At 68.3% G+C, this 56,112-nt stretch carries 57 protein-coding genes (2 of these 57 only partly in view); 32 read left to right on the forward strand and 25 right to left on the reverse strand.

The window, feature by feature from the left end; translation table 11 throughout:
- The 6 genes from FB475_RS23970 to FB475_RS23995 form a co-directional block, all read left to right on the forward strand.
- On the forward strand, window positions 1-648 hold the 3' portion of the coding sequence (locus FB475_RS23970) for a carbohydrate ABC transporter permease (RefSeq protein ID WP_141858814.1). The gene continues 252 nt to the left of window position 1, outside the view; the window shows 648 of its 900 coding nt (coding positions 253-900); the start codon falls outside the window, past its left edge; it ends in the stop codon at window positions 646-648.
- On the forward strand, window positions 645-2,000 hold the full coding sequence (locus FB475_RS23975; protein ID WP_141858815.1) for an ABC transporter substrate-binding protein: 1,356 nt from the start codon (window positions 645-647) through the stop codon (window positions 1,998-2,000). The genes FB475_RS23970 and FB475_RS23975 overlap by 4 nt, the downstream gene beginning before the upstream one ends.
- Before the next feature lie 170 nt (window positions 2,001-2,170).
- Entirely contained in the window at window positions 2,171-2,605 is a 435-nt protein-coding gene (locus FB475_RS23980; protein WP_141858816.1) for a DUF1707 SHOCT-like domain-containing protein, read from the forward strand.
- Complete coding sequence (locus FB475_RS23985; RefSeq protein WP_141858817.1) at window positions 2,602-3,015, forward strand: DUF6220 domain-containing protein; 414 nt, start codon at window positions 2,602-2,604, stop codon at window positions 3,013-3,015. Before FB475_RS23980 ends, FB475_RS23985 begins: the two co-directional genes overlap by 4 nt.
- A complete protein-coding gene (locus FB475_RS23990) occupies window positions 3,008-4,459 on the forward strand; it encodes a multicopper oxidase family protein (protein ID WP_185759407.1) in 1,452 nt (483 codons plus the stop codon). The genes FB475_RS23985 and FB475_RS23990 overlap by 8 nt, the downstream gene beginning before the upstream one ends.
- Window positions 4,460-4,479: 20 nt before the next feature.
- A complete protein-coding gene (locus FB475_RS23995; protein WP_141858818.1) occupies window positions 4,480-5,214 on the forward strand; it encodes a DUF3592 domain-containing protein in 735 nt (244 codons plus the stop codon).
- A 4-nt stretch (window positions 5,215-5,218) separates the two neighbouring features.
- Here FB475_RS23995 and FB475_RS24000 read toward each other — a convergent pair whose 3' ends face one another.
- The 7 genes from FB475_RS24000 to FB475_RS24030 form a co-directional block, all read right to left on the reverse strand.
- Window positions 5,219-5,398 (reverse strand): hypothetical protein, encoded by a 180-nt coding sequence (locus FB475_RS24000; protein ID WP_141858819.1) that lies wholly within the window; start codon window positions 5,396-5,398, stop codon window positions 5,219-5,221.
- A gap of 79 nt (window positions 5,399-5,477) precedes the next feature.
- The gene (locus FB475_RS24005; RefSeq protein WP_238332374.1) at window positions 5,478-6,479 is read right to left on the reverse strand and encodes a sulfite oxidase; all 1,002 of its coding nucleotides are present in this window, start codon (window positions 6,477-6,479) and stop codon (window positions 5,478-5,480) included.
- A 123-nt stretch (window positions 6,480-6,602) separates the two neighbouring features.
- Complete coding sequence (locus tag FB475_RS24010) at window positions 6,603-7,136, reverse strand: 3'-5' exonuclease (protein ID WP_238332375.1); 534 nt, start codon at window positions 7,134-7,136, stop codon at window positions 6,603-6,605.
- Window positions 7,136-7,744: a response regulator transcription factor gene (locus tag FB475_RS24015; protein WP_141858822.1), complete on the reverse strand. Its 609-nt coding sequence runs from the start codon at window positions 7,742-7,744 to the stop codon at window positions 7,136-7,138. Before FB475_RS24015 ends, FB475_RS24010 begins: the two co-directional genes overlap by 1 nt.
- A 24-nt stretch (window positions 7,745-7,768) precedes the next feature.
- Window positions 7,769-8,905 (reverse strand): sensor histidine kinase, encoded by a 1,137-nt coding sequence (locus tag FB475_RS24020; RefSeq protein WP_141858823.1) that lies wholly within the window; start codon window positions 8,903-8,905, stop codon window positions 7,769-7,771.
- 35 nt (window positions 8,906-8,940) lie between these two features.
- Window positions 8,941-9,675, reverse strand: a complete 735-nt coding sequence (locus tag FB475_RS24025) for an ABC transporter permease (RefSeq protein ID WP_141858824.1) — start codon at window positions 9,673-9,675, stop codon at window positions 8,941-8,943.
- Window positions 9,672-10,574, reverse strand: coding sequence for an ABC transporter ATP-binding protein (locus tag FB475_RS24030; RefSeq protein ID WP_141858825.1), 903 nt, complete (start codon window positions 10,572-10,574; stop codon window positions 9,672-9,674). Before FB475_RS24030 ends, FB475_RS24025 begins: the two co-directional genes overlap by 4 nt.
- A 176-nt stretch (window positions 10,575-10,750) precedes the next feature.
- On the opposite strand from FB475_RS24030, the gene FB475_RS24035 reads away from it, so the two are divergent.
- Window positions 10,751-11,242, forward strand: a complete 492-nt coding sequence (locus FB475_RS24035) for a DUF1269 domain-containing protein (RefSeq protein ID WP_141858826.1) — start codon at window positions 10,751-10,753, stop codon at window positions 11,240-11,242.
- Window positions 11,243-11,257: 15 nt separating this feature from the next.
- Here FB475_RS24035 and FB475_RS24040 read toward each other — a convergent pair whose 3' ends face one another.
- Window positions 11,258-12,550 carry a hypothetical protein gene (locus FB475_RS24040; protein ID WP_141858827.1) on the reverse strand — a complete coding sequence of 431 codons (1,293 nt, stop codon included), beginning with the start codon at window positions 12,548-12,550 and terminating at the stop codon, window positions 11,258-11,260.
- Between the two features lie 229 nt (window positions 12,551-12,779).
- On the opposite strand from FB475_RS24040, the gene FB475_RS24045 reads away from it, so the two are divergent.
- On the forward strand, window positions 12,780-15,002 hold the full coding sequence (locus FB475_RS24045) for a chitobiase/beta-hexosaminidase C-terminal domain-containing protein (RefSeq protein WP_185759408.1): 2,223 nt from the start codon (window positions 12,780-12,782) through the stop codon (window positions 15,000-15,002).
- Here the strand turns inward: FB475_RS24045 and FB475_RS24050 are convergent.
- Complete coding sequence (locus FB475_RS24050) at window positions 14,999-15,937, reverse strand: glucuronyl esterase domain-containing protein (RefSeq protein WP_141858829.1); 939 nt, start codon at window positions 15,935-15,937, stop codon at window positions 14,999-15,001. The genes FB475_RS24045 and FB475_RS24050 overlap by 4 nt on opposite strands.
- Window positions 15,938-16,043: 106 nt before the next feature.
- On the opposite strand from FB475_RS24050, the gene FB475_RS24055 reads away from it, so the two are divergent.
- Window positions 16,044-17,075: a LacI family DNA-binding transcriptional regulator gene (locus FB475_RS24055; RefSeq protein ID WP_141858830.1), complete on the forward strand. Its 1,032-nt coding sequence runs from the start codon at window positions 16,044-16,046 to the stop codon at window positions 17,073-17,075.
- 55 nt (window positions 17,076-17,130) lie between these two features.
- Here FB475_RS24055 and FB475_RS24060 read toward each other — a convergent pair whose 3' ends face one another.
- Complete coding sequence (locus tag FB475_RS24060; RefSeq protein WP_141858831.1) at window positions 17,131-17,751, reverse strand: TetR/AcrR family transcriptional regulator; 621 nt, start codon at window positions 17,749-17,751, stop codon at window positions 17,131-17,133.
- Window positions 17,752-17,816: 65 nt separating this feature from the next.
- Here FB475_RS24060 and FB475_RS24065 point away from each other — a divergent pair, with 65 nt between their 5' ends.
- Window positions 17,817-19,298, forward strand: coding sequence for a flavin-containing monooxygenase (locus FB475_RS24065; RefSeq protein WP_141858832.1), 1,482 nt, complete (start codon window positions 17,817-17,819; stop codon window positions 19,296-19,298).
- 67 nt (window positions 19,299-19,365) lie between these two features.
- Here the strand turns inward: FB475_RS24065 and FB475_RS24070 are convergent, their stop codons facing one another.
- On the reverse strand, window positions 19,366-19,587 hold the full coding sequence (locus tag FB475_RS24070; protein ID WP_141858833.1) for a hypothetical protein: 222 nt from the start codon (window positions 19,585-19,587) through the stop codon (window positions 19,366-19,368).
- A gap of 262 nt (window positions 19,588-19,849) precedes the next feature.
- Window positions 19,850-20,590, reverse strand: a complete 741-nt coding sequence (locus FB475_RS24075; protein WP_238332376.1) for a MerR family transcriptional regulator — start codon at window positions 20,588-20,590, stop codon at window positions 19,850-19,852.
- A gap of 138 nt (window positions 20,591-20,728) precedes the next feature.
- On the opposite strand from FB475_RS24075, the gene FB475_RS24080 reads away from it, so the two are divergent.
- From FB475_RS24080 to FB475_RS24100, 5 genes are read left to right on the forward strand one after another with little or no spacing between them, the layout of a single operon-like run.
- Window positions 20,729-21,751 carry an alpha/beta fold hydrolase gene (locus FB475_RS24080; protein ID WP_238332377.1) on the forward strand — a complete coding sequence of 341 codons (1,023 nt, stop codon included), beginning with the start codon at window positions 20,729-20,731 and terminating at the stop codon, window positions 21,749-21,751.
- A 47-nt stretch (window positions 21,752-21,798) separates the two neighbouring features.
- Window positions 21,799-22,944, forward strand: a complete 1,146-nt coding sequence (locus tag FB475_RS24085) for a CaiB/BaiF CoA transferase family protein (RefSeq protein ID WP_141858834.1) — start codon at window positions 21,799-21,801, stop codon at window positions 22,942-22,944.
- Between the two features lie 59 nt (window positions 22,945-23,003).
- Window positions 23,004-24,434, forward strand: a complete 1,431-nt coding sequence (locus FB475_RS24090; RefSeq protein ID WP_141858835.1) for an NAD-dependent malic enzyme — start codon at window positions 23,004-23,006, stop codon at window positions 24,432-24,434.
- 7 nt (window positions 24,435-24,441) lie between these two features.
- A complete protein-coding gene (locus tag FB475_RS24095; protein ID WP_141858836.1) occupies window positions 24,442-24,825 on the forward strand; it encodes a VanZ family protein in 384 nt (127 codons plus the stop codon).
- 27 nt (window positions 24,826-24,852) lie between these two features.
- Window positions 24,853-25,410, forward strand: a complete 558-nt coding sequence (locus FB475_RS24100) for a YqgE/AlgH family protein (protein WP_141858837.1) — start codon at window positions 24,853-24,855, stop codon at window positions 25,408-25,410.
- Between the two features lie 15 nt (window positions 25,411-25,425).
- Here FB475_RS24100 and FB475_RS24105 read toward each other — a convergent pair whose 3' ends face one another.
- Window positions 25,426-25,692: a DUF3039 domain-containing protein gene (locus FB475_RS24105; RefSeq protein WP_141858838.1), complete on the reverse strand. Its 267-nt coding sequence runs from the start codon at window positions 25,690-25,692 to the stop codon at window positions 25,426-25,428.
- Between the two features lie 121 nt (window positions 25,693-25,813).
- Between FB475_RS24105 and FB475_RS24110 the strand changes: the two genes are divergently transcribed.
- Together FB475_RS24110 and FB475_RS24115 are read left to right on the forward strand one after the other, a co-directional pair.
- A complete protein-coding gene (locus FB475_RS24110) occupies window positions 25,814-26,386 on the forward strand; it encodes a Uma2 family endonuclease (protein WP_141858839.1) in 573 nt (190 codons plus the stop codon).
- Window positions 26,387-26,445: 59 nt separating this feature from the next.
- Window positions 26,446-28,236, forward strand: a complete 1,791-nt coding sequence (locus FB475_RS24115; protein WP_141858840.1) for a DEAD/DEAH box helicase — start codon at window positions 26,446-26,448, stop codon at window positions 28,234-28,236.
- Window positions 28,237-28,240: 4 nt separating this feature from the next.
- On the opposite strand, the gene FB475_RS24120 is transcribed toward FB475_RS24115, so the two are convergent.
- A complete protein-coding gene (locus tag FB475_RS24120) occupies window positions 28,241-29,083 on the reverse strand; it encodes a helix-turn-helix transcriptional regulator (RefSeq protein WP_141858841.1) in 843 nt (280 codons plus the stop codon).
- A 101-nt stretch (window positions 29,084-29,184) separates the two neighbouring features.
- Here FB475_RS24120 and FB475_RS24125 point away from each other — a divergent pair, with 101 nt between their 5' ends.
- Window positions 29,185-29,913, forward strand: coding sequence for an SDR family NAD(P)-dependent oxidoreductase (locus FB475_RS24125; protein WP_141858842.1), 729 nt, complete (start codon window positions 29,185-29,187; stop codon window positions 29,911-29,913).
- Between the two features lie 112 nt (window positions 29,914-30,025).
- Here the strand turns inward: FB475_RS24125 and FB475_RS24130 are convergent, their stop codons facing one another.
- Both FB475_RS24130 and FB475_RS24135 read right to left on the reverse strand, forming a co-directional pair.
- A complete protein-coding gene (locus FB475_RS24130) occupies window positions 30,026-30,574 on the reverse strand; it encodes an NUDIX hydrolase family protein (RefSeq protein WP_141858843.1) in 549 nt (182 codons plus the stop codon).
- A 111-nt stretch (window positions 30,575-30,685) separates the two neighbouring features.
- A complete protein-coding gene (locus tag FB475_RS24135) occupies window positions 30,686-31,333 on the reverse strand; it encodes a helix-turn-helix transcriptional regulator (protein ID WP_141858844.1) in 648 nt (215 codons plus the stop codon).
- Between the two features lie 126 nt (window positions 31,334-31,459).
- On the opposite strand from FB475_RS24135, the gene FB475_RS24140 reads away from it, so the two are divergent.
- Both FB475_RS24140 and FB475_RS24145 read left to right on the forward strand, forming a co-directional pair.
- On the forward strand, window positions 31,460-32,221 hold the full coding sequence (locus FB475_RS24140; protein WP_141858845.1) for a phytanoyl-CoA dioxygenase family protein: 762 nt from the start codon (window positions 31,460-31,462) through the stop codon (window positions 32,219-32,221).
- A 29-nt stretch (window positions 32,222-32,250) separates the two neighbouring features.
- The gene (locus FB475_RS24145; RefSeq protein WP_141858846.1) at window positions 32,251-33,483 is read left to right on the forward strand and encodes an MFS transporter; all 1,233 of its coding nucleotides are present in this window, start codon (window positions 32,251-32,253) and stop codon (window positions 33,481-33,483) included.
- 16 nt (window positions 33,484-33,499) lie between these two features.
- Here FB475_RS24145 and FB475_RS24150 read toward each other — a convergent pair whose 3' ends face one another.
- Entirely contained in the window at window positions 33,500-34,252 is a 753-nt protein-coding gene (locus FB475_RS24150; RefSeq protein WP_238332378.1) for a hypothetical protein, read from the reverse strand.
- Between the two features lie 55 nt (window positions 34,253-34,307).
- On the opposite strand from FB475_RS24150, the gene FB475_RS24155 reads away from it, so the two are divergent.
- A complete protein-coding gene (locus FB475_RS24155) occupies window positions 34,308-34,952 on the forward strand; it encodes an IclR family transcriptional regulator (RefSeq protein ID WP_141858847.1) in 645 nt (214 codons plus the stop codon).
- Between the two features lie 73 nt (window positions 34,953-35,025).
- Here FB475_RS24155 and FB475_RS24160 read toward each other — a convergent pair whose 3' ends face one another.
- Window positions 35,026-35,496 carry an Lrp/AsnC family transcriptional regulator gene (locus FB475_RS24160; RefSeq protein WP_185759409.1) on the reverse strand — a complete coding sequence of 157 codons (471 nt, stop codon included), beginning with the start codon at window positions 35,494-35,496 and terminating at the stop codon, window positions 35,026-35,028.
- 152 nt (window positions 35,497-35,648) lie between these two features.
- Here FB475_RS24160 and hppD point away from each other — a divergent pair, with 152 nt between their 5' ends.
- The 7 genes from hppD to FB475_RS24195 all read left to right on the forward strand — a co-directional run bounded on the left by hppD (window position 35,649) and on the right by FB475_RS24195 (window position 42,088).
- A complete protein-coding gene (gene hppD / locus FB475_RS24165) occupies window positions 35,649-36,851 on the forward strand; it encodes a 4-hydroxyphenylpyruvate dioxygenase (RefSeq protein ID WP_141858848.1) in 1,203 nt (400 codons plus the stop codon).
- A gap of 148 nt (window positions 36,852-36,999) precedes the next feature.
- Window positions 37,000-37,473 (forward strand): DUF2690 domain-containing protein, encoded by a 474-nt coding sequence (locus tag FB475_RS24170; RefSeq protein WP_141858849.1) that lies wholly within the window; start codon window positions 37,000-37,002, stop codon window positions 37,471-37,473.
- A 55-nt stretch (window positions 37,474-37,528) separates the two neighbouring features.
- Window positions 37,529-38,905 (forward strand): FAD-binding oxidoreductase, encoded by a 1,377-nt coding sequence (locus FB475_RS24175; protein WP_141858850.1) that lies wholly within the window; start codon window positions 37,529-37,531, stop codon window positions 38,903-38,905.
- A gap of 136 nt (window positions 38,906-39,041) precedes the next feature.
- Complete coding sequence (locus FB475_RS24180; protein ID WP_141858851.1) at window positions 39,042-39,641, forward strand: hypothetical protein; 600 nt, start codon at window positions 39,042-39,044, stop codon at window positions 39,639-39,641.
- A 48-nt stretch (window positions 39,642-39,689) separates the two neighbouring features.
- Complete coding sequence (gene cseB, locus FB475_RS24185) at window positions 39,690-40,355, forward strand: two-component system response regulator CseB (protein WP_185759410.1); 666 nt, start codon at window positions 39,690-39,692, stop codon at window positions 40,353-40,355.
- Window positions 40,356-40,359: 4 nt separating this feature from the next.
- Entirely contained in the window at window positions 40,360-41,604 is a 1,245-nt protein-coding gene (locus FB475_RS24190; protein ID WP_141858853.1) for a HAMP domain-containing sensor histidine kinase, read from the forward strand.
- A 70-nt stretch (window positions 41,605-41,674) separates the two neighbouring features.
- The gene (locus FB475_RS24195; protein WP_141858854.1) at window positions 41,675-42,088 is read left to right on the forward strand and encodes a hypothetical protein; all 414 of its coding nucleotides are present in this window, start codon (window positions 41,675-41,677) and stop codon (window positions 42,086-42,088) included.
- A gap of 53 nt (window positions 42,089-42,141) precedes the next feature.
- Here the strand turns inward: FB475_RS24195 and FB475_RS24200 are convergent, their stop codons facing one another.
- The 3 genes from FB475_RS24200 to FB475_RS24210 all read right to left on the reverse strand — a co-directional run bounded on the left by FB475_RS24200 (window position 42,142) and on the right by FB475_RS24210 (window position 48,027).
- On the reverse strand, window positions 42,142-45,894 hold the full coding sequence (locus FB475_RS24200) for an endo-alpha-N-acetylgalactosaminidase family protein (protein WP_141858855.1): 3,753 nt from the start codon (window positions 45,892-45,894) through the stop codon (window positions 42,142-42,144).
- Between the two features lie 78 nt (window positions 45,895-45,972).
- Window positions 45,973-47,178 carry a fumarylacetoacetase gene (fahA, locus tag FB475_RS24205; protein ID WP_141858856.1) on the reverse strand — a complete coding sequence of 402 codons (1,206 nt, stop codon included), beginning with the start codon at window positions 47,176-47,178 and terminating at the stop codon, window positions 45,973-45,975.
- Window positions 47,179-48,027: a hypothetical protein gene (locus tag FB475_RS24210; protein WP_141858857.1), complete on the reverse strand. Its 849-nt coding sequence runs from the start codon at window positions 48,025-48,027 to the stop codon at window positions 47,179-47,181. It lies immediately after the preceding gene.
- Between the two features lie 72 nt (window positions 48,028-48,099).
- Between FB475_RS24210 and FB475_RS24215 the strand changes: the two genes are divergently transcribed.
- Entirely contained in the window at window positions 48,100-49,293 is a 1,194-nt protein-coding gene (locus FB475_RS24215) for a homogentisate 1,2-dioxygenase (protein WP_141858858.1), read from the forward strand.
- Window positions 49,294-49,316: 23 nt separating this feature from the next.
- The gene (locus FB475_RS24220; RefSeq protein ID WP_238332379.1) at window positions 49,317-50,000 is read left to right on the forward strand and encodes a hypothetical protein; all 684 of its coding nucleotides are present in this window, start codon (window positions 49,317-49,319) and stop codon (window positions 49,998-50,000) included.
- Here the strand turns inward: FB475_RS24220 and FB475_RS24225 are convergent.
- Window positions 49,997-50,794, reverse strand: coding sequence for a polysaccharide deacetylase family protein (locus FB475_RS24225; RefSeq protein ID WP_141858859.1), 798 nt, complete (start codon window positions 50,792-50,794; stop codon window positions 49,997-49,999). The two genes, FB475_RS24220 and FB475_RS24225, sit on opposite strands and share 4 nt — an antisense overlap.
- 103 nt (window positions 50,795-50,897) lie before the next feature.
- Here FB475_RS24225 and FB475_RS24230 point away from each other — a divergent pair, with 103 nt between their 5' ends.
- Complete coding sequence (locus FB475_RS24230; RefSeq protein WP_141858860.1) at window positions 50,898-52,739, forward strand: bifunctional metallophosphatase/5'-nucleotidase; 1,842 nt, start codon at window positions 50,898-50,900, stop codon at window positions 52,737-52,739.
- A 3-nt stretch (window positions 52,740-52,742) separates the two neighbouring features.
- On the opposite strand, the gene FB475_RS24235 is transcribed toward FB475_RS24230, so the two are convergent.
- From FB475_RS24235 to FB475_RS24245, 3 genes are all read right to left on the reverse strand, one after another.
- Window positions 52,743-53,576 (reverse strand): hypothetical protein, encoded by an 834-nt coding sequence (locus FB475_RS24235; protein ID WP_141858861.1) that lies wholly within the window; start codon window positions 53,574-53,576, stop codon window positions 52,743-52,745.
- A gap of 103 nt (window positions 53,577-53,679) precedes the next feature.
- Window positions 53,680-54,258 carry a nicotinamidase gene (locus tag FB475_RS24240; protein WP_141858862.1) on the reverse strand — a complete coding sequence of 193 codons (579 nt, stop codon included), beginning with the start codon at window positions 54,256-54,258 and terminating at the stop codon, window positions 53,680-53,682.
- 69 nt (window positions 54,259-54,327) lie between these two features.
- On the reverse strand, window positions 54,328-55,107 hold the full coding sequence (locus FB475_RS24245; RefSeq protein WP_141858863.1) for an SDR family NAD(P)-dependent oxidoreductase: 780 nt from the start codon (window positions 55,105-55,107) through the stop codon (window positions 54,328-54,330).
- Between the two features lie 143 nt (window positions 55,108-55,250).
- Between FB475_RS24245 and FB475_RS24250 the strand changes: the two genes are divergently transcribed.
- Window positions 55,251-56,112: the 5' portion of a WD40 repeat domain-containing protein gene (locus FB475_RS24250; protein WP_141858864.1), read on the forward strand. Its footprint extends 683 nt past the window's final position; 862 of the gene's 1,545 nt are visible here — the first part of the coding sequence; it begins with the start codon at window positions 55,251-55,253; its stop codon lies beyond the right edge, outside the window.

Consider the following 56,112-nt stretch of genomic DNA (forward strand, 5'->3'; position numbering starts at 1 on the left):
GCTGTGAACTTCTGGCTGTACCTGCGAAACTCGTTGGTGGTGGCAACCATCACGACGGTCTGCCAAGTGTTCTTCAGCGCGATGGCGGCGTACGCGTTCGCCCGGCTGCGCTGGCCCGGGCGGGACAAGGTGTTCGCCCTGTTCCTGGCCGCGTTGATGGTGCCGCCGATCTTCACCACGCTGCCGAACTTCGTGCTGATCAAGAACCTCGGTCTGCTGAACAGCTTCGCCGGCATCATCCTGCCCGGCGCGTTCATGACGCCGTTCGCGATCTTCTTCCTCCGGCAGTTCTTCCTCGGCATCAACCGGGAACTGGAGGAGGCGGCGATGATCGACGGCGCCGGGCACCGGCGGATCTTCTTCGGCCTGATCATCCCGATGAGCGGGGCGCCGATCGCGACGCTGGCGATCCTGACCTACATCAACTCCTGGAACGACTACTTCTGGCCACTGCTCGTCGGGCAGCAGGAGAACGTCCGGGTGCTGACGGTCGCGCTGGGCGTGTTCCGGTCGCAGACGCCGCAGGGCGGTCCGGACTGGGCCGGACTGATGGCGGCGACGCTGATCGCGGCGCTGCCGATGATCATCCTGTTCCTGGCGTTCGCCAAGCGGATCACCAACTCCATCGGCTTCTCGGGGATCAAATGAACCTCTCACGAAGGACCCTGCTGAAGGCAGGTCTGGCCTCGCTCGCCGTACCGGCCGTTGCCGCCTGCAACAACGGCGCCGCGGCCCGCGGCGACGGCGAGATCATCTACTGGTTGTGGGACTCCGCGCAGCTACCGATGTACACCGAGTGCGCCAAGGTGTTCCACGAGCAGAATCCGCAGTACTCGGTGAAGATCGAGCAGTACGGCTGGAACGACTACTGGTCGAAGCTCGTCACCGGGTTCATCTCCGACACCGCGCCGGACGTGTTCACCGGGCACTCCTCGAAGTACCCGTTGTTCGCGGACAAGGGGCAGGTGTTGCCGATCGACGACTACGTTGCCCGGGACAAGGTTGACCTGAGCATCTACCAGAAGGGTCTCGCGGATCGGTGGATCGGCGCCGACGGCAAGCGGTACGGGTTGCCGAAGGACTGGGACACCGAGGTCTACTTCTACAACAGCGCGTTCACCGAGGCGGCCGGGATCAGTACCGAGCAGCTCAACTCGATGACGTGGAACCCTCAGGACGGCGGGACGTTCGAGCAGATCGTCCGCCGGCTGACGGTCGACTCCAAGGGCCGCCGCGGCGACCAGCCGGGGTTCGACAAGAACAACGTGAAGGTCTACGGACTCGGGTACGCCGACGCCGGTGGCGGCGACGGGCAGACCAGTTGGAGCTGGTACGCCGCGACCAACGGCTGGAAGTACTCCGAGGGTGAACCGTGGGGGACCAAGTTCTTCTACGGCGACCCGAAGTTCACCGAGACGATCGCGTGGTGGCGCGGGCTGATCACCAAGGGCCTGATGCCGACGTACGCGCAGGCGAAGTCCGGGGTGGACGTGACCACGTCGTTCGGTGCGGGCAAGTACGCGATCACGCCGAACGGGTCCTGGATGCTCGGGACGTACGGCACGCTGAAGCAGGTGAAGACGAAGCTGGCCCGGCTGCCGATCGGGCCGATCGGCAAGCGGATGTCGATGATGAACGGGCTCGCGGACACCATCTGGGCCGGTACGACGCGGCGGGACGCGTCGTGGGCCTGGGTGAAGTTCCTCGGGTCGCAGACCGCGCAGGACATCGTCGCGAAGGCGGGGGTGGTGTTCCCGGCGGTGGCGGCGAGCATGCCGGCGGCGAAGGCGGCGTTCGCGAAGAGCGGGTGGGACGTGACACCGTTCCTCGAGCCGGTCGAGGCCGGGGACGTGTTCCCGTACCCGGCCAACCCGAACGCGGCGGACGTGACCGCGGTGATGACGCCGGCGATGGATGCGGTGATGTCGTTCGAGGCCGATCCGTCGTCGCTGGCGAAGGCGAACGCGGACGTGAACAAGATCCTGGCGGTCAACAGCTGAGGGTAAACCCTGGGTGGCACTACGCCCGGGGGAGTACGTCGTACTGCGTCCAGCGGTGCAGCGTGCTCCTCCGGGGGTAGCGGAGGTGCCGCCGCCCAGGCGACGCGGGACAGGGGTGTTGGACGACAACCTTGGTGGCATCGGAGAACCTTCGACCACCAGGGAGAACGATGAACGAGGAGAGGCCGGGCGGCCCGATCCGCATCGGCGACCGCGAACGCGAGGACGCCGTCAAGCGCCTCGGCGAACACTACGAAGCCGGCCGGCTGACCGCGGAGGAACACTCCGACCGGGTCGACCAGGTCCTCAAAGCCAAGACCGAAGCAGACCTCCGGGAACCCTTCGCCGACCTCCCCGGCCCTCACCAGGCAAGCACCTCCGGTGGCACCGGCAGTGGTGGATTTGGTCCAGGCGGGCGTCCATGGGCCGGGCGTGGGTTCGTCGGGCGGATGCCGTTGCCGTTGCTGGTGCTGTTGGGCGTGCTCGGCGTGCTGGCTTCGATCGGTTGTGTGTTCGGGGGCGGTCACCCGCCGATCCTGCCGATCCTGTTGATCGGCGCCGCCGTGTACGTGATCCGCAAGCGCCGGACGGAGCGCCGGGCATGAGAAACGTGTACCGCATCGTCGGCATGCTGATCGCGATCGCCGTCGCCTTGCAGGTCGCGTCGATCGCGCTGTCCGGCTTCACCATCGCCAAGGACGCCAACAACGGTACGGCGATCGGCGCGGACTACAGCAACTTCGGCGAGGCGTACCACAGCATCGCCGGGATGGTGATCGGTCTGCTCGCGCTGGTACTGCTGATCGCGTCGTTCATGACCGACGTTCCGCGCGGCCGGACGCTGGCCGGCGTCGTGGTGCTGCTGGTCGCGCTGCAGTTCGTCCTCGCGACGGTGTCCTTCGGGGTGCCCGCGCTCGGAGTCCTGCACGGTCTGAACGGTCTCGCAGTCGCCGCCGTCGCAAGCGTCGCCTCGAGGCGGGCCGTCGTACCGAAGGAATCCGTGCCCAGTGCCTGAGGTCAAGAAGCGTCAGTGGGGCAGGCTGGTCGCACTAGGGGGCACACTGGCGGTGCTCGTGCCGCTCGGCTACCTCTGGGCGACCAGCCTGGTGCCGGACTCGTACAACCCGGCAAAGATGGGGTACGCCGACTACGGCGGCGGCTCCATGGAACACATGCACCACGAAGGGATGAGCGTCACCGAACTTACTGGCCCCAGGACTGGTAAGCCGGACGTCGACGTGACGCTGGTGGCGCGGAAGCAGAAGTACCAACTGGCGTCCGGCGGGACCGTCGACGGCTACACCGTCAACGGGACGTCGCCCGGACCGCTGATCCGCGCGAAGGTCGGCGACCTGGTCCAGGTCACGTTCGTCAACGAGTCCGTGAAGGACGGCGCCACCCTGCACTGGCACGGCATCGACGTACCGAACGCCGAGGACGGCGTGGCCGGGGTGACGCAGGACGCCGTACCGGTGGGTGGAAAGCACGTGTACCGCTTCAAGGCCTCGCAGGCCGGGACGTACTGGTACCACTCGCATCAGGTGTCGAGCGACGAGGTGAAGGGCGGCCTGTTCGGGCCCATCGTGATCGCGCCGGCCGCGCCAGGTGAGGTCGTCGCGACAATCCACACGTACGACGGCAAGCGGACCATCAACGGGCGCACCGGGAATGGGCGGGTGGAGCTGCCCGCTGGTACGACGGCCCGCGTGCGGGTGATCAACACCGACAACACGGTCCTGCGCGTGGGGCTCGTCGGCACGCCGTACAAGGTCGTCGCCGTCGACGGGAACGACGTACACGATCCGACGCCGGTGACTGCTGCGTATGCGCTACCAGCCGGCGGACGTGTGGATCTCGAGGCGGTGGTCCCGCCGGGCGGGATGCGTCTGGTGGCCGGTACGTCGTCGTTGTCGCTCGGGATCGCGCCCGCCGGCACCGACCCACCGAGCGCGGAGCTGCCTGGGAACACGGTCGATCTGCTGACCTACGGAACGCCCGCGCCGCTCGGCTTCGAGCCGGGCAAGGCGAACCGCACGTTCGAGTACCGCATCGGCCGCACTGCCGGTTTCCTGGACGGCAAACCGGGGCTGTGGTGGACGATCAACGGCCACAAGTTCCCCGACGTACCGATGTTCATGGTCGCCGAGGGAGACGTGGTCCGGATGAAGATCTCCAACACCAGCGGCCAAGCCCACCCCATGCACCTCCACGGCCACCACGCGGTCGTCCTCTCCCGCAACGGCATACCCGCCACCGGCTCCCCGTGGTGGACGGACACCTTGGAGGTAGGCAACAAGGAGACGTACGAAATAGCCTTCGTAGCCAACAATCCAGGCCTCTGGATGGACCACTGCCACAACCTCCCCCACGCCACCCAAGGCCTCATGACCCACCTCATGTACGAAGGCACCACCACCCCCTACCGAGTAGGCGGCACCTCCCGCAACGAACCTGAGTAGAAGCGCGCATCATGGGTCAAGTGAGCGCCCCCGACAACGACCTCCATGGCCGCCAGTTGGCGCTGCTGCTGCTCTTCTTCAGCACCGTCGGGGGAGCCCTGTACTTCCTCGGCTGGCTGACCCGCCCGAACTTCATCTACGACGATCCACTCGTCTGCGCATTCATCGCGGGCGCGGCCTGCATCCCCGCCTACGTCCTGGTCGAGCAGTTCAGTTGGTGGAAGCGCTTGGAGCAGCCGACCGAACGCACGAAGACCCGCCGCAAGCGGATGAGGTCGCGCGCGTCGGCGAAGGCGCGCGCGTCCCGGTCCGGGCGTCGGTTGCGGCCCAGCCTGCTTGAAGTGCTGATTCGGACGGTCCGCGTGTTGGTCGGCGTACCGATCGCGTTGGGCTCGCTGGCCATTCTGCCGCTCGGGATCACGGCCGGCCACGACAACCAGCGCCTGATCGCGCGCGGTCCGATCCAGCAGGCCGTGGTCGTCTCGGTGACCGAGGACAAGTGGTCCAGGTCCCACGAGGTGACCGTCAAGGTGGCACGCCCGGGCGACGGCGTGGCGGTCGAGGTGGACGGCGGCGATCAGCTGGATCCGGAGCCGGCCGTGGGCGACCGGATCGACGTGGTGGTCGATCCGGAGGATCCGTCGAACGTTGTTGCGGCCCGGGTCGACTGGTCGATGCCGTGGTGGGCTTGGCCGTTCGGCATCGTGATCACGCTGGTGCTGCTCGCGATGGGGCTCGGGATCGCGTTCGGGTGACCGCTCAGGACGCCTGGTCGAGGGCGGCCAGCCGGGCGCAGGCGGCTTGGAGGGCGTCGGACTGGGTGGTGTAGATGCCGTACCAGAGGGGGTTGTCCGGCTGTGGGTCCAGTTCGTCGTCGACGTCGGCGTACCATTCGTCGAGCGTTCTGAAGACCCGTGCGTGTAGATGGTTGTCGTTCACCGCACCACTCCTGGAAGTGAGAACCGTGTCCTACTCACAGGATGTGACGACCGCCGCGGCGATGCGGTGAACGACACGCCTATGTGACCAGTACGGTGATGCGCTGGGCGGTGTTGTTGGAGAAGCCGCCGCGGTTCCACTCCGCCTCGATGGGTTGTTCGCGGCCGCTGGTGTCGTACGCGCGGACCGTGAGGACGTGCTCGCCCGGCGTCGCCTCCCAGTCGTACGCGAACGCCCGCCACGCCAGCTCGTCGTTGCTTGGGGCATCCAGTTTGGCCTCGTGCCAGTTCACGCCGGCGTCGGTGCTGACCTCCACCCGCTCGATCGGCGCCCACCCCGACCAGGCCCGCCCGAACAACGGAACGGTGCCGGCGGCAACGAACCGGTGGCGGCTCATGAAGTCGGGGAAACCGGGCGGTATCAGCAGCGCCCGCGGCTCGATCCGCGTCACCGGGCGCCCGGGGTCGTCCGGCGTCTTCCGCAGTACGTAGGCGACCTTGTTCTGATACCCGTCGAACTCGTGGTCGATCACCTCGATCGACCGCAGCCACTTCACGCTGGCCATCCCGTACCACCCCGGTACGACGAGCCGCAGCGGATACCCGTGCTGCGGCGGCAACGGCGCACCGTTCATCTCCCACGCCACGATCGTGCCGGACTCGATCGCCTCCGCTACCGACAGCCCGCGCTGGTAGTCCTGCTCGACACCGCGCTCCACCCCGTGGTCCGCGCCGGTGAACACGACGTCGACGGCGTCCTCGCGCAGCCCCGCCAACCGGAGCAGATCGGCAAGCAAAACGCCGGTCCATTCCGCCGTACCGACCGCCTCCGACAACCACGGCTGGCTGATCGGCCGCGGCTGCAGCGTCGCCCGCCCGTTCCCGGCGCACTCGAGCGTGACCCGGATCGTCCGCCGGCCCATCGCCCGCAGCTCGGTCAGCCCGAACGACAACGGCTCCTCGACACGACCCCCCACGGTGAGCCGCCAGTCACCCGCCGCCGTCGCGGGGATGTCGTAGTGCACGAGCACGTAGTGCAGCCCCGGCGGCGTCACGTCGTACCGCAACCCCTCCAACGGCATGCCATGATTCCGTGCCGCCAACTGCAGCTCGTCCCCCGTAATCCCCTCACCGGTATCCGCCAACCGCCCCGCCACACTGAAGTCACCAATAGACATCGCAGTTCCCCCTCCCCGCACCCAACACTAATCGGGAAGCATCCCCAGCACGAGCCCAGCGATGTTCCACGCGTCGTCTGCCCCCGAATGATGCCGCCCCTCGAGCGGCACCCCCGCGACCTCCAACGCCCGCGCCATCCCCGGCCGCCGCTTCAACCCCCGAACCTCGGCGAACCGCGCCTTGGCGTTCCAATGCTCATCGCCGAACGGGTACGCGACTCCAAGCGCCTCACACTGCCGGAGGAACTGCTTGCGGTCGTAGTCTCCCCAACTGGCCCACGGCAGCAGGTCCGTCCGGTACTCCGACATCAACAGCCCACAAGCCTCACCGAACGAAACCCCGCCGTCCACCTGCTTCTGCGTGAGCCCAGTCAGCTCCGTGCAGAAGTCACTGACCCCGGACCGCTCCGGCCGCACCAGGACCTGGTGCTTCGCCAGCCGACGACGGCTGTCGAGGTCGACGACGGTGAGACCGATCTCGATGATCTCGTGCTCTTCCCCCGGCGGCGGATCGCCTTCCCAGCAGGTCGCCTCGACGTCGACGACGTTCAGCAGCCGCACTACAACCAGCCGTTGTCGAGGGCTATGCGGGCGGCTTCGGCTCGGGTGCGGGCGCCGGTTTTGCCGATGGCGCTGGAGAGGTGGTTGCGGACGGTACCTTCGGACAGGTGGAGTTCCTTCGCGATGTCGGCGACGGTACCTCCGTCCCGGGCGGCCCGCAGTACGTCGGACTCGCGGCCCGTCAGCGGACTCGTACCGGCGACCAGCGTCTCGGCGGCGAGTGACGGGTCGACCACGCGCAGCCCCTGGTGCACCCGCCGGACCGCGTCCGCGAGCTGCGTCGCGGGCGTGTCCTTGACGACGAACCCGGCGGCGCCCGCCTCCATCGCGCGACGCAAATACCCAGGACGCCCGAACGTCGTCACCATCAGCACGCGAACCCCGGGTACGGCGGTATGCAACGCGGCGGCGGCCTCGATACCGTCCAGCCCGGGCATCTCCACGTCGAGCAGCGCGACGTCCGGCTGCGAGCTCTTCGCGGCGTCGATCACCTCGTCGCCACGGCCTACCTCGGCCACCACGTCCAGGTCGGGCTCGAGATCGAGCAGGGCGGCCAGCGCGCCACGGACCAGCGCCTGATCGTCGGCGATCAGCAGTCGGATACTCACGGCACCATCCTCACAGCACCATCTTCACAGGCCGACCTTCACCGCGAGCCGGAACCCGCCGCCGGGCGCCTGACCGACCTGTACGCCGGCGTCGGCCTGGTTGGCGCGCTCCCGCAATCCGACCAGCCCGTGGCCCGACGCGCCCCCACCCGGCGTCGGCCCCTTCCCGTCGTCGAGTACCTCGATCTGGTCGGCCGCGATCTTGATCGAGCACCGTTTCGCCCCGGAGTGCCGTACGACGTTCGTCACGCCCTCCCGCACCACCCAGGCGAACAGCTCCCGGTTCTCCTCCGGTACTTCGTCCACCGTCGTCGGCAGGTCCGCCTTGATCTCCGCGGCCTGCAACGCGGCCCGCGCCGATACGAGTTCCCCGGCAAGGCTCAGTTCCCGGTACCCCGCGACCGCTGCCCGTACGTCGGCCAGCGCCGCCCGCGCCAGGCTCTCGACGTCCGCGACCTCCGACGCGGCCCGTTCCGGGTTCGCCGCGATCAGCTTCCCGGCGAGCTCGGCCTTCACCGTGATCACGGTCAGCGAGTGTCCGAGGATGTCGTGCAGGTCCCGCGCGAAACGGTTCCGTTCCTCCTGTACGGCGAGCTCCGCCATGTCCTTGCGGGTCGCGCTCAGCTCGATGCTGCGCTGGATCGCCCGCCGCATCCCGAACACGGCCAGCGCGCCGAGGAAGATCGCGAACCCGTAGCTCCCGTCGTCGGTCCACCCCGGTACGACCCGCATCGACACCTCGGCGCCGAGCAGCAGCGCCGCGACGAACGCGAAGCCGACGCGCAAATCCAGCAACATCATCGCGACCGACCCGATGTAGACCAGGCCGGTGAGCGCGGTCTGCCCGGCGGTCGGAATCATCAGCAGGCAGAGCGCCAGCATCAGGGCCAGGTACGCGCCTTTCTGCCAGCTCGAGAGCAGGTGCTGCCGGGCCATCCGGCGCATCAGCCCGAAGAACCCGAGGTAGCTGGCCGCGAACAGCGCCAGGTTCAGGAACCCGAGGAACTGGACGACACCCTGCTGGCGCTCCGCGATGCTCTGCAAGGGCTGCGCGAGGTAGAACAGCCAGACTCCGGCCGCGAGCCAGCCCCAGCGGCCCGGACCGGCGCCGACACGGTCGGCCACACCGTCCGAGGCGCGGGGGCTGTCGTTGGTCTTCACGATGGTTACGGTAAGCCTTCGGTCAACGCTGGTGCTCAGGCGCGGGCGGTGTCGGCGCGGTACCGGCGCAGCCCGATGAAGCCGAGTACGACGGTCCAGCCGAGCACCACGAGCAGCGCGTGGGTGTCGAGTCCGCTCTGCGTCAGCGCACTGCGCGAGGTCTGACCGGTCCAGTACGCCGGCGTGAGCTGCGCGATGTGCTTCATGATCGAGGGCATCTGGTCGACCGGCAGCCACAGCCCGCCGAACGCCGCGATCAGCATCGTGCTGAGACCGGTGATCGGCTGCACGCTGTCCGGCTTCGCGATGTACCCGATGACCAGGCCGATCGCCGCGAACGGCAGCGCACCGAGCCAGGACACCAACGCGACCGTGATCCACTGGGTGGCGCTCAGGTGCACGTGGCCGAGGATCATCCCGAACAGGAACACCACGATCAGCGGCGGGACCGCCAGCAGCAGGCTGAGGATGACCTTGTTCACGACGTACGCCTGCGGCTTCAGCGGCGTCAGCCGGAGCGTCCGGTTCCAGCCGCCGTCCCGCTCGGCCGCGATCGCGCCGCCGCTGCTCATCGCCGCCGACATCGAGCCGAACATCGCCATACTGACCATCACGTACGCGATCGCGGAGATCCCGCCCTCGCTGGCTTCCTTCGGGATGGTCAGTCCGAAGATCATGAACAGCACCACCGGCATCAGGATCGAGAAGATCATTACCCGGCGGTTCCGCAGCGTCCGGCGGATGTCGAAGATCAGGTAGTCGCGGTTCATGCCAGGGTCTCCTCTTGGGCCGAGCTGATGGCCAGTACGGCGTCCTCGAGGTCCGCCGAGGTCACCTCGATGTCGTGCGCCCTCGTGTTGTCGAGCAGGTACCGCAGGGTGTTGTCGGAGTCCGCGCACTGCAGCAGCACCACTTCGCCGCGGGTCTCGACGTTCCGTACGCCGGGCAGCGACGCCAGCGCGGCGAGGTCGGCTCCGGGTACGGTGGCGCGGATCGTCCGCCCGGACACACTCGCTTTGATCTGCGCAGCGGTGCCGTCGGCAACGACCTTGCCGTGCCGCATCAGGACGACGCGATCGGCGTACGAGTCGGCCTCCTCCAGGTAGTGGGTCGCGAACAGCACGGTCCGCCCGCGGGCGGTCTCCGCGTGCATCGACGCCCAGAAGTCACGCCGCGCCTCGACGTCCATCCCGGTCGTCGGCTCGTCCAGCACGATCAGGTCCGGCTCCGGGATGATCGCCATCGCGAACCGGACCCGCTGCTTCTGCCCGCCGGACAGCCCCTTCATCACGCGGCCGGTGAGATCGGCGATGCCGGCCCGCTCGAGCGCCTCCTGCACGGGCAGCGGGTTCTTGTGCAATCCCGCGACCAGGTTCAGCAGTTCGCCCACCTTCGCGTCCTCGATGATCCCGCCGCTCTGCAACATCACCCCGACCTGCCCCTGGGTGATCGCGTCGGTCGGCGTACCGCCGTACACCTGCACGGTCCCCTGATCCGGCCGCACCAGCCCCAGGAGCATCTCGATCGTGGTCGACTTCCCGGCCCCGTTCGGCCCCAGCAGCGCCACCACCTCGCCGGACCGGATCTCCAAATCCACCCCGGCGACGGCCTGCACATCCCCATACCTCTTGGTCACACCCCGCAGGCTGACCGCAGTCGTTGTCGTCATACCCAAAGCATCCCGGCGCCCGCCGTCCCAGCCCTGGACCACTCGTCACAACCCATCCATGACATCCGTCAGCCCACTCTCAGGGTCCTCCCTCAGGGTCGCTGCAAGGGACCAACCAGTTTGGGGGTGGTGGGTTGGGGTCGGGGGGAGTACGGGTGGAGGGGAGAGGAGTGGTGATGGGGACTTTGACGGTTTGGAAGTTCGGGAGCTGGGACGGGGCCAATCAGGCGATCGGGACGTTGGAGGGATTGGCCAAGGACGGGGTGATTCGGGTGGTTGATGCTGCCTCGGTTTCTTGGCAACCGGAGATGCGGCGGCCTCGGACTCGCCAGGTGCGGAGTTTGACGGGCGTGGGGGCGGTGGGCGGGATGTTTTGGGGGTTGCTGTTCGGGACGGTGTTTCTGGGTCCGGTGGCGGGGGTGGCGTTGGGGGCGGCTGCTGGGGCGTTGGCTGGATCCTTGGTGGATGTGGGGATTGACGACGACTTCATCGAGAGCGTGCGGGATCAGGTGACGCCGGGGACTTCGGCGTTGTTCTTGCTGTCCAGTGATGAGGACACGGAGAAGATCCGGGACACCTTTCGGGCTACTGGATTGCGGGCACGGTTGATTCAGTCGAATCTGTCTGCTGAGCAGGAGGCAGCAATCCACGAACTGTTCGCGGATTGAGGACCAGCCTTGTTTTCAAGGGATGTCGGGATGGGAGGACACGAAGTTGCGGTAGGCCGTGTACGGCGGGTCCAGTGGGGTGCCGTCGGGTTCGGTGAGGCCCCACTGGGTGCCGCCGTCCAGTTCGTAGAACATCGATGACAGGAATCCCTCAGTGGTCCGCGCCGCGCGGAACTCGGCCAGTTGGGTCTGGAGGTACGACGCGCGATGCGTCGTGCCCTGGTTGGGATCCGAGTTCCACTCCGACAGCACGAACGGCTTGCCGTACCGCGCCTTGACATACACCGGCAGGTTGAACGACGGCCCGGCCCCATCCGTCCCGATATGGAAGATATCGCCGTCGCCCTCGTAGTTGTGCCACGTCGTCAGATCCCAGCGAATCTGTGGATAACCGCCCGATCCGTCGGGCTGCAGGCCGTCCCACAGCGCGTCCGCGGCGCCGACATCGGAGTTGCAGAAGTTGATCCCGCACAACGCCGACGGCTGGACCGTCTTCACGCCGTCGATCAGGCCCTTCATGAAGCCGCGCATGATCGGCCAGTTCGTGTTGTTGAAGTCGATCGCCTTGGTGCCGGCGTCGGCCTTGTGGTCGGGCAGGATGATGTACGGGTCCCGCGTCAACTCGTTGCCGCACTCGTACATCGTGACGCCGTGCGGCACGAAGGCCTGAGCCACCTCCGTGCTGATCGAGCGGGCCGCGTAGTACGCGTCGGACTCGTTGCTATAGGCAAGCGCACCGTTGCTGTCGCGAAGGCCGGCGTCGATCACCGGGAACGTGTGCAGACCGGCGCCGTTCAGATAGCTTGCGATGCTCGCGGCCGCGCCGATCGTGCTTGAGTCAGCACCGGTGTTCACCCGGAAGACGGTCGTCCCGAGGTCGGACATCCGAAGTGCGATCGTGGCCGGCGAGAGCGCCGTGTCGTGGTGCCCGTTGACCCCGTACATCAGTCCCGCCGGCGCGGACAGCGCGATCCGGGGATCGGTGCATGGGCGCCAGACGTCATTGAGTACGACGTACCACTGGCCGCCGGTGCCGCAGTGGTAGACCATCCCGCCGTACCAGAGCAGGACCGAGACGTTGTACGTGTTCCCGACCGTGCCGCCGTTGCGGTAGATGACGCCGCCGGACACGGTCCAGACGTTGCCGCCGTTGTCGGTGATCGAGGTGGCCGACGGGATCGTCGTGCCGTCGGGGGAGGCGTTGGGCGAGTCGCCGAGGGAGACGGCCGCGGCGGGCAGGCCGGCCGCGAGGGCGATGGAGCTGACCGCACCGCCGAGGAACAGGCGGCGGGAGACGGGTGCGTTCATGCGATGACTCCTCAGGCCGATGCGCAATCGTGTGCGCAATCAGACTCGCGGTCGGTCCCGACCGAGTCAAGAGCTCGGCGTCAACCCGTTGACAAGGTTGTCTCGGCAGTCCTAACGTCCCCGTTCATCAGCCATTTCGAGCGTGAACGACGGAGTCCTCGTGAAGATTCGCCCGCTCTCGGCAGGGCTTGCCCTTGTGGTGCTCTGCGCAATCGCTACCCCACCAACCGTGCAAGCACTTTCGCCGGTCGCCGTCGGCAGCACGGCGCCGACCGGCTGCACCCCGGCCGCGGCCAATCCGACCACCGACAACGTCACCGACTACCGGCTCGACACGAACGTGACGGCGCCCGGCCGCTGGTCGTACCAGGCGATCAACGGCGACGCCACCAGCCTGCTGAACAAGGGCGGCTCGGGGGCGTTCGCGGCCGACGAGTGGGCCGCCGACGTGAAGAAGCCGGAGCACGCCTGGTTCGTGAAGGCCGACGGCTCGATCGGTACCGACTACCGCGCGATCTCCGAGACCTACACGGTCGCCGACCAGGCCGACGGGAAGACCGTGCACGTCCGCGGCTCGTTCAGCTCGCCCGGCGGCCGCTTCCGCGTACTGCTGGCGCACGACGGTGACGCGACGAAGACCGCCGGACCGTTCACCGAGCTGTATACGTATTCAGGTACGGCGGCCTCGTTCGACCTGAACCTCGTCGCGTCCAAGGGCGACGACATCCTGTTCGTCAGCGACCAGGTCAGCACCTGGTGGGTGCCCGGGAAGCTGAAGGCCTCGATCACGACCGAGCTCGCACCGGAAACGGCCGCCGCCACCGCGACGCCCGGCCCGGGCGCGGTCACCAAGGGCACCAACGTGCAGCTGAGCAGCTCGACCCCGAACGCGTGCATCACCTACACCACCGACGGCACCGACCCGAGCACGTCGACCACCGCCCAGCCGTACACAGGCCCGATCGCGATCACCGCCGACACCGACCTCAAGGCAATCGCCGCCGCGACCGGTGATGCGCCGAGCGTCGTCGCCGACCTGCCGTTCGTACTCAACGAACCGTTCCGCGCGTTCGCGGGTGAGAACCAGGGCACCCAGACCGGACTCGTCGCCGGCATGCAGTGGGACCGGATGGACTTCGACTGGGGCTCCGTCGAACCCTCGAAGGGCCAGGTCGACAAGGCCGCGATCGCCGAGTACGTGCGACAGTTCACGGTCGCGAAAGCGCACGGCATCACGATCCTCCCGGTCCTCGCGTACACGGCCGGCTGGGCCGCGAACCGTACCGGCTACTCGTACGACTTCCACGGCAAGACGTACGAGTACGGCGCCGTCACGTCCGAGAACAACGGCCAGTTCACCCGCAACCTCACCGTGAAACAAGGCGGCAAGGTCCTGTCCTCGAAGGACGTGCAGACGAGCATCGGCCGGACGCCGCCGCAGAACCCCGACGACTGGAAGAGCTTCGTCAAGCTGGCCGTCGACACGCTGAAACCGCTCGGCATCACGTACTTCCAGATCTGGAACGAGGCGTACCCCGGCTCCGGGTTCTGGGAAGGCGGCATGGATCAGTACATGACCGACATCCATCTCCCGGCCGTCAAGGTGCTGCACGACAACGGCGTCAAGGCCGTGTACGGCGGGTGGATCTGCGGCGCGCCGCTCAGCGAGTACATCGCGCTGCTCGACAAGTACAAGGCCTGGCAAGGCATCGACGTGTTCGACATGCACTACATGCCGATCGGCACCATGCAGACGATCTACGCGGCGGCGCAGAAGCGCGGCGTCAAGGAGCCGGCCGTCTGGCAGACCGAGATCGGCTTCACCACCGAGGACAAGTTCGTCGCCGACATCTACCCGCGCGCGTTCCACTGGGCGCTGAGCAAGGGCGGCAACGACCTCAACCGTTTCAAGCTCCTGTACTTCGCCGAGTGGGCGCCGGACGACCCGAACGCGTTCGGGTACAACCGGACGCTGCGCAACGGCGACAACCTGAGTGCCAAGGGCAAGACACTGACCACGCTGGCCGGTCTGCTCCGCGGCGCCAAGGCGGAGACGTACGACAACTTCACCACCACACCTGAGCTCCAACCCGAGCTGAACGAGGCGTTGTCCACCGCGAACGGCTTCCGCCTGGACGACAAGCACGTCGTGCTGGCGATCGACCTGAAGCGGCAGAACCAGGCAGACATCTTCGAGGACCCGAACACCGGTGACACCATCCACCTGAACTTCGGTACGCCGACGATGACGGTCACGTTCCGGGACGTCCGCAACGTCAAGTCGCTGGAACGCGTCGACCTGTACGGGAACCGTACGCCGCTGCAGTGGAAGAGCATCGGCCAGAACCAGATCCAGGCCGAGGTGCCGATCATCGACCCGGACGAGACGGTGAAGGCGCTCAACCAGACCGAGAACGAGGACGTGTTCTACCTGTCCCTGCAGCAGAACTAGAAGGCGAGCACCTTCAGCCAGTCCTCCTCCAGTAGCGCGTGCCCGCCGGGCCGGATGTGGTACCCGATCCCATCCGGCCCGAACGCGGGCCGCGCCGCTTCGACGGCCAGGCGCTCGCCTTCCGGATCGGCCCACGCATCGTCCTCCGCGCTGCAGACGTACACCCGGCGCGGGGCGATGCTCGCCAGCAGTTGGTGCTGATCCACGGGCAGTTCGTCCTCCCTCCCGGCGTACTGCGCGAACGACGGGACGAACCAGTGCGGGAACCTCCTGGTGATCGCCTCGATGTCCTCACCGCCGGGGTGCCGGAACAGCGCGGCGCCGCAGCAACCGGACTCGTTCGACGCGGTCACCGTGATGCGTTCGTCCAGTACGCCGGCCCACAGCGCGGCCTTGCCCAACCGGGAATGCCCGAGCGCGACCGTCTTCGTGAGGTCGATCCGGTCGACGGTCGCGGCGATGTCGAGCAGGCGGGACAGACCCCACGCCCAGGCCGCCACGGCACCCCAGGTCTCCTCGGGGAACAGCCCGCGAACGCCGGGCGACGGCGGATTCGGGTCGTCCGGCTCGATCTCGCGGTAGTCGGCGGTGAGTACGGCGTACCCGGCCTGCGCGATCTTCTGGTACGGGAAGCTGGACGCGTCCCAGCCGCTGACCGGGCTGAGTGTCTGGTCGTTGCCGTTGAAGTTCAGGATCACTACGACCGGAGCGGCGTTCACGCCGGACGGAAGGTGCAGGAGCGTGTCGAACTCGAGGTTGCCGAGCGGGCACGCGACGGTGGCACGATGCCGGAAGCGGTCCGCGGCACCGTCGAGCACGCCTTCCTCGCGGGACTGCAGGGCCAGCTCGCTGAGCTTGCCCCCGTCCGGCGTACGGCCGTAGATCGTGCGGGTGAACTCCTCGACGACGTCCGGTCCGAGCGGCGGCAACTGCATCGGGCACTCCGATCCCTCAGCGCAAGTATTTTCACCACCCATTCTCCCCGTTAGACCGCGTTCCTGCGCAACTGTTTACACTCTGACCAGGAATTGAGGAGGAGCGATGGTGAAGCGGGCCAGCATGAGTGACGTCGCGCGGGTTGCGGGCGTTTCGCTGACCACTGCGTCGCGCGCGCTGAACGGGGTCGGCCGGGTGTCCGCGGAGACCCGCGCGCGGGTGATCGAGACCGCGGAGCGGCTGCAGTTCCAGCCGGACATGCTCGCACGCTCGTTCGTCACCGGCCGGAGCTTCATCGTCGGCGTCCTCGCCGAGTCCGCGCTCGGCCGGTTCAGCATGCCGCTGATCATGGGTGCCACCAACTACCTCGGCCGGGAGAACATCGCCACCGTCACCCTCGACGCCCAGGGCACGCCGCGGATCCTGAACGAGTATCTGAAACGCCTGCGCGCCCGCCGGATCGACGGGCTGCTGGTCGTCGGCGACGACCCGAACCGCGCGAGCCTCGTACTGTCCGAGGACTTCGCCGTACCGGTGGTGTTCGCCTCCTCGTCCGCGACGCCGGAGACCGACTACGTGGTCGCGCCGGACAACCGCGGCGCCGGTCAAGCGGCTGCGGAACACCTGATCGGGTTGGGGCGCCGGCACATCGCGCATGTCACTGCGGCGGTGCACGATCCGGCGGTGGACGCCCGGGTGGAGGGATTCACCGCCGCGATGGAGTCGGCCGGGATGCCGATCGCGATGGGCGGACCGCTGTACGGCAGCTATCTGCAGCGCTGGGGCATGGATGCCGGCGAGCGCATCCTCGACAGCGGGAAACCGGTCGACGCGATCTTCGCGGCGAACGACGAGATCGCGATCGGCCTGTTCGCGACGTTCCACCGGCACGGCATCCGCGTCCCGGACGACATCGCGATCATCGGGTACGACAACCGCTTGGCCGGCGTGATGCGCCCCGACGATCCGCTCAGCACCTTCGACCCCGAGCTCACCACGGTCGGCGAACGCGCCGCGGAACGACTGCTGGACGTGATCGGCGGTACGAACACCCCTGGCATCACCTACGTGCAACCCCGCTTCGTCGAGGGCCGCTCGACAACCGGACCGACCTTGGAACCATACGACGTCCTCTGACGAGCTCGCATCACCAGAGTTTGTCGATGGGTCCTGGGTAGAGGGTCGAGCTGCATCAGGTGGTCTTGAGGGTGTGGAGGCCTTGCCAGAGAAGGGTTCGGAGGATGTCGGCTACCTTCTCGGGAGGTGGGGGGTTGGGGGAGCGGGTGCGCCAGATCGCGAGGCGTTCGGTGGCGCCGGAGATGCTCTGGGCAACGATCTGGACTTCTTCCTCGTCGACGGGGCGGTCGGCGGGGACGTTCATCCGGACCATCGTGGCGATCAGCTCGATGAAGGCCGCGCGTACCTCGTCCGTTGCCTCGGCGGCAGGGCCGGCGCTCAGCATGCCCTCGTCGACCAGCACCGACCATGCCTGCGGGTGTTCGTCGAGGAAGCGGAACCAGGCCAGGAAGCCGGCGTACAACGCGTCCTCCGCATCGGCCGCCGCCATCACGGCATCGGCGACCGTCTCCAGCAACTGACCGCGGAGCCGCGCCAGGCACGCGAGGAACAGTCCGTCCTTCGACCCGTAGTACTGGTAGATGAGCGGCTTCGACACCCCGACCTGCGCCGCGACGTCGTCCATCGAGGTGCCCTGGTACCCACGCTCCCCGAAGATCCGCTCCGCCGCCTCGAGGATCTCGCGCTCACGGGCGGCCCGGTCGCGGCGGCGTTTCGGAACGGTGGTGGACGTCACTTGCGCAGTCTAACTGACTCCGAGTAACTTACTTGGAGTAAGTTCCGCTGACCAGGAGGCCCAGGATGAGCGAGCAGCACCGGATCGTGGTGATCGGTACCGGGTTCGCGGGGATCGGGATGGCGGTCCGCCTGAAGCAGGCCGGGTACGACGACTTCGTGGTCCTGGAGCGCGCCGCCGACGTCGGGGGCACCTGGCGGGACAACACCTACCCGGGCTGCCGATGCGACGTACCTTCGCACCTGTACTCGTTCTCGTTCGCGCCCAACCCCGAGTGGTCGTCGACGTTCTCGCCGCAGCCCGAGATCGAGGACTACCTGCGCAAGGTGACCGACGACTTCGGCGTCCGCCCGCACATCCGCTTCGGTCACGCCGTCGAGTCGGCGCACTGGGCCGACGGCAAGTGGCGGATCACGACCAGTCAGGGCGAGTTCACCGCGGACGTCCTGCTGTCCGGCATGGGCCCGCTCGCCGAGCCGTCGTACCCGAAGCTGCCCGGCATCGAGGACTTCGAGGGTGAGGTGTTCCATTCCGCCCGCTGGAACCACGACCTGAACCTCAGTGGCCGCAAGGTCGCCGTGATCGGCACCGGCGCCTCGGCGATCCAGTTCGTGCCGGCGATCCAGCCGGAGGTCGAGGAACTGCACCTGTTCCAGCGGACTCCGCCGTGGGTGATGCCGCGGCCGGACCGGAAGATCTCCACGGCCGAGAAGGCGGTCTACCGGCGTTTTCCCCTTGCACAGAAGGCGATGCGGGCCGCCATCTACTGGGGTCGCGAGTCCATGGTGCTCGGGTTCGCGAAGCTGCCGTCGATCATGAAGCAGGCGCAGAAGGTGGCCGAGAAGCACCTGGCACACCAGGTCCGCGACCCACTGCTGCGCGCCAAGTTGACGCCGGACTTCACCCTCGGCTGCAAGCGCGTCCTGATCTCCGACGACTACTACCCGGCGCTCGCCCGGCCGAACGTCGAGGTCGTGACCGACGGGATCGCCGAGGTCACCCCGACCGGCATCGTCACCACCGACGGCGTGAAGCACGAGGTCGACACGATCATCTACGGCACCGGCTTCAAGGTCACCGACCTGCCGGTGATGGACATGGTGCACGGCCGCGACGGCCTCTCCCTCCGCGAGGCGTGGGCCGACGGCATGGAAGCCCATCTCGGTACGGCGATCAACGGCTTCCCGAACTTCTTCATGCTGATCGGCCCGAACACCGGCCTCGGGCACAGCTCGATGGTGTTCATGATCGAGTCGCAGATCGCGTACATCGTCGACGCGCTCCGGACCATGGACTCCCACGGCCTCAAGCAGGTCGAGGTACGCCGGGACGTACAGCGCGCGTTCGTCGACGGGGTCCGGTCGTCGATGCGCAACACGATCTGGACGCGTGGCGGCTGCACCAGCTGGTACCTCGACTCCGAGGGCCGCAACACCACGCTCTGGCCGTCGTTCACGTTCCGGTTCCGCCAGCTGACCCGACGCTTCGACGCCTCGGAGTACCAGACCCTCGCCGCGGACCGTCCCGGGGCGCTGCCGCAAAAGTGAGGCCCGGAGAACCCCCTGCGGTTCCCCGGGCCTCTCGTTCCCCGTTGGTTCAGGCGACGCCGTTGGTTCAGGCAGCCAGTGCCGGCTCGTAGGTGCCGCTCAGGCGGAGCAGGTCGTCGCTGGTGACCAGCCGGGCCAGCTCGGCACAACCGGCGGCGAGGGCGGACTCCAGGGTCGGCCAGGCATCGACGCACCAGTACGGATCGTCGGGCTGCCGGTCGTTGTCGTCATCGATGTCGGCGCACCAGCCGCCGGTACGGACATGGTGGACGTGGAGTCGGAGCTTCATGGCGGAAACGGCTTTCAGAAGGGGAGCTTGCGGCCGGACGGCGTCCGGAGGTCGAGGGTCTGGTTCTGCGTCTGCCGGCGCGTCGTGCTGGTGCTCGGCCGCCGCCGGATCTGGATCTGGCGCATCCTCTTGCTCCTGCCTCGGGTGTCGTCCTGGTAGCAATACGCTCCCGCATGAGGCCCGGTTCACACATGCGGAGGATTACCTACCTGGTACCCGAGCTGTCCCCTAGCGAGTCCCCAGGGGACGCCTGAGGGTCGCCCTACCCCGCGGAGGGCAGTTCCTTGGGGTTGAGCCCGAGCTCCTCGTACGCGACCTCTTCGATCTCGCGGGCCATCGCCTCGCGGAACGCCGCGACCAGCGCCTGGCCGGCCAGCGGGATGATGCCTTCGAGGGTGCGCTGGATCTCCGGCCAGCCCTCGGCCGGCATCCCGGCGTTGGTGAAGTCGCGCCAGACCGTCGAGCGGAACAGTTCGACGTACGTCTTGGCGACCGCGTCGGCCTGCGCGAACAGCTTCGGCAGCATCTCGAAGATCGCCTGCATAGGCACCCCGAGCTTGATCACCTCGAGCCCGGTCCGCAGCAGGTCCGGGTTCCGGATCCGCAACCGGCCGTCCTCCAGCCGCTCCGCGATGCCCAGCTCGACGATCTGCTCGATCACCGCCGGATCGTGCGGTACGCCGGCCCGCTCGGCCAGCTGGAACTCGTCGAGCTCCTCCGGCTCGGCGGGCGTCCAGGGGTTCACCAGCGTCTCGAACACGCCGAGTGCGAGTTCGCCGTCGGGCAGTTCGCCCATCATCCGCTCGACCGCAGCCAGCGTGTAGCCCTTGTCGAGCAGTTCGCGGACCAGCGTCAGGCGGGCCACGTGGTCGCGGCCGTAGTACCCGGTCCGGCCGACCAGGCGCGGCGGCGCGATCAGCCCGCGCCCGGCGTACGCGCGCACGTTCCGGACCGTCATGCCCACCTTCGCGGCAAGCTGGTCGACAGTGAGCTCCTCTTCCACCCTTGACAGTCTTCCAGACGCAACGATACATAGTTAATGTAACATCAAGCATGTAAGGAGACCGCAGGGCGATCGCTTCCGGCAGAGGATCGGGACGGCGCACGTGAGCGTCGCCGACGAACGGGAACTGGAGAGCGCGTGACGATCGAGTTGGAACGCTCCGGGGTCACCACCTCGGACGGCGTACGGCTGAACGTCGAGGTGACCGGCCCGGCCGACGCGCCGGTGACGGTGCTGTTGGTGCACGGCTGGACGTGTTCGACCCGGTCCTGGCACAACCAGGTCGAGGGGTTGCCGCAGATCCTCGGACGCGACGCCGTACGGGTCGTGACGTACGACCACCGCGGTCACGGGCGTTCGGACGCCGCGCCCGCGGGATCCACCCGGCTGGAGCAGTTGGCCGACGACCTGGTCACGGTCCTCGACGAGGTCGTCGGTGACGGCCCGGTCGTGTACGCCGGCCACTCGATGGGCGGCATGACGCTGATGGCCGCTGCCGACCAGTACCCGGAGCTCTTCGGCCCCCGCATTCGCGCGGCCGCCCTGGTCAGTACGACCTCAGGCCACCTCACCGAAGGCGCCCTCGGCATCCCCGCTCGCTTCGACCCAACCGCCGCCCGAATCGCCCCGCGCATCCTCAACGCGGTGGGCCGCAGGATCGACCGCCGAGCGGCGGCTCAGGCGGCGGCTGAGGCGGCGGAGGTTGCCGGGCGGGCGGCGGAACGGGCTCGGGTCGCTGGTGACGTGCGGTCCGCGGCGCGGTTGGCGCAGGTTGCGCGTCGTGCGGGCGCTCTCGCGGCGCGGTTGCAGCGGCCCGCGCTGAAGCAGGTGGTGTTCGGGAAGAACGCGGATCCGGCCGAGGTGGACCTGTTCATGGAGGACCTGGCCGTCGTACCGGGTCCGTCGTACGGCGGCTTCTTCGAGACGATGCTCCAGCACGACCGCGGGCACGCACTGAAGGTCCTCGACCAACTGCCGGTGGAGATCATGCACGGCACCCGCGACCGTCTTCTCCCGCCCCGGCACGCGAACCGGATCGCCGCCGAACTCCCCACCGCCCGCCTCTGGCTCTACCCCGGCGCCGGCCACATGCTCATGCAAGAACGCCCCCGCGACGTCACCCACCGTCTGGCCTCTCTCGCTCGCAAGGCCTCCGCCTGAGAGTCGCATCACGGCCGGGTACGTCGTACTCGCCTACGCTCGACGCCGTGCAGAACCTTCTCTCGGATGTCGTGGTGGTGGACCTGACCCGTGCGCTGGCCGGGCCGCATGCGGCGATGATGCTGGGGGATCTCGGGGCGCGGGTGATCAAGGTCGAGACGCCGAACGGCGGGGACGACAGCCGCGGGTGGGGGCCGCCGTTCGTGAACGGCGAGTCGACGTACTACCTGTCCGCGAACCGGAACAAGGAGTCGGTGACCGCCGACCTGAAGTCCGCGGACGGCAAGGAGTTTCTCGCCAAGCTGGTGCGGAAGGCCGACATCCTGATCGAGAACTTCCGGCCGGGCGTACTCGACCGCCTCGGGTTCGGGAACGAGCGGCTGCACGAACTCAACCCCGGCCTGGTGATCCTGTCGATCACCGGCTTCGGGCACGACGGACCTGAGGGTGGCCGCGCCGGGTACGACCAGATCGCCCAGGGCGAGGGCGGTCTGATGAGCATCACCGGCGAGACCGAGCCGACGAAGGTCGGCGCCCCGATCTCCGACCTGCTGGCCGGGATGTACGGCGCGTACGGTGCGCTGGCCGCGCTGCACGAGCGGTCGATCACCGGGAAGGGACGGGTCGTCCGCACCAGCCTGCTCGCGTCGGTCGTCGGTGTGCACGCGTTCCACGGGACGAAGTGGACGGTGGCGCACGAGCTTCCCGAGCGGGTCGGCAACCACCACGCACAGATCGCGCCGTACGGGCTCTACCGCACCCGCGACGACATCGTCCAGGTGGCGGTCGGCAGCGAAGGTCTGTGGCGCCTGTTCGCGCCGGTCGTCGGGCTCGACCCGGACGACCATCGCTTCGCGACCAACCCGGACCGGGTCGCGCACCGCGACGAACTGACCGCCGCGATCGAGACCGCCTTCGCCGGGGATTCGGCCGACGTCTGGCTGGAACGCCTTGCGGACAAGGGGATTCCGGCCGGTAAGGTCCGTGACTTCCAGCAGGTCTACGACTGGGAGCAGACCCGTTCCCAAGGCCTGCTCATCGACGTCGAGCACCCGACCTTGGGCACTATCCAGCTCCCCGGCCCACCGCTCCGCTTCGACGACAACCCGTACGCCGGCGCCCGCGAAACCAACCTCCCACCACCCCGCCTGGGCGAGCACAACGAGTCGGTCAGAGCCTGGCTCGACGACTAGTCATGCACTTTACGTACGTAATCTCGGGGCATTACCAGTGACGTGAGAGGATCACCCGCGTGACTGCATTGCCGAGTGTTTCGTACTCCATCACCGTTCGCCTCGAGGTGCCCGCGGGTGGCTCGACGGTGAGCAAGCTGACGACCGCGGTCGAGCAGGCCGGCGGTCTGGTCACCGCGCTCGACGTGACCGCGTCCGGCCACGAGCGGCTGCGGATCGACGTCACCTGTGCCGCGGCCGACACCGAGCACGCCGGCCGCCTGGTCGAGGCGATGCGCGCCGTACCGGGCGTCGAGATCGGCCGGGTCTCGGACCGGACGTTCCTGATGCACCTCGGCGGCAAGATCTCGATGGAGGCCAAGCACCCGATCCGCAACCGCGACGACCTCTCGATGATCTACACCCCGGGCGTCGCGCGGGTCTGCCTGGCGATCGCGGCCAACCCGGACGACGCCCGCCGGCTGACGATCAAGCGCAACAGCGTCGCGGTCGTCACCGACGGCTCGGCGGTGCTCGGTCTCGGCAACATCGGCCCGAAGGCCGCGCTGCCGGTGATGGAGGGCAAGGCCGCGCTCTTCAAGCGGTTCGCCGGAATCGACGCCTGGCCGTTGTGCCTGGACACCCAGGACCCGGACGAGATCGTCTCGATCGTGAAGGCAATCGCGCCGGGCTTCGCGGGCATCAACCTGGAGGACATCTCCGCGCCGCGCTGCTTCGAGATCGAGGCGCGGCTGCGCGAGGAACTCGACATCCCGGTCTTCCACGACGACCAGCACGGTACGGCGGTGGTCGTGCTGGCGGCGCTGTACAACGCGTTGCGCGTGGTCGGCAAGGACATCAGCAACGTCCGTGTAGTGCTGTCCGGTGCCGGCGCGGCCGGTACGGCGATCCTCAAGCTGCTGCTCGCCGCCGGGGTCAAGGACACGTGCGTCGCGGACATCGGCGGGGTCATCCACCCGGACCGCGACGGCCTGTCGCCGGAGCTGCGCTGGATCGCGGAGAACACCAACGCGGCCAAGTACAGCGGCGACCTGAAGGGTGCGCTCTCCGGTGCCGACGTGTTCATCGGTGTCTCCGCGCCGAACATCCTGGACGGCGCGGACATCGCCACGATGAACGAGGACGCGATTGTGTTCGCGCTGGCGAACCCGACGCCCGAGGTCGACCCGACCGAGGCCGGCGAGCACGCGGCCGTGGTGGCCACCGGCCGGAGCGACTACCCGAACCAGATCAACAACGTGCTGGTCTTCCCGGGCGTCTTCCGTGGTCTGCTCGACGCACAGTCCTCGAAGGTCTCGGTCGACATGGAGCTGGCCGCCGCGCGAGCGCTGGCCGGCGTGGTCACCGACGAGGAGCTGAACGCGACGTACATCGTGCCCAGCGTCTTCCACCCGGAGGTGCACACCCGGGTCGCGCACGCGGTCCGGGACGCGGCCGGCGGCAAGGCACCGGCGCACGAGAACTTCCCGGACGACGCGCCGGCGCTGTGACTCCTGCATGACGACAACGACGGAAACCCGGTCCCGCGCCGGGATCTGGGTCTGGCGGATCGCCTTCGTCGCCGCGGTGGCGCTGCAGCTGTACGGCGTCTACGCGCCGCGCGAGGCCGGTCCGAACCTCGGCATCCCGCAGATCGACAAGGTCGCGCACGCGTTCCTGTTCGGCGCGGTGGCGTTCACCGGGCTGAAGGCCGGCTTGCCCGCGCGCTGGTTGCTCGGGGCACTGGCCGCGAACGCGGTGGTCAGCGAACTCGTGCAGCACTGGTTCCTGCCGCAGCGCGACGGCGACCCGTTCGACACACTCGCGGACCTCGCCGGGGTCGCGCTCGGCGCCTGGCTCGCGACGGTCGACTGGCTGCGCGCACCTCGGCGTACGTCGTGACGCCTCGCCGTACGCCATGATGGAGGTATGACGGTCTCGACCCTGACCGGTTCGCTGCTGGTGGCGACCCCGTTGCTCGACGAGCCGCCGTTCCGCCGGTCGGTGATCCTGCTGCTGGACCACGACGACGACGGCGCGCTCGGGGTGGTGGTGAACCGTGCCGCAGACCTGTCCGTGGACCGGGTGCTGCCGAACTGGTCGTCGGCCGTCGACGAACCGGGCGTGCTGTTCATGGGCGGCCCGGTCGGTACCGACAGCGCGCTCGCGGTTGCCGAGGTGGCCGGCGACATCAACCCGCCGGGCTGGCGGGAGTGCTTCGGGCGGATCGGGCTGGTCGACCTCGACGTACCGCCGGAGCTGCTCGCGGGCGCGATCACCCGGATGCGGATCTTCGCCGGGTACGCCGGCTGGTCCAGCGGGCAGCTGGAGGGCGAGATCGCCGAGGGCGCCTGGTACGTCGTGGAGTCCGAACCGGCGGACGTGTTCGGCCACGACCCGGACACGCTCTGGCGACGGGTGCTCCGCCGCCAGACCGACCAGATGGCCTACGTGTCGACGTACCCGGACGACCCGTCCCAGAACTGACCGGGGTGCTGCCGGCTACTCGTCGCCGTCGTCGTCGCCCGGGTTGAGCGAGTCCCAGATCTCCTTGCACTCGGGGCAGACCGGGAACCGCTGCGGGTCGCGGCTGGGCACCCACACCTTGCCGCAGAGCGCGACCACCGGCGTGCCCATCACCATCGCCTCGGTCAGCTTGTCCTTCGGCACGTAGTGCGAGAACCGCTCGTGATCACCAGGCTCCGCCGGCGCCGTCTGGGCCCGCTCGTCGACAACCGTCTCCGCGCCGGGGGTCAGCTGAGTACTCATACCCCCGAGTGTAGGACGTGTCACCAGCCGACCCGGAACTTTTCCACAGCTTCGGGATTCCCGGGGCAACCCGGGGCAGATCGCGGCACCTTCTCTGGCGTGACCGACCGAAGGAGGCAGTATGAGTGCTGTGGAACCCATCCCGACCGGCAACCCGTGGCTGGAGCCGCCGGGTGCGCCGCTGACGAGAGCCGATCTCGATCGAATGCCCGATGACGGCCGCCGGCACGAGCTCGTCGACGGAGTGCTGCTCGTGACCCCGGCGCCGGCCATCCGGCACCAGATCATCGCCGGCAACCTCAACGACGTTCTCAGGCGGGCCTGCCCGGCCGAGTTCCTGGTGCTGTTCGCGCCGGTCGACGTGGTGCTGGCGGCGGACACCGTGCTGGAGCCGGATCTCGTGGTCGCTCCGAGGGATGCATTCACCGAGCGTGATCTCCCGGGGCCGCCGCTGCTCGCCGTCGAAGTGTTGTCGCCCAGCACAAGGCGCTTCGACGTGATGGTGAAGTTCTCCCGGCTCGAGGCCGCCGGGTGCCCGGCGTACTGGGTGGTGGATCCCGACACGCCGAGTCTGATCGCCTGGGAACTGCAGGACGGTGCATACGTGCAGGTCGCGAAGGCCACCGGGGACGAGGCGGCGCACCTGACGAGCCCGTTCGAGGTGACGGTGGTGCCTGCGGATCTGCTCTCGTAACCGATCTCGGGTAACCTTCCTGCCCGGCACACTGTCGACCTTCGGGGGAGTAGCTGTCTGTGGATTCGCACGTGCCGGCCAATCCTGCTGTCCTGCCACCGGCCTATCCGGACCGCGCAGCGTGGGGTACCGCGAGCAAGCTGCGAGCCTGGCAGGCCGAGGCGCTTCAGCAGTACCTGGACACCAACCCGCGGGACTTCCTCGCGGTCGCGACGCCGGGCGCCGGTAAGACGACGTTCGCGCTGACCGTGGCCGCCGAGCTGCTGCAGCGGCGGCTGATCGAGCGGATCACCGTGGTGACGCCGACCGAGCACCTCAAGGTGCAGTGGGCCGAGGCGGCGGACCGGGCCGGGATCGCCATCGACCCCGCCTTCGCCGGGCGCCGCGGGAAGACCAACAAGGACTACCAGGGCGTCGCGGTGACGTATGCCGGGGTCGCGGTGAACCCGCTGGCCTTCCGGGTCCGTACCGAGCGGTTCAAGACGCTGGTCATCCTCGACGAGGTGCACCACGGCGGCGACGCGCTGAGCTGGGGTGAGGGCGTCCGCGAGGCGTTCGAGCCCGCCACGCGCCGGCTCTGCCTGACCGGGACACCGTTCCGCAGCGACGACAACCCGATTCCCTTCGTCACGTACGAGGAGGGTCACGACGGCGTCGCCCGGAGCAAGGCGGACTACACCTACGGGTACGGTCATGCCCTCCGCGACCACGTCGTCCGTCCCGTCATCTTCATGTCGTACTCCGGCGAGATGCGCTGGCGGACCAAGGCCGGCGACGAGGTCGCGGCGCGGCTCGGCGAGCCGCTGACCAAGGACCTGACGGCGCAGGCGCTGCGGACCGCGCTCGACCCGGCCGGCGAGTGGATGGGCGCCGTGCTCGCGGCCGCCGACAAGCGGCTGACCGAGGTCCGCCGGCACATGCCGGACGCCGGTGCGCTGGTGATCTCGGGCGACCAGAACACCGCCCGCGCGTACGCCAAGACCCTCCGCGAGCTCACCGGCGAGGCGCCGACGGTCGTCCTGTCCGACGAGAAGGCGGCGAGCAAGAAGATCGCCAAGTTCTCCGAGGACAACTCGCGCTGGATGGTCGCGGTCCGGATGGTGTCCGAGGGTGTCGACGTACCGCGGCTGGCGGTCGGGGTGTACGCGACGCCGACCTCGACGCCGCTGTTCTTCGCGCAGGCCGTCGGGCGGTTCGTCCGGGCCCGCAAGCGCGGTGAGACGGCCTCGGTGTTCGTGCCGTCGGTGACCCGGCTGCTCGGGTTCGCCGCCGAGATGGAGGTCGAGCGCGACCACGTCCTCGGCCGGAAGAACAGCAACGACGGCGGCGACATCTTCGCGCTCGAGGACGACCTGCTGAAGCAGGCGAACCAGACCGAGGGCGCGAGCGACGAGCTCGAGGGCAACTTCGAGGCGCTCGGCTCGGACGCCAGCTTCGACCGCGTGGTGTTCGACGGCGGCGACTACGGCACCGGCGGCGAGAACGCGTCGGACGAGGAGTTGGACTTCCTCGGCCTGCCCGGTCTGCTGGAGCCGGACCAGGTCCGCGAGCTGCTGCACAAGCGGCAGCAGAAGTCGCTGGCCGCGCAGAAGAAGTCGCAACGCTCGACCAGCGATCGCGAGGACCCGACACCGACCGAGCTGGCCACGCACGAGCAGATCTCATTGCTGCGGCGTGAGCTCAACGGCCTGGTCGCTGCCTGGCATCACCGCACCGGTCAGCCGCACGGCGTGATCCACAACGAGCTGCGCCGCAAGCTGGGCGGCCCGGCGGCGGCGCACGCGTCGTCGATCCAGTTGAAGGAACGGATCGAGCTGATCCGCGACTGGGCGACGCAGCGCCGCGCCTGACAACTCAGGGTTTGCTGGTCAGTTCCTGCGTGCCGATCACGTCCAGGAGGCGGATCGCCTGATCGGACGGCGATCCGGGCTCGGCCGTATAGAGCACGACGCGCTGATCGCGTTCGGGCACCACGAGCACCTCACAGATGACGTCGATCCGGCCGACCTGCGGGTGGTAGATCGTCTGGCACAGCGACTGCTGCCGGCCGACTTCGTGCCGTGCCCAGATCTCCGCGAACTCCGGACTGCCGGCCCGCAGATCGGCGACCAACCGGGCGAGCTCTGGGTCGTCGGGGTACGTGCTGGTCGCCGCGCGTAGATCGGCCGCCGCCTCGCGGGCGAACTCCCGCGTGGCCTCCTCGCCGAACAGCTCCACCTGCCGGTCGGTCAGGAACCGCAACCGCAGCAGGTTCCGCTCCCGCGGAGGGAGCGCGGAGAAGTCCGTGATCAACGCGGCCGCCAGCGGATTCCACGCGAGGACGTCGTACTTTGCGTCCAGGACCAGCCCCGGTACGTCGAGGCGCGCGAGCATCCGCAGTACTCCGGAACGCACGTCCGACGGGGGTCCGGGTGGTGGCGCCGGCTGCTCGCCGGCCAGCCGGAACAGGTGGGCGCGCTCGTCATCCGACAGCCGTAGCGCGCGGGCCAGACCGGTGAGGACCGGGCGGGACGGGCGCGGACCGCGGGCCTGTTCGAGGCGGGTGTAGTAGTCCGTCGACATGGTCGCGAGGCTTGCGACCTCCTCGCGGCGGAGACCGGGCGTACGGCGGCGCAGTCCGGCGGGGAGTCCTACGTCGGACGGTTGCAGCGCTTCCCGCCGTACTCGGAGGAACTCCGCCAGCCCTTCGCGATCCACCGTCCCAGGATCGCAGGGCCGCTCGCCGGTATCCAGGGAGTGCCGGTCCCAGGGTCGGCTCGCTCTGCCTCGCGCGGCGCGGGAGCCGGAGGGTTGACGGCATGAACACGAACAAGATCGCGCTCGTCACGGGCGCCAACAAGGGCATCGGCAAGGAGATCGCGCGGCAGCTGGGAGCGCTCGGGTTCACCGTGCTGGTCGGATCGCGGGACGCCGAGCGTGGAGCGGTCGCGGCGAAGGAACTGGTTGCCGAGGGCCACGATGCGGTCGTGCTGCCGTTGGAGGTGACGTCTGCCGAGTCGGTCGCCGCTGCCGCCGCTACGGTCGAGGCTGCATATGGGCGGCTCGACGTACTGGTGAACAACGCCGCGATCATCCCGGCGGGGGACGGGCCGGTGTCGGAGGTGGCGAGCGACGTACTGCGGTCCGCGTTCGAAACCAATGTGATCGGCCTGGTCGCGGTGACGCGGGCCTTCCTGCCGCTGCTGCGCAAGGCGCCAGCCGCGCGGGTGGTGAACCTCTCGACGTCGCTGGCGTCGTTCGCGCAGGTCGGCGACCCGGACTCACGAATGTCGACGGTGACGACCCTCGGCTACAACTCATCGAAGGCGGCCGCGAACATGGTCACCGTAATGCTCGCCAACGAACTCCGCGACACAGGCATCCTCGTCAACGCCGCCGACCCAGGCAACTGCGCCACCGACATGGGCGGCTGGAACGCCCCCCGCACTCCCGCAGAGGGCGCCGCCGTCGCAGTCACCCTGGCAACCCTCGACAAGAACGACCCAACCGGCCACGTCTACGCAGAAGAAGGCCGCCTACCCTGGTAACCACCCAACCCCCGGCCCGCGTCACCCCCACGCCCTGACACCAAACCCTCCGCCCCGCACCCAGAGCGCCCCAACCGATGAAGCCGGGCGCCGCGGGGTGGTTCGGGTGGTTTTAGACGGTGGCGCCGGACCAGGCTAGGGCTTGTTTTAGGAGTTGGCCTCGGCCGCCCTCTAGGTCGTTGAGGAGGCTTGGGGCCAGGGCTTCCTCTGGGGTTAGCCAGGTGAGTTCGAGGGCGTCCTGGCGGGGGTTGCATTCGCCGGTGACCGGTACGACGTACACGAGGGCGACGGCGTGCTGCCGGGGGTCGTGTAGTGGGGTCATGCCGGGGAACGGGAAGTACTCCGCGACCGTCACTGGGACGAGCGTCGCGGGCAGCCGGGGGAACGCCGTCGGGCCGAGGTCCTTCTCGATGTTCCGCTGCAGGGCGTCCCGGATCGACTCGTTGTGCAGCACCCGCCCGGACACCAGCGTGCGGGTGATCTCACCGGTCGCGGGCGAGGTCCGCAGCAGTACCCCGATGTGCTCGATCTGCCCGAGCGTGTCCACCCGCGCCGGCACGGCCTCCACGTACAGGATCGGAACCCGCGTCCGGGTCTCGGCCAACGCGAACTCGGACAGCCACCCAGGATTCGGGTCAGGCGTTTGCAGCGACGACGTCATGTGCACATCTTCGCCTAAGCCCGCGCCCGCCGGTCCATCGCCCACTGCCGGGCGCCTCGGTACGGCGGCTCAGTACGGCGCCTCGGGACGGCGCTGGACCGGCAGACCGGCCTATGGTCTGAAAGCTGCCCGGTACTGGGATGGGCTCAGGCCGAATGTTGAGCGGAACCGGCGGGTGGCGTGGCTCGGGTCGTGCCAGCCGACTGCGGCGCCGATGGTCGCGACCGGTAGTTCGGTCTCGATCAGCAACCCGGCCGCACGCTCGGCGCGGATCCGATTGAGGTACGCCATCGGCGACATCCCGACGGACTTCCCGAACACCCGAACCAAGTACCCCGGCGCAAGGTTCACCCGAGCCCCCAACCGCTCGAGCGTCCACGGCTCGGCCAGGTCAGCCTCCAATACCCGCATCGCATGCTCCACCCCCGGATGCACCGCCGCCCGCAGGCCTGCTCCGCCTGGCACCAGGGCCCCCGAGAGCAGCCCGAACACATCCGGTCCGAGGTAGGCGTTGCGGACGATCAGGGCGGTGCAGTTGATGTAGCCGTGCCATTCGCCCGGGCGGATGACTACCACTGAGTCCGGCACCAGCGGGACCTCACCCGCCGCTGACACGTGTGTCCCGGAGCCGGCGACGACCACGGCGATCTCGAAGAAGGCGTGGCTGTGGATGGCGACGTCTGCGACGAGTTCGATCCGCTCACCGGCAACCGGTAGCCGTGGATCCGGGAACACCTCGCTGCTCAGCACGTTGTGCACGAACCACCCCGCTGATGAATCAGGTCAATTTCAGTCAAGCCATGGTCAACAACATCCTGTCCCCGGCGACCCCGGTCCGCGACGCTGGAATCACCTTCCAGTACGACGGAATCCAAGGAGCCACGCATGACCACCACCGAGCCTACGGCACCTACGACCCTCGACGACGAGACAATTTCCGCCTACCGACGCGACGGCGTGGTGCGGATCCGGAACATCATCGGCCGGGACGAGGCGGCCCGGTTCGCGGCGGCCGCGCTGGCCACCTCGGAGCGTGCCGACGACAACTACAGCGGATCGAAGATCTTCAACCAGTACGTCAACGTCTGGCAGCAGAACGACGTACTCAAGGAGCTCACCCTCGACCCACGTCTCGCAGCCGCGGCGACCGCGCTGGCCGGCGTACCGCTCCGGATCTGGCACGACCAGCTGCTGATCAAGGCACCGCACAACGGCGCCGCGACCGAGTTCCACCAGGACGCGCCGTACTGGCCGCACGCCGGATCGCGCGCCTCGTTGTCCGCCTGGATCGCGCTCGTCGACGTACCGGTGGAGCGTGGCTGCATGACCTTCATCCCGGGCTCGCAGAACCACCAGAACCTGCGCAGTCAGGACCTGTCCGACCGCGACGACCTGTTCCGCGCCGCGCCCGACCTGCGGTGGGAGGAGCGTCTGACGATCCCGCTGCAGGCCGGCGATTGCACCTTCCACAACGCGTACCTAGCGCACTCCGCGACCCCGAACCTCACCGACGACCCGCGGATCGCGCACGTCAACATCTACTTCGACGCGGAGGCGACGTACACCGGCGCCGCCCACGTCGTCACCGACGGCCTCGGCCTCACCGTGGGCGCTCCGCTCGAGCACGACCTGTTCCCGAGGGTTTGAAAATTTACAGCGTGACATAAGTTGTCTGCGTGCGTCTGCTCACCGACATCCGGCCGCTGCGGGAGTCCGCCGACTTCCGCCGGTTGTGGATCGGGTCGACGGTGTCGCAGCTCGGCCAGCAGATGACCGCGGTGACGGTCTCGATCCAGGTGTACGCGCTGACCCACTCGACCTTCGCGGTCGGGCTGGTCGGGCTGTGCTCGCTGGTCCCGCTGATCGTCTTCGGGCTGTACGGCGGCGCGATGGCCGACGCGATCGACCGCCGTACGCTCTCACTCGTCTCCTCGACCGGCCTGTGGCTGCTGTCGATGGTGCTCGTCCTGCAGTCACACCTCGACTGGGGCCAGGTCGGCGTGCTGTACGGCGTGGTCGCCTGTCAGTCGGCGTGCTTCGCGGTGAACAACCCGGCTCGATCCGCGATCATCCCTCGCCTGATCCGGCCCGAACTCCTGCCCGCCGCGAACACGCTCAGCCAGGCCGCGTTCAACCTGGGCTTCACCGCGGGACCGCTGCTCGGCGCCGTCGTGATCGCGTGGCAGGGATTCGCGGCGGCGTACCTGGTCGACGTGATCACGTTCACCGCGGCGCTGTACGCGCTCTTCCGGCTGCCCGCGGTGCCGCCGACCGGAGCGGTACGCCGGGCCGGGCTGCGGTCCGTCCTCGAAGGGTTCTCGTTCCTGCGCGCGGCGCCGGCGTTGCTGGCGACGTTCCTCGCGGACATCCTCGCGATGGTGTTCGCGCAGCCGCGGGCGCTGTTCCCGGCGGTCGCGGGCGCGTTCTTCGGCGGCGGCGTACGGACCGTCGGTCTCCTGCAGGCGGCACCCGCGATCGGGGCGTTGATCGGCGTGATCTTCTCCGGGTGGGTGACCCGGGTACGCCGTCAGGGCGTGGCGATCGTGCTCGCGATCACCGCGTACGCCGCGGCCGTCGGGCTGTTCGGGTTGTCGCGGACGATCTGGCTGGGCGTCGCGCTGCTGGCGATGTCCGGGGCGGCCGACATGGTGAGTTCGGCGTACCGGAACACCGTGCTGCAGTCCGCGGCACCGGACGCGATGCGCGGCCGGCTGCAGGGCGTGTTCATCGTGGTCGTCGCCGGTGGTCCGCGGCTCGGCGACTTCGTCGTCGGTACGACGTCCTCGCTGACCAGCCCGACCGTCGCACTGCTCGGCGGCGCCGCGGTCTGCATCACCGGCCTGCTGATCCTGCTTGCGCGGAACCGCCCGTTCCGCGCCTACGACTCGCAGACCAGGGCGTTGAGCTGAGGGAAGGGGTGCCTCCCTAGCCGCCGGTCGCGAGTTTCTTGACGACCGTGAACCAGGAGTCCATGTCCGGGTTGATCGCGGTCATCTCCTTGCCGCCCACCGTGACGAGCTTGCGGTCGCCGAGCGGCTTCTTCAGCTTGATCGGCAGCAGCGAGATGTTGCTGTCCGGCGGACACGGTACGTCGCTGTCGATGAATACCTTGATCTGGTCGTCCAACTGCTGCACGACCGCGTCCTGCGAGCACTTGCCGCGCAGACCGATCACCAGATCGGTGTCGTCGTACTTCGGGGCGTTCTGGATCCACTGCAGGTACTTCGGCTTCTTGCCCTTCACGAGCTGGTAGTACTCGACCGGCTGCCCTTTGGCGTCCAGCGGCTCGCGGCTCCCGTCGCCCAGGAACGAGCCGTAGATCATCTCGTAGCACGGATCCTTGGTGTCCGGGCCGTCGTCGGCGCCGAACGCCCGGGCCGCCTTGTAGCAGCCGACCGCCTCGCGGTTCAGCGAGAAGATGTTGAAACCGATCAGTGCGATCGCGCCGATCACCATCGCGATCGCGAGCATCCGGCGGGACCGGAGCTGCTGCGGGCCGAGGATGCCGGCCGCCCGGCGGGCCTCCTCCGGGGTCGGGTCGCCGGGCAGCGGAGCGGTGCGGAACAGCGCCATGATCGAGCTCGTCCACTGCGGGTTGATGATGGTCGGAACGGCATAGACCAGGATCAGGCCCACGATCACGAGGACGGCCGGAAGCAGCGACCAGTAATTTCGCACGGCAGCAAGATACGGGCCCATCGGGCCGCGCACGAATAGCGGATACTCTAGCTGGGTGCCCGCAGAGACCTCGCAGACGCTCGACCGGGGACTCACCGTCCTCGAGTTGCTGGCGGACGCCCCGGACGGGCTTTCCATCACCGAGTTGGCGGCGGCGCTGGGGGTCAGCCGAACGGTGGTGTACCGCCTGGTGAACACGCTCGAGCTGCACCGGCTGGTGCGTCGTGACAGCGAGGGCCGGGCCCGCCTCGGTCTCGCCGTACTCCACTACAGCCGGCGTGTGCAGCCGACGCTCCGCGACGCCGCTCTTCCGGTACTGCGCTCGCTCGCCGAGGACACCGGCGCCACCGCGCACCTGACGGTCGCCGACGGTGAGGAGGCGCTCGCGATCGCGGTCGTCGAACCGAGCTGGACCGACTACCACGTCTCGTACCGGATGGGCTCCCGGCACGCCCTCGACCAGGGCGCCGCCGGCAAAGCCATCCTGGCCGGCCGCCGCAAACCGGACCCCGCCGGCCGCCCCTTCGTCGTAACCTCCGGCGAACTCCAGGCCGGCGCCCAAGGTGTCTCTTCTCCGGTCCTCGGCGTCCCCGGCGTAGAGGCCTCCATCGGCGTAGTAGTCCTAGGCAAACTGGACCGAGACTTCGTAGGCCCACGCGTAGCCCGAGCCGCAGTAGAAGTAGCCAAACGCCTCGCCTGAGAACAGCTGACAGCTGCTTTTCCCTCGGGACAGCAAGGGCTGACAGGTGCTGTCCCGGGTTGGGCAGCACCCGTCAGTTTTTTGTGGCGGCTTCTACCAGGGGGAGGACTCGGTGGGGGATTTGTTCGGCGAGGGCGATCACGGTGGAGGCTCGTTGGATGCCTTGGACGATGACTACCTGGTCGATGACGCGTTGGAGGTCGGCGTTGGAGCGGGCCACGATCCGGCACCAGAGGTCTTCGGCGCCGGTGATGGTGTGGACTTCGAGGACCTCGGGGATGCGGGCGAGGGCTTCGGCGACGGTGGTGTGGCCGGAGCCCTGCTCGATCTGCAACGTGGCGAACGCGGTGACGGGGTAGCCGATCGCGGTGGTGTCGATGTCGGGGCCCCAACCGCGTACGACCCCGGCGCGTTGCAGGCGGTCCAGGCGGGCTTGGACGGTTCCGCGCGCCACGCTGAGCCGACGCGACGCCTCGAGTACGCCGACCCGCGGTTCGGCGGCGAACAACTTCAGGATGCGCGCGTCCAGTTCGTCCACCGACATGACGAATCCTCCGTTGATAGTCAGACTGACCAAATAGCCTAGCCATGTTGCGACATCAGTAGTCAGTCTGCCTAGTGAAACAGAGAAGTGTTGCGCAACCTGCGTCCCGCCGACAAGGCTCGGTGACACCACATCGACCCGGGAGGACCGCGATGACCAGCACCGACCTCACCCCTGCAGAGCTCGACGCCGATCTCGACCTCGACCAGCTGAAGCAGCTCGTCGGCCTGGTGCCGTACGACGAGAGCACCGACCCGTTCCCGGTCACCGCGATGGACGCCGTGGTGTTCGTGGTCGGCAACGCCACCCAGACCGCGAAGTGGTACCAGCTGGCGTTCGGTATGGACCTGGTCGCCTACTCCGGCCCCGAGACCGGCAACAAGGACGCGAAGTCGTACGTCCTGAAGGCCGGTTCCGCCCGCTTCGTGATCTCCGGCGGCGTCAGCCCGAAGAGCGCCTTGCTCGACCACCACCGCAGGCACGGCGACGGCGTCGCGGACATCGCGCTCGAGGTCCCGGACGTGGACAAGTGCATCGCGCACGCCCGCAAGGTCGGCGCGGTCGTCCTCGAGGAGCCGAACGACGTCACCGACGAGCACGGCACGATCCGCCGCGCGGCGATCGCGGCGTACGGCGACACCCGGCACACGCTGATCGACCGCAGCCGGTACGACGGCCCGTACCTGCCCGGCTTCGTCGCCGCCGAGACCAAGGTGACCCGGCCCGAGGGCCACCCGAAGCGGCTGTTCCAGGCCGTCGACCACGTGGTCGGCAACGTCGAGCTCGGCAAGATGGACGAGTGGGTTGCCTTCTACAACAAGGTGATGGGCTTCGTGAACATGGCGGAGTTCATCGGTGACGACATCGCCACCGACTACTCGGCGCTGATGAGCAAGGTCGTCGCCAACGGCAACCACCGGGTGAAGTTCCCGCTGAACGAGCCGGCGGTGGCGAAGAAGAAGTCCCAGATCGACGAGTTCCTGGAGTTCTACGACGGCGCCGGCGCGCAGCACATCGCGCTGGCCACCAACGACATCCTGCGCACCGTCGACATCATGCGGGCCAACGGCGTGGAGTTCCTGAATACACCCGACTCCTACTACGAGGACCCCGAGCTGCGGGCCCGGATCGGCGAGGTACGGGTACCGATCGAGGAGCTGCAGTCCCGCGGCATCCTGGTCGACCGGGACGAGGACGGCTACCTGCTGCAGATCTTCACCGCCCCGATCGGCGACCGCCCGACGGTGTTCTACGAGCTGATCGAGCGGCATGGCTCGCTCGGGTTCGGCAAGGGCAACTTCAAGGCGCTGTTCGAGGCGATCGAGCGCGAACAGGAGCGCCGCGGCAACCTCTAGTGCACTGTGACGATCAAAAAGCTTGCCAGTAGCAACTGCACACGGCGTGTCGCCGTCCGATTACCGGAATGACTGTCGGGGCAGGCTCCGTTCGCGTAGTGTCCCTCCTGAGTGTGCGTCGGGGCGCGCGCTCAGGAAGGGTTTCGTCATGAAGACACTGGGCATTGTGCTCAGCACAGCCGGCCTGGCCGGGGTGGGCGCGTTCGCCTTCTCCGCGGTCCCGGCCGAGGCGGCAACGGCCGCCAACTGCTCTGGCGCGACATCCATCGCCTCGGCGCCGATGTTGCGCAACAACCAGCCACCCAGCTGGGGCACGATCCGGCTCGTCCGCGACAACTGCTCCCAGTACTGGGCCGAGATCACGATGGCGTCGCCGCTGGTGGCCAACGCGAAGGCCAACGCCTTCCTGGTCCAGTCCGGCGGCGGGAACGACGGCCGGGTGCTCAGCTGCGACAGCAGCGGGGGCAACGGGGCGGTGATCCAGGGCCAGCGCAGCTGCCGGACGCCGAAGGTGAAGGCGACCAGCGGAAGCATCAAGTTCACCGCGATCGGCCGGGAGTACCACAACTACGGCGGCGGCTACGAGGAGATCTCGGAGAACGCCACCAGACGCACACGCTGAGCCGGCGTGAGACACAGGGTGCGCAGTACCGCGCAGTAGTTATTAGGCTCGCAGTATGAGTGAGGTTGTCGAGCAGCTGCGTCAGGTGCTGCCACCCGAGGCGCTGGTGACCGATCCGGACCGGATGGAGAGCTACCGGTACGACCGGGCGATGTTCTGCCCGGCCGGGATGCCGCTCGCCGTCGTCCTGGCCCGGGAGACCGCGCACGTCCAGGCGGCGGTGCGGGTCGCGAACGAGTTCGGCGTACCGATCGTGCCGCAGGGCGCGCGGTCCGGCCTGTCCGGCGCCGCCAACGCGCTGGACGGCTGCATCGTGATCTCGCTGGAGAAGATGGACCGGATCCTGGCGATCGAGCCCGTCGACCGGTACGTCGTGACGCAGCCGGGGGCCTACAACGCCGTGCTGTCCCGCGCGGTCGCCGAGCACGGACTGTTCTACCCGCCGGATCCGTCCAGCTGGGAGTTCTGCTCGATCGGCGGCAACCTGTCGACGAACTCGGGCGGCCTGTGCTGCGTGAAGTACGGCGTGACCACCGACTACGTGCTCGGTCTGGAGGTCGTGCTCGCCGACGGCCGGGTACTGCGGACCGGCCGGAAGACCGTGAAGGGCGTCGCCGGGTACGACCTGGCCAAGCTGATCGTCGGCAGCGAGGGCACCCTCGGCATCATCACCGAGGCGACCCTGATGCTCCGCCCGGCGGCCGCGAAGCCGCGGACGATGGCCGCACTGTTCGCGGACGGCGTCGAGGCCGGGAACGCGATCCTCGAGATTATCCGCAGCGGTGTTTCGCTGAGTCTGCTGGAAATCATGGACCGGACCACGATCCAGGCGGTCAACAAGTACAAGCGGATGGACCTGCCCGAGGAGGCCGGCGCGATGCTGATCGCGCAGTCCGACGCGGGCGGTGAGGCCGGCGCCGCCGACGTCGCCGCGGTCGCCAAGCTGTGCCGCGACCAGGGCGCACTGGAATGCATCGAGGCCGAGGACGACGCCGAGGGCGAGATGCTGCTCGAAGGCCGCCGGGTCGCGCTGACGGCCCTGGAACAACTCGGTACGACGATGATCGACGACGTCGCCGTACCGCGGTCGCGGCTGGCGGAGTTCATCGGCCGGCTCGAGGAGCTGTCGGCGGACCTGGACATCACGATCGGCGTCCTCGGGCATGCCGGCGACGGGAACATGCACCCGACGGTGGTATTCGACCAGACCGACCCGGCGCAGGCCGAGCGGGCGCAGCAGGCATTCGAGCAGGTGATGGCGATCGGGCTGGAGCTCGGCGGCACGATCACCGGCGAGCACGGCGTCGGCGTACTCAAGCGGACCTGGCTGGCCGAGGAGATCGGCCCGGTTGCCCTAGACGTGCACCGGGCGATCAAGGCCGCGCTGGACCCGAAGAACCTGCTGAACCCGGGCAAGATCGTGGCCGATTGAGGTTGTGACGGAACCGCAACAGAACTGCCGAGCCCATTCGACGTCCACGGCCATCGAATGTGACGTCAGGAATGGAGCATAGGAAGCTAGGTTGTTGAGCTCACGGGGGAACCGGATGCAGGGTAGGAGGCGCCCGATGGGTCGGTTGCGCCGTACCGTGCTGCCTGCCGTCGCGGTTCTGGTCGCGACGACGCTGCTGGGAGCCTGCGCCAACGGCGGTGGACTGCGCGTCGAAGGCCCCGAATCGCCGCCGCCGGACACCCCGACTCCGTCCGTTGCGGTAGGCACCGGAACCACCTCCCCGAGCCCGGGAAAGACCCCGGTTCAGCCCGTCGACCTGTACAAAGTCCGGGCCCGGCTGCTCGCCGATCGGCGGCTGTCGGACTACGACCGGAAAGTGCTATCGAATTGCACGGTGATTTCGCGTTGCCTCAGCAGGGGTAAGACCGTTGATGTAATGCACAGCGGTACACCTCAGCAGATCGTCCTGATCCATACTCTGGAGAAGTTCGTCTTCGGTATCTTCCTGATCGCCGTCGAGCCCTCGGGCCCGCGGCCGATCTGGAATCTTGATGTCGAGCAGCCGACCGTGAACGCCAGCCCGCAAGGTGAGCTGGTGGTCGAGTCGAAGATCTTCACGATCAACGACCCGGTTTGCTGCCCGTCGGGTCGCCGGGTCGAGGTCTACCGTTGGAACGGTCGGCAGATGACCAAGGTGAGCTCGACGGACCAGTAGGGAGACTGAAGTTCGGTGGTACCGGAAGAACCGGCAGCGCGCATTCTCATGGTCGAGGACGACGCGGTGATCCGTGAGGCGACCCAGTTGACCCTCGAGCGGCACGGCTACGACGTGACCACGGCCGAAGACGGCCTGGAAGCGATCGAGCGATTCGAGAAGATCCACCCGGACGTCGTGATGCTGGACATCATGCTGCCCGGGCTGGACGGCATCTCGGTGTGCCGGCGGATCCGTGAGACCAGCACGGTCCCGATCGTGATGGTCTCGGCGCGCGGAGATGCCCTCGACGTCGTACTCGGCCTGGAAGCGGGCGCTGACGACTATGTGACCAAACCCTTCGACACCCAGGTGCTGGTGGCCAGGCTGCGGGCGGTGATGCGGCGCGCGGTCTCCGATCCGGAGCGTCCGGCACCGGCGGCCGGTTCCGGCGTGGAGTCGTTCGGCGACCTCGAGCTGGACCGCGAGGCCTTGGAGGTACGGCGCGGTGGCGCGACCGTGCAGCTGACGCCGACCGAGCTCAAGCTGCTGATCGAGTTCGCGAACAACCCCGGCGTGGTGCTCAGCCGGTCCACACTGCTGCAGCGCGTCTGGGACTACGAGTGGGGCGGCGACGGCCGGCTGGTCGACGTCCACCTGCAGCGGCTGCGGACCAAGATCGGTGCCGACCGCATCGAAACCGTCCGCGGCTTCGGGTACAAACTCAGGGCCTAGCGGGATGGGACTGCGCGGCAAGCTCGGTCTGATCTTCCTGCTGGTCTCGTCGCTCGCGATCCTGGTGCTGTGCGTGGCGGTCTACACCCAGGCCCAGTCGGCCCGGCTGGACCGCACGCGCAGCTTCGCGGACGAGCGGATCCAGCTCGCGGCGCAGAGCTACGACACCAACGACGTACCGGTGTTCGGGGCGAAGCTCGACGATCCGGACCTGCCGCCGCAGTTGCGGGACGCGGTGCTGTCCGGGAAGCGGGCCACGTTCAAGACCGGGTCGCCGCACGCGAAGATGTGGGCGGCGGTCGCGGTCAAGGACGGCAAGGTGCTGTCGATCGAGCAGGACTACGACAACACCGACGACTCGATGAAGGCGTTGCAGCAGGCGCTGGTTCTCGGCGGCATCGGCACGGTCGCGTTGGTCGCGCTGGTCAGCGTGATCCTCGCGGGCAGCCTGTCGAAGCGGATCGTCGCGGTGGCCGGGACGGCCCGCCGGATCGCGGCCGGTGACCTGGACGCGTCCGCGGCGGAGGCCGTTGGCAAGGGCAAGGACGAAGTACAGGCACTGGCGACCGCGCTGGACACGATGGCCAGTTCGCTGCGCGGTCAGCTCGAGGCCGAACGCCGGTTCACCGCCGACGTGGCGCACGACCTGCGGACGCCGGTCACGGGTCTGACCACGGCGGCGGAGCTGTTGCCGCCGGGACGTCCGAGCGAGCTGGTCCGGGACCGGGCCAAGGTGCTGCGGCGGCTGGTCGAGGATCTGCTCGAGATCGCCCGGTTCGACTCGGGTGTGGAGCAGGCCGACCTGGAGCTGGTCGGGCTCGGCGCGTTCGTCGGGTCCGCCGTCGGGCGGTTGCGGATGCAGCAGGGCCTGGCCCCGAACGATGTCGTCGTCCATCTGGACGGGACCGACGAGACGGTGTCGACCGACTCGCGGCGGATCGAGCGGATCCTGGCCAATCTGATCGTGAACGGCCTGCGGCACGGCAAGCCGCCGGTCGAGGTGACGGTCAGCGGCCGGACCGTCGAGGTCGTTGACCACGGCAACGGTTATCCCGAGGAACTGATTGCCGAAGGCCCGCGCCGGTTCCGCTCCGGGATGGCCGAGCGGGGTGTCGGGCACGGTCTGGGCCTGACCATCGCGGCCGGTCACGCCAAGGTGCTCGGCGCCGAGCTGACCTTCGGCGAGGCACCCGGCGGTGGTGCGCTGGCGCGGCTGGTGCTGCCCGCCGGACCTGAGACGGAGTCGTAACACAACCTTTCCCGCGCGCGTCGCGTCTTCCCCTGCGTAACACCAACAAAACGAGGGGAAACCACAGATCATGCGTACTCAGTTCGTTCGCCGTACCGCTGCCGCCTTCGCCGGTGTCGCCCTCGCCGCCGCCGGCCTCGGCGTCGCGGGTGCCCTGCAGGCCGACGCCGCGACCACCCAGCAGGTCGCCGCCACGACTCCGGCCGTCGCGAAGTCGATCACGATCAAGTCGGACAAGGCCACCGCGAAGGCGTGGGCGAAGGTGTCCTTCACCGGCAAGACCTCCGGCATCGCGGCGAAGACCGTCGTCCAGGTGCAGCGTCTTCAGAACGGCAAGTGGGTCAACTTCCCGGCCACCACCAAGGTGACCAGCCGCGCGACCTACTCGGTGTGGGTGCAGAGCGGCCGGGTCGGCGTGAACAAGTTCCGCGTCGTCGCGGCGAAGACCGCGTCCGCGCCGGTCTCGGTGACCATCACCAAGTGAGACCCGCAGCGGCGCCACTTCCCAGGGGGCGGGAAGTGGCGCCGCTTCGTTTCCTAGCGGGTGCCGTAGACGTTGAACTCGGCTGCTGACCCGAAGACTGCGCCATTCAGTGAGCTTGTTCCGACGAACTTCACGTACCGGCCAGGCTTGGCGGGGAAGTCGACCCGCTGTACGGCGGTGGAGTTCGGGAACTCACCCGTGGCGACCGGCGTATCCCAGTTCTGGCCGTCGGCGCTGACGTAGATCTCGTACCCCTTGAACATCCCGTTCGTCCCGCTCTGCCGGGGCAGGTAGCTGAAACCGTTCACCTGGTACGTCGATCCGAGGTCGAGCGTCATGAAGTGCGGGAAGCCGGCCGGCGTACTGACCTGCGACCAGGCGGAATGCCAGATCGTGCTGGGGTTTCCGTCCAGCGCCATCGTCGCCGCTCCACCGGTGGCGACGTCCTCGCTGTCCACGTCCACCACCGTGATCCGCGACTGCGGGACGATGCCCGGCGGCAGTACGGTGGCCTCCGCGGTGATCGTTGCCTGACCACCCGTTGCCGTCAGCACGTACTTCCCTTCCGGCGTGCCAGCTGGGGGAGTCACGTCCCAGGTCGTCGTTGCCGTCGCCCCGGCGGCAACCGTTGCGTGCGTGGCCGGCGTGGTTGCCGCGACGGTCCAGCCGTCAGGCGCGCTCAGCCCGAGCGTGATGTTGCTGGCAGCAACCACGTCGTTGTTGGTGAACGTGGTGGTGACGGTGTTCGCCTCGCCGGAGACGAGACCGGTCAGGCCGGTGACGGCGACCGAGGTGCAGTCCGCCGGTTCGGACGTCGTACCGAGGTCGGTGACGGCGAAGTCGTCCATGACGAAGTCGGTCTGGTCGCCGCCGTCGGACAGCTTGCGCAGCCCGACCCAGTAGTCGCCACCGCAGCCGGCCACGAACTCCTGGTTGAAGGTCGCCTTGGTCCGCTGCTCACCGATCGGCGTCGCCTTCACCTCGACGGACTGCGGCCGGTCCACGCCCTGGATCCACGCGTACTGCCCGGCGCGACCACTCTCGTAGTCGAAGCTGACCTTGTACTTGTGACCGGGCTGGAAGTTCACCGTCCACGGCGCGGTCCGGTACACCAACCCCTGGTTCTCCTCATGCGACTTGAGCGACCAGTTCCCGTCCAGGACGTCGTCGACCAGCTTCCCGTTCCACCCGGCCTGCGTGTACGGCGCATGCTTCTTCGCCAGCACCGTCCGCGGATCGGTCACCCCACCCGCATCCCCCTTGATGAATGGGCCCCACCCCTGATCCACGTTCTCGAAATCCTCCGCAGTGCCTGCTGGGCTCGTCTCGACAACCCGCGCATCGTCCACCCGAACCTGCCCGGTCCCAGCCGCTGCTCCGATTGCCAGGTCCGCGGTGCTTCCCTTTGCCTCGAAGAGGACTCGCGCCCGCTGGTAGTACATCCCGTGCTTGTCATCCGCGGCCACCATGTTCTCGACCGTCGACCGCGGTACCACGTTCGTCACCCCATCGACGGAGATGGTCGTCGGGCGGTACGCCTCCACCCACGCGGACGCGCTGTACGTACGCCCCTTCGTCAGCCCGGTAATGCGCTGCGTCAACGACGAAGCCTTCTTGCCGAGCTGAGCCACGTGCTGCCCGTTCTCCAGCGTCGCGATGCTCGCACCACCCGTCGCATGCCAGGCGGCCAGGTTGCCGGCGTTGAATCCCGGGTCGTTCAAGTGCGTGCCTTCGCCCCAGTTCACGGCCTGCGGCTGCGGAGCGGCTACCGGGTACAGGACGTACGGTTTCCCCGGGACTGCGTCGAGCGTGATGGTGCCATGGTTCGCCCGGATGGTGGTGGGCTTGGTGCGGCCGATGTCGCTCAGTTGGTAGGCGGTGAAGGTGCTGACGCCCGCGAACGCCGCCGGCAGTTGCCAGGTGGTCCGGCCTCCGGCTGGGTTGTAGTGGTAGAGCTTCTTGTTGTTGTCCCAGGGCAGCAGGTACTTGTCGCCGTCGAGCACCTTCGCGTTCCCGACGTACACGGCCCGCTTCCCGTTCTCGACCGCGCCGCGCACCCCGCCGGTGAACCGGATGTCGCCGGCGTTCCAGTCGAGGATCTTCTGCTGCTGCAGGAACTTCGCCGGCAGGTTGCGCTGCCAGATGTTGGTGTAGAACGCGTTCCAGTCCGTCTCGCCGGTCCAGCCCTCGAACTCGACGATCGCCGACTGACCCAGGATCGGGTCGTTGTTCCAGACGTCCTTCTCGTGGTTCCGGACGAACCGGATGATCTGCGAGTTCAGCCCCTTGTTGGTCGGGCCGCCGTAGTCGAGGTCGTTCGCCCAGTGCGACCACAGCGAGGTCCGCTCGTGCCGATCGGCCCACTCGGTCGCGACCTGCCAGCCCTGCGCGGACAGCTGCCGGGTCAGGCCGTCGGCCAGCCAACCGGACTGGTAGTAGACGTCGATGTACAGCTCCTGCAAGTTCTTGTCCGTCTCGTCGCGCAGTTGCTGGAACCGTTTGACGATGTTGCCGGAGGCAAGGTCCGGCCTCTGCTTGATGTAGTAGCTCTGGCCGAGCCAGTTCCAGCCCTTCGCGTTCTTGTCGGCCAGCTCCTCGCTGAACGCGTTCGCCTCGGGGTACGCCTCGGTCGCGTTCACGTGCACGCCGAACGCCGCGTTCCAGGCCTTGCCCTGCTTGAGCAGCGTGTTCAAGTCGGTGAGACCGCCTGCGCGGAGGTTGTAGTTGCCGCCGTAGTCGGGGTGCCCGGAGTCGTGGCCCTCGGACGCGTAGCCCTTCAGCAGCGCCATTTGACCGAGCCCGTCGGTGGACAGCGAGATCCGCTTGACGTCGTCGAGGGTCCGCAGGAACGGGTGGGTGGCCTGGCTGGCGAAGTTGAACGGGATGTGCGTGATCACCCGGTTCTTGACCTGGTCGCCGCCGTTCGGCTCGACCATGATCGAGCGGAACGCGACCGCGCCGTCCTCCCAGTCCACGGTCTGGTCCTGGTTCGCGTCGGGCGTCACCACGACCTTCGCCCAGGGGAGCGGTTCGGTGTACGGCGAGGTGTCGGCGCGGTACGTCCACTGGCCGCTCCACACGCCGACGCGCGTACTGCCGTCGCTGCCCTTGCGGGCCTGGTGCCAGAACCGGGCGCCGTCGTCGACGGACTGACCGGACGGTTTGTCGTACGTCGAGTTCGACTCGATGCCCGCGGCCAGCCCGCTCGTGTTGACGAACGCGTACGCCGCGCCGGTCGGGGAGGCCTCACCCGGCGTGCTCGCGGTGACCGGGGTGATCTTGTCCGCGTTCTGGGTCGAGTCCGGGTCGAGGGTCGTGAACGCAGTCGTCGCGCCGGCGCCCGTACTCGACACCGAGACCAGGTCCTGGTTCGGGATGTCGATCGTGTGGACGCGGCTCGTTGCGCTGTCGCGCACCGCGTCGATCGCGAACGTGGTCACCCGTCCGGCGAGGCTCAGGCTGGTGTCCAGCTCGACGCCGGGCAGCGCGTCGAAGCCGAGCGTGTACGACGCTTTCGTGTCACCGATCGTGGGCGGCGCGACGAGGTGCGCGGTGCGGGCGACCCCGTCGATCGTGACCGTCGAAATGGCGTCCGGTTGGCCGCCGAGGGCCTGACCGGACGCGTTGTCGACGTACTTGATCACCCGCGGGAAGTCCGCCCCGACGGTGACCGTCAGCTCCGGCGACCGCAACGCCGGAGCCGCCGTGACCTGCTGATCCGGCTGAGCCTGCGCTCCCGACGGTACGCCCAGCACCCCGGCGGCCATGGCTACTGCCAGTACTCCACACCCCACTGAACGTTTCATGTCGACGAAGTTCGCACGCAACCGCGAGTTCGTCAAGAGAAACGAACACTAATGAACAGATTGGCGCAGTCTTTGGAGTCAGCTGACCGCAGGGCTGATCTTGCCGGTCACCTCGCCGAGGCCGAGGGGGGAGCCGGTGGGGGTGGTTGCCCAGGCGGAGATCGTGACCTCGTCGCCGTCTTCGAGGAAGGTGTGTTCCTTGCTGTCGATGATCAGTGGTTCGCGGCCGGCCCAGGTCAGCTCGATGAAGGAGCCGCGTTGGTTCTTCTCGGGGCCGCTGACGGTGCCGGAGGCGTACAGGTCGCCGGTGCGGACGGTGGCGCCGTTGACGGTCATGTGGGCAAGCATTTGGGCGGGCGACCAGTAGATGTCGCGGTACGGCGGTTTGCTCACGAGGTGGCCGTTCAACCGGACCTCGAAGGTGATGTCGTAGTTCGTGAGGTGCTGTCCGCGAAGGTATGGCAGGACAGGCGGGTCCTGCACGCCGAGGGGGACGGCGGACGCGGCCAGGGCGTCCAGGGAGATCACCCACGGGGAGATGGACGTGGCGAAGGACTTGCCGAGGAACGGGCCGAGGGGTACGTACTCCCACGCCTGGAGGTCACGGGCGGACCAGTCGTTGACCAGCACCACGCCGTACACATGGTCCTCGAAATCGTCTACTGGGACAGGCTTTCCGAGGGTCGACGGCGTGCCGACGACATAGCCGAGCTCCACCTCGATGTCGAGACGCTGGGACGGGCCGAACGTCGGTTCCGCGGCGTCGGGCGCTTTGCGCTGGCCGGACGGGCGGACGATGTCGGTGCCGCTGGCAACGATCGTGCCGGCGCGGCCGTGGTACCCGACCGGAAGGTGCTTCCAGTTCGGCAGCAGCGGTTCGGAGTCGGGGCGGAACAGGCGGCCGAGATTGGTCGCGTGCTGTTCGGAGGCGTAGAAGTCGACGTAGTCGGCGACCTCGAACGGCAGCTGCATCGTGACCGCGGACTGCGGGATCAGGTGCGGCTCGACCGTGTCCCGGTCGCCGGCGTTGTGGACGAGGTCGAGGAGCCAGTTGCGGGTCGCGCGCCAGGCGGGGCGGCCGAGCGCGAGGAACGCGTTCAGACTCGGTTCGGCGAACAGTTGGGCGCCGTCCAGCATCTGCGCGGACGCGACCGGCGCGAGGTCGATGATCTGGTCGCCGATCGCGGCGCCGACGCGGGGTTCCTCGTCGCCGTACCGGAACACGCCGAGCGGCAGGTTGTCCGGGCCGAACGGTGAGCCGTCCGGGATGTCGATCCAGCTCATTCAGCCCTCCAACAGATTCAAGGCGATCAGGTCGGCGCGCGGCTCGTCGATGCTGCAGGAGCCGAACGACGTGAACCACCGGCGGGTGCTCGCCGCCTGGTCCTCCGTCAGTCCGCTCGCTCGCGACGCCAGTTCCCCGCCGTTGCGGTTCTCCAGCAGATGTACGAGCTCGTCCTGGTTCGCGCCGTCCAGCGAGGCGCGGGTGGCTAGCAGTACGTTCAGGAACCCGTGGTGCTCGAAGCCCGAATCCGCCGCGGTGTGGCGGACCGCGTTGTGGAGCCCCGCGGTGCACTTGAACGGCACTTCCCGGTCCAGGCAGGCAGTGATGAACGCGGCCACCTGCTGTGCTGACGGGAAGAGCGCGGCGTCCAGGCCGCCGGTGCGGAGCTTGGCGGCGTACCCGGCGTCGGCGACCACGTCGAGCGCCCGCTCCCAGGCCCCGTCCATCCCGACCTCGACGTACGCCATCTCCTCGTCGAAACAGTCGTCACAAGCCCGCACCACCCGCAACGCATTCCGGGACAGGTCGTCCTCGTCCCGCAACCGCACCTCCACCGCGGTCACCACGACGTCCTTCGACCGATCTCCCCACCGCACCACCGGCTCGATCCCACCCGCCCCACCAGAGACCACGACCGACACCCGCAGCGGCGTCTCCCCGGAGCGGGCCGCCTCGGCGACCTTCATCAAGTCCTGGTCTGTGCAGACGAACGGGCCGACCAGGTCCGCGTAGGCGGACTGTAGGTGTGCGTGGTGCGCGGCGACTGCGTCCGGGAGGGGCAGGTTGCCTGGAGGGAACATCGACGCGTCGTCGACCAGGTGCCGGAACAGGACAGGGACGGTTGACATGATCCAGAGCCTAACGGATGCTTTCGGTAAGCGGACGCAGGCGTTCGATTATCGGGCAACGGAGTGGCGAGCATGGCGTTCTACCGGCAGGTCGGGGAAGTTCCACCCAAGCGGCACACGCAGTTCCGGAAACCGGACGGCGGGCTCTACTACGAGGAGCTGATGGGCGAGGAAGGCTTCTCCTCCGACTCCTCGCTGCTGTACCACGCCGGCGTACCGTCCGCGATCGTCGACTCCCAGGTCTGGGACCTCCCGGACCTGTCCACCGTCCCGAACCACCCGCTCACCCCGCGGCACCTGAAGCTCCACGACCTCTTCACCGACACCTCCAAGGCGAACCCCGTCGAGGACCGCCGGCTTGTCCTGGGCAACGGCGACGTCCGGATCTCGTACGTCGTCGCCGAGCAGCCGTCGCCGTACTACCGCAACGGCATCGGCGACGAATGCGTGTACGTCGAGAAGGGCTCGGCCACCGTCGAGACCGTGTTCGGCGTACTGAACGCGATCCAGGGCGACTACGTGATCATTCCGCGGGCGACCACGCATCGCTGGATCCCCGGCCCGGAGGGCGTCTCGGCGTACTGCATCGAGGGCAACTCGCACATCGCACCGCCGAAGCGGTACCTGTCCCGGTACGGCCAGTTCCTCGAGCACTCGCCGTACTGCGAACGCGACCTGCACCCGACCACCGAGCCGCTGGTCGAGGAGGGCACCGACGTCGAGGTGCTGGTCAAGCACCGCGGGAACGGTGCCGGCGGCATCGTCGGCAGCCGGATGACCTACGCGACACACCCGTTCGACGTGGTCGGCTGGGACGGGTGCCTGTACCCGTACACGTTCAACGTGAGCGACTTCGAACCGATCACCGGGCGGGTGCACCAGCCGCCGCCAGTGCACCAGGTGTTCGAGGGGTACAACTTCGTGGTCTGCAACTTCGTGCCGCGGAAGGTCGACTACCACCCGCTCTCGATCCCGGTGCCGTACTACCACTCGAACGTCGACTCCGACGAGGTGATGTTCTACTGCGGCGGCGACTACGAAGCCCGGAAGGGCTCCGGGATCGGCCTCGGCTCGATCTCGCTGCATCCCGGCGGGTACGCGCACGGCCCGCAGCCGTCCGCGATCGAGGCCTCCCTCGGCGCCGAGCGCTTCGAGGAACTCGCGGTGATGGTCGACACCTTCCGCCCGCTCGAACTCGGCGAGGGCGGCCAGGCCGTCGACGACGGCGTCTACGCCTGGACCTGGGCAGGTCGGCGCAAGAACTGAGCAGTCTGTGGGATTCTTACCCGGTGAGTGAGGACGGGGACGCAACTTCACAGGTCGACGAGGTCACGCCGGACGTGGTGGTGCCGCCGGTGGATCCGGGGCAGTCGTTCGTGGTCGGGATCGACCGTGACGCGGTGCTGCGCCGGCGCGAGGTGGTCCGGACCGTCGAGCGCCGCGGCGGCTGGGTGACGGCCGCGCTCGGCGCGATCGGGATCGTCGCGGCGGTCTACGCGCTGTTCGCGTTCCCCGGCTCCGGGATGTGGCCGTTCGCGCTGCTGCTGATCGCGGCGATGATCCCGCTCCTGCTCAGTACCGTGCTGGTGTACCGCGTGCAGGCCGAGCGGCAGGCCTGGTACGACGCCAACGAGCTGCCGCCGGTCGCGATGCGGATCTCGGCGAAGGGCCTCGAGCTCGCGTGCGACGGCGCGGCGTACCCCGTCGTCCTGCCGTGGCCGACCGTCCGCGGCTTCACCCAGCACAAGCTGCTCGGTCAGTACATGCTCGACATCGCCCTGGAGCGCGGCGTGGGCGCGACCACGGCCGGCGTCCGCGGCCTCGATCAGCCGTCCGTGCGCAGCGTCGTCAAACCGAACCCACTGCTCCGCCCGACCGGCATGTTCCTGGTCAAGGCCCTCGACCAGCCGGTCCACGTCATCGACGAGGCCCTCCGCCATTTCTCCAACGGCAAGGCCGGCATCCGGCGCTAACAGGGCAGCGCGCGGTACGTGTAGCCCTGCTGGGTGAGTTTGGTGAGCGCGTGGTCGAGCGCCGCGACGGTCTGGGAGCGGTTGCCGCCGCCGTCGTGCATCAGGATGATCGCGCCGGGGCGGGCGCCGGCCAGGATCGCGTGCTCGATGCGCGCCGTACCAGGCTTCTTCCAGTCGTCGGTGTCGACGTCCCACAGCACCTGCCGCTGGTGGTACGCCGCTGCGAGCGCCGCGACCTTCGCGTTCGTGCCACCACCCGGCGGGCGCAGACACTTGGACTTCACGCCCATCGCGATCTCCTGCCGGATCTTCGCGTCCGGGAGCAGCGTCAGCGTCTTGTGGTCGTAGGTGTGGTTGCCGATGTGGTGCCCGGCGGCGCGCTCGGCGGCGATGAGTTCGGGGTACTGCGCGGCCTGGATCCCGAGCACGAAGAACGTGGCCTGGGCGTGGTGTTTGCGCAGTACCTGAAGAACTTTCGGCGTCCACTCGTGTTGCGGGCCGTCGTCGAACGTCAGGTACAGGACCTTGCCGTTGTCGGTCAGGGTCCAGTCGTCGGGCTTCGGCTTCACCGGGGGAGGCGTGGCTTCCTTGGTTTCCTTGGTTTCCTTGGTGGACGAGGGTTCACCGCGCTTCGACGTGACCGGCGTACTGAGCAGCCCGTGGTGCGGCGTGCTCGAGACGACCGGCGCGGCCGAGGTGACGGAGCGCGAGGACGGAGAGGCGGCTTGGGCGAGAACGGCACCGCAGAGCAGAGCGGCGACCAACGGCAGAAGCTTGCCGGGCGGCTTGGTCATGCGGGGCATCTTCTCGTGTTCTGGGGGCAAGGTGGTAACCGGGTCGCTTATCGTGTGCACTCGGGCCGGAGATCCCGGCTGACAAACCTTGTGAGGCGGGGCGATGACCGACAGCGGTGAGCGGACCACGATGACACGAAGGACGGTAATCGGCGGTGCGGCCGCACTGGCCGCGGCCGGGTTCCAGGCGGTTCCGGCGTACGCCGGTGGCGGCTCGGGGAGGACCGTCCGGCTGACCGTGATGGGCACCACCGACCTGCACGGCAACGTGTTCAACTGGGACTACTTCAAGAACGCCGAGTACGACGACTCCGCGCACAACGACATCGGCCTGGCGAAGGTCTCGACGCTGGTCAGCGCCGTCCGCGACCGGATCGCGGCCGACCGGCACGCGCCACGGCCGCTGCTGCTCGACGCGGGCGACACCATCCAGGGCACCCCGCTGGCGTACTACTACGCGAAGATCGAGCCGATCACCGGCGGTACGACGCACCCGATGGCGGCCGCGATGAACCGCATCGGGTACGACGCGGCGGCGCTCGGCAACCACGAGTTCAACTACGGCCTGGACATCCTACGCAGGTTCCAGCAGCAGCTGCGGTTCCCGCTGCTCGGCGCGAACGCCCAGGACTGGACGACCGGTCTGCCCGCGTTCCCGCCGTACGTGCTGAAGCGGGTGCACGTGCCGGGGGAGAAGCCGATCACGGTCGGCATCCTCGGCCTGACCAACCCGGGTATCGCGATCTGGGACAAGGCGAACGTCGAGAACAAGCTGAAGTTCGGCGGCATCGTCGAGCTCGCGCAGCAGTGGGTGCCGAAGGTCCGCGCGGCGGGTGCCGACATCGTGATCGCGTCCGTGCACTCGGGCATGGACCTGTCCTCGTCGTACGGCGACGCGCTGCCGTACCCGGAGAACGCGTCGGTGCTGATGGCCGAGACTGTTCCGGGCATCGACGCCGTACTGGTCGGCCACGCGCACCTGGAGATCCCCGAGCGGCTCGTCACGAACAAGACGAGCGGCCAGCAGGTCGTGCTCAGCGAGCCGTTGAAGTGGGGCATGCGGCTGTCGCTGTTCGACGTGGACCTGCAGAAGGTCCGCGGGCAGTGGCAGGTCGTCGGCCGGCACAGCCAGGTGCTGAACGCGAACACCGTCGACGCCGATCCGGACGTGGTGGACCTGCTGCAGAAGGACCACGACAAGGTCGTCACGTACGTCAACTCGAAGATCGGCACCTGCACCGAGGCGATGTCGGCGGCGACCGCGCCGTGGGAGGACACCGCCGCGCTGGACTTCGTGAACTTCATCCAGGCCGACGCGGTCGCGAAGGCACTCGCCGGTACGGCGCAGGCGTCGCTGCCGGTGCTGGCGATCGCGGCGCCGTTCAACCGGGCCGCTGCGATCCCGGCCGGCGACGTCTCGATCCGCGATGTCGCGGGGCTGTACGTGTTCGACAACACGCTGCTCGCGGTGACGATGACGGGTCAGCAGGTCAAGGAGTACCTGGAGTTCTCGGCGACGTACTACAAGCAGGTCACCGGCAGCGGGCCGTTCACGTCCGACCAGATCACGAACGCCCCGACGCCGACCGCGCCGAACGGTACGCCGGACTACAACTACGACATCGTCGGCGGCCTCAGCAAGCCGCTCACGTACAAGATCGACATCGCCAAGCCGGCCGGCTCCCGGATCACCGACCTCGCCTACGACGGCACGCCGGTCGCGCCCGACCAGCAGTTCGTCGTTGCGGTGAACAACTACCGCCAGTCGGGCGGCGGCAACTTCCCGCACGTGAAGACGGCCCCCGTCGTCTACAACCGGCAGGTGGAGATCCGCCAGCTGATGATCGACTACGTCACCGCGACCGGCACGGTCGACCCGAAGACGTTCCACACCGTCGACTGGTCGCTGACCTCCAACGGCACCCCGATCACCGTGACCGGTTAGTCGTCAGGCTCCGGTGCGGGCCCCGAGGGTCTTCTGGGCCTTGGTGACCGCGATTTGCGTGGCGCCCTCGATGTCTTCGGGGGCGCCCGCGATCACGGTGACCGCGAGTACGACGTCATCCACGCCGGTGGTGACCATCGTCACCTCGAGACCATCGAGCGGCCCACCAGAGGCGCTGAACCGTACGGCGACCGGGTCGGTCCCGGCCTTCGGCGGCGACACCAGGTCGACGCTGATCGGCGAGCGGCCTTCACCGGGGATGGTCAGGGTCATGCTGCGGCAGCTGGTGATCGCCTTCTTGAAGGATTGCTGCAGCGCGCGGACCGCGGCGGTCGAGCCCATCCAGTCGAGGCTCTCGTCCACGAACGGACCCTGCGAGCCACCGGAGTACGACTGGCCGGCCGATACCTTGGAACCGGGCGGGTTGTCGGCGTTGGTCAACGCGACCAGGCGGGCGCACCGCGAGTCCTTCGACGAGACAGCCACGTCAGGTCCGTCGTCACCGGTGTCCTTGTCGATCGAGAAGCCCGCCGGAAGGTCGGGCAGCGCGAGCAGCGCCTTGGTGAGCTGAGCCGCGGTCCGGGTGACCTGCACGGGCGGCGGCGCCACGGTCGGGGTCGTCGGTGCAGTCGCGGTCGTGGCGGTGGGCGTCGGCGATGGTGTTGCTGTGGTGGTGACCGAATTGGCCGGCGAAGGACCGGCTGAGCCGCCGGAGCCGCCGGAGCAGGAGGTCAGGGTGAGTACGAGCGCGGTACCGGCGATCGCGAGCGGCTTGATCATCGTGGACTCCTGATGTGCGGGCAGGGGCAGGTCGTCGCCGACCAGACTTCCCGGCACACCTGAGTTCTCGGACCCGTCTTCGGGCCTGTACCGCAACTATCGACCGGCACCCCGTGCGCGTTACGGCCTTCTCCGGATCGTGATCTCCCCGCGGTGGTCTTCAGGCGAGGGTTACACCCGCGGTTTGGAGTTCGGCCAGGGCCTGGGTGGTGGTGGGTTCGGCCACGCCGGCGGTGAGGGTGGTGAGGACTGTGGTGCCGAAGCCGGCTTTGTGGGCGTCCAGGGCGGTGGCTCGGACGCAGTAGTCGGTGGCGATGCCGCAGACGTCCACATCGGTCACGCCTTTGTCGCGGAGCCAGTCGGCCAGCGGGTGGCCGCCCTCGTGGGACTTGCCTTCGAAGCCGGAGTACGCGGCGGCATACTCGCCCTTGTCGAAGATCGCGTCGAAGGGTTGCGGGTCGAGGTTCGGGTGGAAGCTGACGCCGTCGGTGCCGGCGATGCAGTGGGGGGGCCAGGAGTGCACGAAGTCGGGCGTACGGGAGAAGTGGTCGCCCGGGTCGATGTGGTGGTCGCGGGTCGCGACGACGAACGCGTACTGCCGGTCGTCCGGCTCCGCCTCGTGCCACTGGTGCAGGAGCTCGCCGATCCGGAACGCGACATCCGCTCCGCCGGCGACGGCCAGGCTGCCGCCTTCGCAGAAGTCGTTCTGCACATCAACCACGATCAGTGCCCGGGACATCGTGCCGCTCCTTCGAGGCCGGAGTACTCCTGAGCCCACCGTACAAGCGCCGGCACCGTCAACGCTGTATCAAGCAGGAATCAGCTCGCCACCGGTCACGTGGAGGAGCTCGCCCTGAATCGATTTGGTGCGGGGCGAGGTGAGGAACAGAATCGCGTCCGCGAGTTCGGAGGCGTCGGGCAGGTGGCGGGCGGTGAAGCCGGCCGCGATGCTCTCCAGGGCGGGTTGCGGGATGACCCGGTGTGCGCCGTTGTCCAGCGTGATGCCAGGCAGTACGACGTTCACGAGTACGCCGTCCGCGCCCAGATCGTGCTGCAGGCTCGCCGCCAGCCCGTGCAGGCCCGCCTTCGCCGCGCCGTACGCCCACGCGCCGGCCATTCCGCGCTCCGCGAGGTCCGTCGAGATCAGCACCAGCCGCCCGTGCTCGGAGCGCCGCAGCGCCGGCGCGACCTGCTGCACCAGGTGGAAGTTGCCCTCGAGGTTCGCCCGGATGATCTGCGTCCACCACTCCGGCCGCGACTCCTCGATCTTCGACGGCCGTTCGTCGTACCCGAGCGTGCCCCAGCTCACCGCGTTCGCCACCACCGCATCCAGCCCGCCGAAGTGCGAGACCACCGACTCGACCGCCGCGGCGATCGACTCCGGCGCACCGAGATCCATCGGCACCGCGTACGCCGTACCACCCGCGGCCTCGATCTCCTCGAGGACCGCCTCAGCGGCGTCCTTGCGGGAGTTGTAGGTGATCGCGACACGCGCCCCTTCCTGCCCGTAGGCGATCGCGGTGGCCCGGCCGATCCCGGACGACCCACCCGTCACCAGCACTGCCGCGTCCTTGAAACCCAGGTCCATGACCCGTCCTCCTGTATATCGTTAGTCGGCTACACAAAGAACTTAGCCGACTAATAAACCAGATGCAAGCCCGGTTTCAGCGATGCATGTGCTGACAGTTATCGTGTGACGGCGTATTGTCACCAGGTCGCGGGGGTTCGCACATGAAGAAGGCTGTTCTGGCGGTTGTCGCTGCTGGTGCCGTGGTTGCTGCGGCGCTGGTGCCGGCCGGGCCGAGTGTGCAGGCGGCGACCGGGGCGGCAGCGGCGCGGAGCGCGCCGCGGGGGTTCGGGTCGGCGTTGTCGTCGGTGCAGTCGCCGAGCTGGCAGACGAACGCGAGTGTCAACGCGCTCGCCGTCGCCGGGGACCTCGTGTTCGCCGGCGGTCTGTTCACCCGGATCCGCCCGCCGGGCAAGGCCCGCGGCGTGGGTGATGCGGCCCGGAAGTACTTCGCGGTCTTCAACCGGACCACCGGTGCACCGACCCGGTTCGCGCCGAGTGTGAACGGCCCGGTGTGGGCCGTCGCGACATCGCCCAACGGCCGGTGGGTAGTGATCGGCGGGGACTTCACCGTCGTCGACGGAGTGCCGCGGTCGCGGATCGCGATGTTCAACGTTGCCACCGGCAAGCTCGTGGCCGGCTGGGACCCGGTGGTCAACTACCGGGTCGCCGCGCTCAAGCTGACCGACAGCACGGTCTACCTCGGCGGTTCGTTCGGCGCGGTCGACAAGGTTGCCCGCGGCAACGTCGCGGCGGTCAGCCTGAGTACCGGCGCGCTGCTGCCGTGGGACCCGGACGCGGACGACGACGTGCACGCGATCGAGCTGTCCACCGACGGGGCCCGGGTCTTCGTCGGCGGCGGGTTCAACGAGATCGGTGGTCGCTACTCGCACGCGCTCGCGATGCTGAACACCTCCGACGGGTCCGCGTTCGACATGCCGGCCGCCGCCGCGATCCCGGAGCAGACGCGGGCCTGCGACAGCCGCGTGAAGGACCTGGAAGTCCAAGGGAACAAGGTGTTCGCGT

The sequence above is a fragment of the Kribbella jejuensis genome (genome assembly GCF_006715085.1).
Taxonomy (GTDB): Bacteria; Actinomycetota; Actinomycetes; order Propionibacteriales; family Kribbellaceae; genus Kribbella; species Kribbella jejuensis.

Excerpts from the sequence above, each read along its gene's own strand:
- FB475_RS23975 (WP_141858815.1), top strand. The coding sequence starts at position 645 with ATGAACCTCTCACGAAGGACCCTGCTGAAGGCAGGTCTGGCCTCGCTC.
- FB475_RS23980 (WP_141858816.1), top strand. The coding sequence starts at position 2,171 with ATGAACGAGGAGAGGCCGGGCGGCCCGATCCGCATCGGCGACCGCGAA.
- FB475_RS23985 (WP_141858817.1), top strand. The coding sequence starts at position 2,602 with ATGAGAAACGTGTACCGCATCGTCGGCATGCTGATCGCGATCGCCGTC.
- FB475_RS24005 (WP_238332374.1), bottom strand. The coding sequence starts at position 6,479 with ATGCCGTTGGAGGGGTTGCGGTACGACGTGACGCCGCCGGGGCTGCAC.
- FB475_RS24025 (WP_141858824.1), bottom strand. The coding sequence starts at position 9,675 with ATGAACCGCGACTACCTGATCTTCGACATCCGCCGGACGCTGCGGAAC.
- FB475_RS24030 (WP_141858825.1), bottom strand. The coding sequence starts at position 10,574 with ATGACGACAACGACTGCGGTCAGCCTGCGGGGTGTGACCAAGAGGTAT.
- FB475_RS24035 (WP_141858826.1), top strand. The coding sequence starts at position 10,751 with ATGGGGACTTTGACGGTTTGGAAGTTCGGGAGCTGGGACGGGGCCAAT.
- FB475_RS24040 (WP_141858827.1), bottom strand. The coding sequence starts at position 12,550 with ATGAACGCACCCGTCTCCCGCCGCCTGTTCCTCGGCGGTGCGGTCAGC.
- FB475_RS24050 (WP_141858829.1), bottom strand. The coding sequence starts at position 15,937 with ATGCAGTTGCCGCCGCTCGGACCGGACGTCGTCGAGGAGTTCACCCGC.
- FB475_RS24055 (WP_141858830.1), top strand. The coding sequence starts at position 16,044 with ATGGTGAAGCGGGCCAGCATGAGTGACGTCGCGCGGGTTGCGGGCGTT.
- FB475_RS24065 (WP_141858832.1), top strand. The coding sequence starts at position 17,817 with ATGAGCGAGCAGCACCGGATCGTGGTGATCGGTACCGGGTTCGCGGGG.
- FB475_RS24070 (WP_141858833.1), bottom strand. The coding sequence starts at position 19,587 with ATGAAGCTCCGACTCCACGTCCACCATGTCCGTACCGGCGGCTGGTGC.
- FB475_RS24095 (WP_141858836.1), top strand. The coding sequence starts at position 24,442 with ATGACGACAACGACGGAAACCCGGTCCCGCGCCGGGATCTGGGTCTGG.
- FB475_RS24100 (WP_141858837.1), top strand. The coding sequence starts at position 24,853 with ATGACGGTCTCGACCCTGACCGGTTCGCTGCTGGTGGCGACCCCGTTG.
- FB475_RS24105 (WP_141858838.1), bottom strand. The coding sequence starts at position 25,692 with ATGAGTACTCAGCTGACCCCCGGCGCGGAGACGGTTGTCGACGAGCGG.
- FB475_RS24110 (WP_141858839.1), top strand. The coding sequence starts at position 25,814 with ATGAGTGCTGTGGAACCCATCCCGACCGGCAACCCGTGGCTGGAGCCG.
- FB475_RS24125 (WP_141858842.1), top strand. The coding sequence starts at position 29,185 with ATGAACACGAACAAGATCGCGCTCGTCACGGGCGCCAACAAGGGCATC.
- FB475_RS24130 (WP_141858843.1), bottom strand. The coding sequence starts at position 30,574 with ATGACGTCGTCGCTGCAAACGCCTGACCCGAATCCTGGGTGGCTGTCC.
- FB475_RS24140 (WP_141858845.1), top strand. The coding sequence starts at position 31,460 with ATGACCACCACCGAGCCTACGGCACCTACGACCCTCGACGACGAGACA.
- FB475_RS24160 (WP_185759409.1), bottom strand. The coding sequence starts at position 35,496 with ATGTCGGTGGACGAACTGGACGCGCGCATCCTGAAGTTGTTCGCCGCC.
- hppD (WP_141858848.1), top strand. The coding sequence starts at position 35,649 with ATGACCAGCACCGACCTCACCCCTGCAGAGCTCGACGCCGATCTCGAC.
- FB475_RS24170 (WP_141858849.1), top strand. The coding sequence starts at position 37,000 with ATGAAGACACTGGGCATTGTGCTCAGCACAGCCGGCCTGGCCGGGGTG.
- FB475_RS24175 (WP_141858850.1), top strand. The coding sequence starts at position 37,529 with ATGAGTGAGGTTGTCGAGCAGCTGCGTCAGGTGCTGCCACCCGAGGCG.
- FB475_RS24180 (WP_141858851.1), top strand. The coding sequence starts at position 39,042 with ATGGGTCGGTTGCGCCGTACCGTGCTGCCTGCCGTCGCGGTTCTGGTC.
- cseB (WP_185759410.1), top strand. The coding sequence starts at position 39,690 with ATGGTCGAGGACGACGCGGTGATCCGTGAGGCGACCCAGTTGACCCTC.
- FB475_RS24190 (WP_141858853.1), top strand. The coding sequence starts at position 40,360 with ATGGGACTGCGCGGCAAGCTCGGTCTGATCTTCCTGCTGGTCTCGTCG.
- FB475_RS24195 (WP_141858854.1), top strand. The coding sequence starts at position 41,675 with ATGCGTACTCAGTTCGTTCGCCGTACCGCTGCCGCCTTCGCCGGTGTC.
- FB475_RS24200 (WP_141858855.1), bottom strand. The coding sequence starts at position 45,894 with ATGAAACGTTCAGTGGGGTGTGGAGTACTGGCAGTAGCCATGGCCGCC.
- fahA (WP_141858856.1), bottom strand. The coding sequence starts at position 47,178 with ATGAGCTGGATCGACATCCCGGACGGCTCACCGTTCGGCCCGGACAAC.
- FB475_RS24210 (WP_141858857.1), bottom strand. The coding sequence starts at position 48,027 with ATGTCAACCGTCCCTGTCCTGTTCCGGCACCTGGTCGACGACGCGTCG.
- FB475_RS24215 (WP_141858858.1), top strand. The coding sequence starts at position 48,100 with ATGGCGTTCTACCGGCAGGTCGGGGAAGTTCCACCCAAGCGGCACACG.
- FB475_RS24225 (WP_141858859.1), bottom strand. The coding sequence starts at position 50,794 with ATGACCAAGCCGCCCGGCAAGCTTCTGCCGTTGGTCGCCGCTCTGCTC.
- FB475_RS24230 (WP_141858860.1), top strand. The coding sequence starts at position 50,898 with ATGACCGACAGCGGTGAGCGGACCACGATGACACGAAGGACGGTAATC.
- FB475_RS24240 (WP_141858862.1), bottom strand. The coding sequence starts at position 54,258 with ATGTCCCGGGCACTGATCGTGGTTGATGTGCAGAACGACTTCTGCGAA.
- FB475_RS24245 (WP_141858863.1), bottom strand. The coding sequence starts at position 55,107 with ATGGACCTGGGTTTCAAGGACGCGGCAGTGCTGGTGACGGGTGGGTCG.